The following is a 57,671-nucleotide window of genomic DNA, read 5'->3' as shown; positions in this document are numbered from 1 at the left end:
AAGCGCTGCTGTTCCTGGCCTCTGGTTCGGTGATCCTGGCCTGCCACCACGAGCAGAATATTTTCAAAATGGGCGGCCTGCGCAAGAGCATTCCGCTGGTGTACCTGTGCTTCCTGGTGGGTGGTGCGGCGCTGTCGGCATTGCCGATCGTTACCGCAGGCTTCTTCAGTAAGGATGAGATCCTGGCGGGAGCAATGGCGAACGGCCACATCAACCTGATGATTGCCGGTCTGATCGGGGCGTTCATGACCTCGCTGTACACCTTCCGTATGATTTTCATCGTGTTCCACGGCGAAGAGAAAATCAAAGCCCATGCAGGCAAAGGCATCACGCACCACCTGCCGCTGTTGGTGCTGATGGTGTTGTCCACCTTCGTTGGTGCGATGATCGTGCCACCGTTGCAGGGCGTGCTGCCAGAAACCACCGAAATGGCGCATGGCAGCGTACTGCAACTGGAAATCGCTTCTGGCGTGGTGGCTATCGTCGGTATCCTGCTGGCCGCTGCGCTGTGGTTGGGTAAACGCAGCCTGGTGAGCAGTATCGCGAAAAGCGCTCCGGGCCGTTTCTTCTCGACCTGGTGGTTCCATGCTTGGGGCTTTGACTGGCTGTATGACAAAGTGTTCGTCAAGCCGTATCTGGGCGTAGCCCGGCTGCTGCAAAGCGATCCGCTGAACTCGCTGATGAACCTGCCGGCAATCTTCTCCCGCTGGGGGAACCGTGGCCTGACGGTGAGCGAGAACGGTCAGATACGCTGGTATATTGCGTCGATGGGTGTGGGTGCAGTGGTCGTATTGGCGCTGTTGATTTTGGTTTAACCAATAATTTAAAGCATTTATCGGGCATAGTGCTCTGTGCTATGTACAATGTTTTATACCCTGTGGATTTCAAGCTGTGGCCAATAACGCCACGGCTTGAAAGATACGGGTAGAATAAGGGACACAAAACGCCATGCTACTACCTTGGCTAATTCTTCTCCCCTTTATCGGCGGTCTGCTGTGTTGGCAGTGTGAGCGTTTCGGTACTAAGGCGCCGCGCTGGATCGCGTTGATTGCAATGGGGCTGACATTATTGCTGTCTCTGCAACTGTGGTTGCAGGGTGGTTACTCGTTGATCAAACCGTTAGGCATTCCACAGTGGCAGTCTGAATTCCTGCTGCCGTGGATCCCCCGTTTTGGCATCAATATTCACCTGGCGCTGGACGGCCTGTCACTGCTGATGGTGGTGTTGACCGGCCTGCTGGGCGTGCTGGCGATCCTCTGTTCCTGGCGTGAGATTCAGAAATATCAGGGCTTTTTCCACCTGAACCTGCTGTGGATCCTGGGCGGCGTGATCGGCGTGTTCCTCGCCATCGACATGTTCCTGTTCTTCTTCTTCTGGGAAATGATGTTGGTGCCGATGTACTTCCTGATTGCTCTGTGGGGGCATAAGGCGTCGGACGGTAAAACCCGTATCACTGCGGCAACCAAGTTCTTCATCTACACCCAGGCCAGCGGTCTGGTGATGCTGATTGCGATCATGGGCCTGGTGTTTGTGCACTATAACGCAACGGGCGTATGGACCTTCGGCTATCAGGATCTGCTGAATACCAAGATGTCGCACAATGTCGAATACCTGTTGATGCTGGGCTTCTTTATCGCATTTGCGGTGAAAATGCCTGTGGTGCCATTGCACGGTTGGTTGCCGGACGCACACAGCCAGGCGCCAACGGCAGGTTCTGTTGACCTGGCAGGGATCCTGCTGAAAACCGCTGCTTACGGCCTGCTGCGTTTCAGCCTGCCGCTGTTCCCGAATGCCTCCGCTGAATTTGCCCCAATCGCTATGTGGCTGGGCGTGATTGGTATCTTCTACGGTGCCTGGATGGCGTTTGCGCAGACCGATATCAAACGCTTGATTGCCTACACCTCCGTTTCGCACATGGGCTTTGTGCTGATTGCCATCTATACCGGCAGCCAGTTGGCTTATCAGGGGGCGGTTATCCAGATGATTGCGCACGGTCTGTCCGCGGCCGGTATGTTCATCATCTGTGGTCAGTTGTACGAGCGTCTGCATACCCGCGATTTGCGCCAGATGGGCGGCCTGTGGGGGCGGATCAAGTTCATTCCTGCACTGTCGTTGTTCTTCGCGGTGGCGACGCTGGGGATGCCGGGTACCGGTAACTTCGTCGGTGAATTCATGATCCTGCTCGGCAGCTTCCAAGTGGCACCGGTGATCACCGTGATTTCTACCTTCGGTCTGGTGTTTGCTTCGGTTTATGCGTTGATCATGATGCAGCGTGCTTATTACGGCACCGCGAAATCCGATCAGCCGTTGCCGGGCATGACCGCGCGTGAATTGTCTATCATCCTGCTGCTGGTGGTTCTGTTGGTGTTGTTGGGGGTTTACCCTCAACCGATCCTTGATACCTCAAGTGCGGCGATGGGCAACGTGCAACACTGGTTTGGTCCGTCAGTTTCAGCAATTTCAACAACAAGGCCGTAATTCGCCATGACAATAACTCCTCAACAACTGATCGCACTGTTACCGCTGTTGATCGTCGGATTGACGGTGGTGGTTGTGATGCTGTGCATTGCGTGGCGACGCGACCATTTTATCAACGCCACCTTGACAGTAGTCGGTCTTAACCTGGCGCTGCTTTCACTTTATTTTGTCGGCCAGGTTGGCCCTATGGACGTCACCCCGCTGATGCGGGTGGATGGTTATTCGATGTTCTATACCGGGTTGGTGCTGCTGGCGAGTCTGGCGACCTGTACCTTTGCCTATCCATGGCTGGTGGGTTACCCGGACAACCGTGAAGAGTTCTACCTGCTGGTGCTGATTGCTGCCATGGGTGGGATCCTGCTGGCGAGCGCCAATCACCTGGCTTCGCTGTTCCTCGGTATTGAACTGATCTCGCTGCCGCTGTTTGGGCTAGTGGGCTACGCGTATCGTCAGAAACGCTCTCTGGAAGCGGCGATCAAATATATGCTGCTGTCTGCGGCGGCATCCAGCTTCCTGCTGTTCGGTATGGCGCTGCTGTACGCAGAATCCGGCGATCTGTCACTGGCGGGTCTTGGTAAGAGCCTGTCGGAACATAGGGTGCACCAGCCGCTGATTCTGGCCGGTATGGGTATGATGATCGTGGGCCTGGGCTTCAAACTCTCTTTGGTGCCGTTCCAACTGTGGACTCCCGATGTGTACCAGGGGGCTCCTGCGCCGGTTTCAACCTTCCTGGCCACCGCCAGCAAGATTGCGATCTTTGCGGTAGTGATGCGTCTGTTCCTGTATGCACCGGCTGCCGACAGTGAAGCGCTACGTATGGTGCTGTCGATTATCGCCTTCTGCTCGATCCTGTTCGGCAACCTGATGGCGATCAGCCAGACCAACATCAAACGCTTGCTGGGTTACTCCTCTATCGCTCACCTGGGTTATCTGTTGGTGGCACTGATTGCGGTGCAAACCCACCAACTGTCGCTGGAAACCGCCGGTGTTTATCTGGCCGGTTACCTGTTCAGCAGTTTGGGCGCTTTCGGTGTGATCAGCCTGATGTCCAGCCCGTACCGCGGCCCGGATGTTGATTCACTGTTCTCCTACCGTGGCCTGTTCTGGCACAAGCCCATCCTATCGGCGGTAATGACGGTGATGATGCTGTCGCTGGCCGGGATCCCGATGACGCTGGGCTTTATCGGTAAGTTCTTCGTGATTGCGATGGGCGTGAGTGCGCACCTGTGGTGGCTGACCGGGGCTGTGGTAGTGGGCAGTGCGATTGGTTTGTACTACTACCTGCGTGTGACCGTCAGTCTGTTCCTCAATGCGCCGGAAACTCTGGCCCGTGATACGCCAGACAACTGGGCGTTGACTGCGGGTGGGGTAGTGGTGCTGATCTCTGCCGTACTGGTGCTGTTGCTGGGGATTTACCCGCAGCCGCTGATTACGCTGGTGCAGATGGCACAGCCGATGTTCTGATTAGAACTCAGGCAGTAAAAAGGTCGCTTCGGCGACCTTTTTTAATGGCGGCTACTCAGGGTAAGTCTGGAACGACGCTTCCAATGCCTGCACTACCGCACGCACGCGTGCTGCGCGCTGCAAATCGGGATGAAGCACTAACCAGATATCCACCCAGTCTTTATTCTCGGGGAAAATGCGTACCAGATCGGGATCGCTATCAGCCAGGAAGCAAGAGAGCAGGCCAATACCCAAGCCGTTACGCGTGGCGGAGCGCAGCAGCAATTGGGAATTACATTGCAATACCACATTAGGGTCGACCAAGGTTTCGCCACAGAAATTATTCCAATGGCGTGGTACCAATTCGCGCGGGAACATCAGCAGATCGTGGCCGCGCAGATGCCCCCCTTTGATCGGCACTCCCTGTTTGTCGAGATAATCCTGCGTGGCGTAAAGGCCCATTTCAATAGTGGCCAGGCGCTTGATGATCAGTTCATCGGACTCCGGGCGAGCACCGCGGATCGCCAAATCGGCCCCGCGATAAGAGATGTCAGAAATGTTGACCGCGGTCAGTAAGGTTACGGTGATGCGCGAGTATTTCTCGCGCAGGTTTTTCAAGGCCGGTATGACAAAGGCTTCTGCCATGGTATCGGTGGTGGCGATGCGCACACTACCACACAGGCTTTCATCGCCGCTGGTGGCTTTGCGGCCAATAGCCTGCACTGCGTTTTCCATGTTCATCACATCTGCCAGCATTTCCTCCCCCAGCGGACTGAGGGAGAACGACTTTGGCGTACGGATAAACAGTTTTGACCCCAAGGTTTCTTCAAGCGCGCTGACCCGCCGCCCGACGGTAGCCTGATCGACGCGTAGTTCATTGGCCGCTTTTCGTAAAGTGCCGCAGCGTGCTACAGCCAGGAAGAAGCGTGCATCATCCCAATTCATTGTGCCGTTTCCTTCTTGGAATCTTATCGGTTTTCAGCCCGTTTTCACTGTGAGTGCCTTGTTAAAAAAGACATTTGTAAAAAATAAGGCTGCTGTATCATCATTATCTATTATGTTTCAGAATATGAATAAATGCATCCTTGTGAAGCAGGTTTGCATCTTTATTTTTATCAAACAATCTTTATGCTGATCGGCGCTCATGTTGCGATATGGCACACGTTGTGTTTTGCAGTGGCCTTTCCGGCATTAGCAAATACGTATGAGAGCCGGTCTTGGTGGGCGTAATTGCTTGATGGGATCCGCGCTGAATCAGATTGGCTTACCAAGACTGGATATAAAAAATGGAGTCTCAAGTAGAGAGCATGTACGCCCCCGTAGCATTGGCCACTGCGGATGGTGTCAGGGTGATCACGTCACCAGGTGCTAAAGAGGCAGAGAAAAACAATGCAGATGTGATTATCGAAGGATTAGAATCCCGCGGAATTCAGCATATTTTTCTGGTGCCGGGCAAGCTTGTTTACCCGCTGATTAAATCCATTGATCATTCGACGATTACCGGCATCGTTGGGGCGCACGAAACCGCCTGTGGTTTTATGGCTGATGGTTATGCTCGTGCCAGCCGTACGTTCGGCGTTTGCTTAGGGATTTCTGGCCCTGGCACCATGAACTTTTTGCCAGCAATGGCGGCCGCACAGGCTGATAAGATCCCGGTACTCTATTTGGCGGGGGGGATTGCCACCTATCACGAAGCGCAGGGCGCATTTCAGGATGGCAGCAACAGCGGCATTGATGAACTGACCATCGTTAAGCCGCTGCTATCTACCGCCATTGAAGTTAAAAACAACCTCACGCTACAGCATGAACTGCGCCGCAGTTTGTCCTGCTTAAATATTCAGCGCAAAGGGCGTGCCTATCTGAGCGTACCGATTGATATGCAAAAGACGGTAGCAGCCAGAACAAACCAGCCAGAGCCAACTCGGATGCCGCTGTGCCGTGAAGTCGCGGTAGATCAGCCCGCGCTGGATATGCTGCTAGATGACTATCTGCTACGTGGGTTGAATGTGGCTTGTCTAGTGGGGAGCCGCATCAATAATCCGTTGGATGCCGAACTGCTGTTACGCGTGGCCGAAAAGTACCGCCTACCGGTTGCCACTACGCTGTCGGGCAAAGGGGCTTTCCCTGAGGATCATGAACTGGCGTTGGGCCTGTATGGCTTTGCCGGTCATGCTCGTGCGGTAGAAACCATTAATGGTGACAGCGTGGATGTCCTGCTGGTGCTGGGCTGCGATCTCAGTCAGCGCGATAGCCTGAACTGGGAGCCCAAACTGCATGGCACCAAAACGCTGGTGGTGATTGATGAGGATTTCGATAAGGTCAGTTCTCACTATCAGCCTGATGTACAGATTTTCTCCAATCTGCACGGTTCCTTGCTGGGCCTGCTGGAGATTATTGAGGATGACGATGCACGCCTGATCTGCGTAAACCGCTTGCGCGATCAGTGGATGAAGCAGGTGCGTACCTTGCCGCTGGAACAGGAACAGCCGGATCTGGTGGCGCGTATCGCCCTGGGCGAGGCCAATATGTACCCTGGAGAGGTGATTAAACATCTGCGCCGCCGCACGGCCGATGACACCAATGTGGTGGTGGACTCAGGTGCGCATCGCATCTTTATGGCACACCATTGGCAGGCGCGTGGCTGTGGTGACTATCATACCTCCAGCTCGCTGGCCCCAATGGGGTGGGCAATCTGTGCCGGTATTGGCATCAAGCTGGCCGCTCCGCAGCGCGATTGCCTGGTGGTCACCGGTGACGGCTGCATGCTGATGCACGGTATGGAGATCCAGACCGCAGCACGTTATCAGGTAAAAATGACCTTTGTGGTGATGAATAACAGCGCACACGGTGCGGTGCATATCGACACGCTGCAAAACCGGGGCGTTTCCGCGGCTTATACCGCATTGCCGAATCATGACTGGAAGGCCTTTGCCAACAGCTTGGGAGTGGCTTCGGCCAAAGCCGCGACGCTCGAGGAACTGGATCAGGCACTGACCACGGCGGCTGAGCATGATGGCCCATTCCTGATTGAGGTGATAGTTGGTAACCACGTTGTTCCCAACCGTTATTATGCCGAGAGCATTAAAGAATACGAACAGCGTATCCAAGGGCTATAAATGCGGCCGCCATACCTGAGCATATGGCGGCTTCAGCATCGCTATACCCTTCATACTTCAAGTTGCTTGGGTGTTGGCTGCCTTCGCTCACCCTAGTCACATAGTGGCCTATGCTCCTAGGGCTTCTCTCAGTGGCCGCCTACAAGCAACTCGAATTATTTTGGGTATATCAATGTCACCTCTGTATTTCACCCCATTCTATTTTTTAATCACAACCACGATGGAGCAATAACCATGTATATACCCGATTAACTTGAAGACGCTTGCTTTAGCACCTGAAAATTGTCATTCAGCCGGGACGATAATGAACCCGCCATCTCAGGGAGCGTTGTCGTAAAAAAGTTAAATATAGCCGTTCGGAAATCAGGCTTACTGGCAAAGTAACGGTTGTTCCTTGCACATTCGTGCATCAGCTTCCATAACCGTTCTATGGGATTCAAGTTGGGGCTGTAAGGTGGCAGGGAATGCAATTTTATATTGCAGACAAATGCCCAATCTTTGACCAGGTTTGTTTTGTTATACCCCGCGCCATCCAGAATAATATGAATTGGCTGCTTATAGTCGGGATAACATGTTCTTATCTCATTGAAAAATTGACAGATAGTGTATTCATTAATCGTTTCGTAATCATGAATGACTGGATGGGCAGCATCATTCAGATCCAGCGCGCCCAGAATGTTCATCCGAGTACGGCTTCCTGTTGTTTCAACAGTCTTTTTTTCCCCTTTTTTTATCCAGCCGAAGCTCAGTTTTGTCGCCTGAGTCGGATGCACTGCATCCAGAAAAAGGATCGGTTCACCTCTCGTGGCAACTTTTAATTCTTCATAATATTCAATGAACTGTTGCTGTTTCTCTTCACTGAATTTATGGGGTACGCCTGAGGGTTTCTTATAGCTGAAGCCATGCCGGTGCAGCCATTTGTTCATTCCTGGGACGCTGTATATGACACCCCATTTTTGTGCCACGTAGGCCACAATCTGGACAGTATGATGGAATAAATGTTGAGTTAAGTGGCTGATAAGCTGTTCGGTTTTTTCTGTGCTGAGCATGCCATCAGAGCCACCATTTTCGGGTTTCAACTTCCCTTTATTCAGATATTCGCTGATATGGTGGTCAACAGTGGTCTGATGCAGGCGCAGAGCCTGAGCAATCATGACCGAACTCCAACCTTCGGAGGCGAGAAGTACGGCTTTAATACGATCGCAAACGTGTTTGTCCCGGCTGGAATCATGCCGGCGTTCGAGTTCGATTTTTTGCTCAGCGGTGATAAATATCTTCATGGGATGAAAGCATGATCCTCTTCATCAACAAAATCAAGCATCTTCAATGATCACGGGTATAAATGGGTACTTCTGGCATTAATGGCCGCATTTCAAGGTAACGTGCTGGCGGCTGATGAACATGGCGAAGGGATCACCAAAGAAACCCTGCTGAAGACTGAAAACTCATGGGAAGGCACCGCCTACCGGCACTATCCGGCGGGGGCACCGCAAATCACTATGCTTAAAGTCACTGTGGAGCCGAACAAAGTGCTGGCCTGGCATACTCATCCCTGCATCAGTGCGGTGTATATGACCGGCGGTAGCGTTTCTTTGACGGTGAAAGCCACCGGCGTGAAAAAAACCTTTAAACAGGGTGATTCATTTACCGATACGGTAGATATTGTTCATCAGGGCGTTTCCGGTGATAAAGGCGCCGAAATGCTGGTATTCTTTGCCTGTGCAGATAATAAACCGTTGACGGTGAAAGCCGCCGAATAAGACATATTATTTCGCGGCCCTTTTGGGCCGCATTCCGGGGAAATCATGGTTGCGTTATGGATGGTCGTTGCCAGTGCGTTTTTCGCATTGATGGGGGCCTGTATCAAACTGGCTTCAGCGAAGGTCGGTTTTTTTGACATCATTTTCTATCGTTCATTTATCAACGTGGCAATAGTGGCAGTGCTGATTAAAATCAGGAATATTGGTTTCCGTACCCAGCATCTTGGGCTGCACATGAAACGCGCCGCCATCGGTAATGCCGCGATGTATTGCGGTTTCTACTCGCTGATTCATCTGCCTATCGCCACGGCGACCACCCTCGGTTACACCAACCCCATCTTCCAATCGGTGATCGTTTTCGTCACGACCAAAGGCCAACTGACCGGTAAACTGTTGTTCTCCGTCTTGCTGGGTTTTGTCGGTATCCTGATTCTTTTGCGCCCGGACGTGCCGCACGGTGAGTTTGCGGCGACCTTAATCGGTTTGTTTTCCGGGTTATTAACCGCGCTGGCCTATTTTAACGTCGGTAAACTGGTACGCACTGGTGAACCTGAGCTGCGCGTGGTGTTCTATTTCTCGCTAGTGGGGACGCTGGTGGGCGTAGTGATGGCATTGATCGTCGGGTTTGCGGCGCTGGATGCCGCCACGTTGCTGTGCGTCTGCGCCATCGGCATCTTCGGCAGCCTGGGGCAAATCACCATGACCCGCGCCTATGGCAGCGGCAATGCGGTGATTGTCAGCATACTGTCTTACAGCACCATTATTTTCTCCACGCTGCTCGGCTACCTGATCTTTGCCGAAGCGCTGTCCTCAATTGCCGCTGTGGGCATGGCACTGATTATTCTCTCTGGGGCGTTGGCCATGCTGCGGCGCGCGCCAGCAAAAGCAGCCGCCAAAACCGCAGCGGTGTAATTTTGCATTCAGATGCATGCATTAATGAATCACTGTGATGCGTTATTGGCTATTTTGGCGGTTAGATCCGAACGGTATGATGAGCGCGCTTTCTGATTGGGGCTATTTTCGGAAAGCGTGGTTTATCGTAGGTCGTTTCGGGAGAAAACAATGTCAGACGGTGTGGCTGTTGATGGAGCAACTAGAACAGATTCGGGTTCGTCGCATTTTGCCATTCTGCTGTTTCTAGCGCTGGCATTGACGTCTGCGCTGCTGAACAGCAGCGCACCGACGCCACTTTATCCCCTTTATCAGCATGAGCTGGCTTTAACCTCGGTAAGCCTGACGGTTATTTACGGTGCTTATGCCGCGGGTGTGCTGATCTCTCTGTTCGGCGTGGGTAACCTGGCCGGAAAAGTGAAAGATCTGCGCAGCATGATTGTCCCGGCATTGCTGGTGGTGCTGGTTGGAGCACTGCTGTTTGCGCTGGCGGATTCATTTTCCATGCTGTTTATCGCACGTTTGCTGGCCGGGGTCGGCACCGGGGCGTTGACCGGCGCGGCCAATATTGCGCTGGTGCGTTTTGGCCCGAAGGACGGGGGCAAAAACGCTGCGCTGATCGCCACGCTGTCGTTTACCACCGGGCTGGCGCTGGGGCCGATCTTCAGCGGTGTGGCGTTGCAGACCGGGTTCTATACCACGTCGCTGCCGTTTGTCATCATTATGGCCGTCGCGGCCACGGCGGCGTTGGGCGTGATGCTGAAGTGGCCGCAGAATGTGGCGATGGCACCAAGCAGCGGGCAGGCTGCGGAAGTGGTAGCAGAAAAAAGCAGTTTGGCGGATGGTTTGCGGGCCACCGGCAGCCAATTCTTCCTGTGTGCTGGGGCGTTATTCACCTGCTGGGCGGTGGCGGCGAGCATCCTGGCGATTGGCCCCAGCGTGGCGGAAAAGCTGCTGGGTATGCAAAACCGTGCGGTTTATGGCTATGTGATTGCGGTTTATCTGGTGATTGCCGGTTTCAGTCAGATTTTAAGCCGTCGCTTCAATGCACGCTATTCGTTGATGTTGGGTTGCCTGGCGCAGGCGTTGGCCGTGGTGGTGTTTGCCGGGGCAATTCAGATCCATTCACTGAGCCTGGCTGCGGCGGGCATGGTGATCGCGGGTTACGCCTACGGAGCAATTTTTGTCGGCAGTGCGACGCTGGTGAACCTGATTTCACCCAAGGCCAGCCATGCGCGTTTGATTTCGCTGTTTTATGTGATTGCTTATATCGCTAACTGGGTGCCTATTCTGTTGGGCGGAGTGATCGACCATGCCAGCCTGCATCTGGCGGTCAATCTGTTATTTATGGTCAGCGCTGTGGTTTGCCTGGCCTTGGGTCTACTGGTAATGCGAGCGAAATTCCCGCGCTAAAACCAATAAGGATAACCCGCGTTACTACCGATTTCCCTGGTGTTGTGTACTATTTCCAGCGTGCTTGCACGCTGTTTTTTTAAGAAATCCCCTTCATTAATACAGCCTTTTCCTTGATTGCCTCTTACCTACAGCTTGAAAATCACTCTTCACGCTTAATCAATAAGCAACTGGCTGATATGCCAAGACGCTAACGGTATTTTTCCGCCCGCCGGTTTTGATTTACCGTATAATTCCCCACATTAAGTTTGGTTAATGAGGTTGCAGTGGAACAACTTTCGGGATTGTTGCGGCAGTTACGCCAGCAGCTTGCGCAGGGTTTCCCCTCTGAAGCCGGATTTCGGCAGATAATATTACCGGTTCCCGATCGTCTGGCTGCCACATTGCTGGAGTGGCTGGCGGCACAAACGCTATTCCCGCAGTTTTACTGGCGTCATCGTGAAGCGCAGCGAGAAGCTGCGGTATGCGGTGCCGTCAGGCAGTTTTCACATCCTTTGCAGGCGCAGGCGTTTTTGCATGCCCATCCCGGTGCTCGCCTGTGGGGGCTGAACGCTTTTGACGGCAGCGCCTTGCTGCTGTTGCCGCGTGTGGAGATCCTGAGCCGCAGCGGCAAGGGTGAGCTGACGCTGAATTTGTTTTCTGAATCCTCATTGCATGAAGACGCCGTTGCCGCCAGTCACTGGCTTGAGGAACTGGCGGCGGCAAAACCGATCGCGGATTTGCAGGTAACGGTGCAGTCGGTGCTGCATCAGCCAGAGCGTTCAGCGTGGGACGCGATGCTGCATGAGGCGCTGACGGCGATCGAACATCAGCAGCTAGACAAGGTGGTGTTGGCACGCAGCACGCTGCTTGCGCTGGCAAGCCCGCTGTTTGCACCCGCGTTGATGGCCGCCAGCCGCAAGGTTAACCACCGTTGCTACCACTTTATGATGCGTTTCGATGCGCACTCGGCATTTCTTGGTTCCAGCCCGGAAAGGTTATATCTGCGTGAAGGGCAGCATTTACTGACCGAAGCGCTGGCGGGCACCGTTGCCAGCCATACGGACGAGCAGCAGGCGCGCGCGTTGGCACAATGGCTACTACAGGATGCCAAGAACCAGCAGGAAAACCTGCTGGTGGTGGATGATATCTGCCAGCGCCTGCAAGGGGGGGCCAGCGCGGTGGATGTTTTGCCCGCCGAAGTGGTGCGTTTGCGTAAGGTACAGCACCTGCGGCGGCGGATTGAAGGGCAACTAAAGCGTGGTGACGATGCCGACTGCCTGCAACGGCTCCAGCCTACCGCTGCGGTGGCCGGGTTGCCACGCCAGGCGGCGCGTGACTTTATCCGCCAGCATGAACCTTTCTCCCGCCATTGGTATGCCGGTTCGGCCGGTTATCTGTCTATTGAGCAATCCGAATTTTGCGTGGCGCTGCGTTCCACCCAGATCGACGGCGCGCAGGTTCAACTTTATGCCGGTGCGGGTATTGTTGCCGGTTCGGATCCAGCCGAAGAGTGGCAGGAAATCGAAAATAAAGTGGCCGGTTTGCGGACTCTTCTGCAACCTGGAGGCAGCTTCTGAGCCGGAATTGATGTATTCCGGGTCAGCCTGCTACGGAGAGTTACGGCGTTTTTGCGCCAGCGCAAAAGCCGCAAAGGTGATTACTTATATAATTCAAAGTTATGATCCCTAGAGTGATATCTCTTGTTAGTTATCCTCGGTGCATAGCCTCTGTTTTCTGACTTGTGAGCGAATTATGTCGACAAGTGTTTTTAATCGCCGGTGGGCGGCGCTGCTGTTGGAGGCGCTGGCTCGTCATGGGGTGCGGCATGTCTGTATCGCTCCGGGATCGCGCTCCACACCGTTGACGCTGGCGGCGGCTGCCAACAGCTCTTTTACCTGCCATACCCATTTTGATGAACGTGGGCTGGGCCACTTGGCGCTCGGCCTGGCAAAAGCGGCGCGCGAACCGGTGGCGGTGATCGTCACCTCTGGCACCGCTGCGGCCAATCTCTATCCTTCCCTGATTGAAGCCGGGCTGACCGGTGAGCGGCTGGTATTTCTCACCGCCGATCGGCCGCCAGAGCTGATTGATTGCGGTGCCAATCAGGCGATTCGCCAACCCGGCCTCTATGCGAGCCACCCAACGCTGAATATTGATTTGCCACGCCCTAGCGCGGATATTCCCGCCCGCTGGCTGGTTTCTACTTTAGATAGCGCCATGGCGCGCCTGTCGCACGGCGCATTGCATATCAACTGCCCGTTTGCTGAACCGCTGTATGGTGGCGATGAGCAGCAGCACGCAACATGGTCGGCCGCGTTGGGCGATTGGTGGCAAGGCACTCAGCCTTGGCTGCGAGAAATAGATGCGCATCAGGTATTGCCACAGCCAGACTGGCTGGTCTGGCGGCAAAAACGTGGGGTGGCGATCGCCGGGCGTATGAGCGCTGAAGAGGGAGTGCGGTTGGCCGAATGGGCTGCAATGTTGGGTTGGCCATTGATTGGCGATGTGCTTTCGCAAACTGGCCAACCGTTGCCCTGTGCCGATCTGTGGCTGGCACAACCGCAGGCGCGCCAACTGCTGGAAAATGCGCAACTGGTGGTGCAATTTGGCAGCAGCCTGACCGGCAAACGCCTGCTGCAATGGCAAGAGCGTTGCCAACCGAGGGAATATTGGCTGATTGATTCCCTGCCGGGGCGGCTCGACCCCGCGCACCATCGCGGCCGCCGACTTCGCGCCGCCGTGGGCGAGTGGCTCGAGCTACACCCGGCACAGGTAGGTACGCCGTGGGCTGGGGATTTAGCGGCCTTGGCGCAGGACTCCTTTGAGGCTGCGTCTGGCTATTTGGCTAATCGCTTCGGTGAGGCGCAACTGGCACACCGGTTGCCGGAGTTATTGCCGGAAAACGGCCAACTGTTTCTCGGCAATAGCCTGATTGTGCGCTTGATCGACGCATTGGCACAGTTGCCGGCAGGTTATCCGGTATTCAGCAATCGCGGAGCCAGCGGCATTGACGGGCTGATTTCTACCGCCGCAGGCGTGCAGCGCGCCACGGCTAAACCGACGCTGGCGGTAGTCGGCGATCTTTCCGCGTTATATGACCTGAATGCGCTGGCATTGCTGCGCCAATGTTCTGCCCCGATGGTGTTGATTGTGGTGAATAATAACGGTGGTCAGATCTTCTCGCTGTTGCCAACGCCGGAACTGGAGCGCCAGCGTTTTTACTGCATGCCGCAGAATGTGGATTTCAGCCATGCGGCGGCAATGTTCCAGTTGAATTACGCCTGCCCGGAAAACTGGCAGCAGTTGCAGCAGGCGGTGCAGCAAGGTTGGTGCCACAGTGGAACGACGTTAATTGAATTGCAGGTGCCACCGAGCGATGGCGCAGAGACGTTACAACATCTGGTACAACACAAGGTGGTGAACTGATGCTGGCTTCACGCGTTTTACAACAGGGCGAAAGCCATCGCCCATGGTTGGTTTGGCTGCATGGGCTGTTGGGCAACAACAATGAGTGGCGGGTTATCGCTTCTCGCTGCGAACAATGGCCATCGCTGGCGATCGATCTGCCCGGCCATGGTGATTCTGCCGCCCAGCCCTGCGAGGATTTTGCCGATATCAGCCAGCAAATCACCGCCACGTTGCAACATCACCAGATTGAACGTTACTGGCTGGTGGGTTATTCGCTCGGCGGCCGGATTGCCATGTACCACGCTTGCTACGGCGAGCATCAGGGGTTGCAGGGGATTGTGATCGAAGGCGGTAACCCAGGCTTGGAGAGCGAAGAACTACGCACCCAGCGCCGCGCCCATGATGCCAACTGGGCCAGCCGTTTCCGCACTGAACCGATCGAGCAGGTGTTGGTGGATTGGTATCAGCAGCCGATATTTGACGATCTGAGCGCGGTACACCGTGAAGCGCTGATCGCCGCCCGTTCTGCCAATATTGGCTCGGCGGTGGCCGACATGCTGGAAGCCACCTCCCTCGGGCGGCAGCCGTGGTTGGTGCCACAATTACAACGTTTGACGTTGCCGATGCGGGTGTTGTGCGGCGTTGATGACCACAAATTTCAAATGCTGGCGCGCGATGCCGGTTTGCCGCTGCGCACCGTGCCGCTGGCCGGACATAACGCGCATTTAGCGAACCCGGCGGATTTCGCCGCCGCGTTACATGAATTTCTTGATAATAAAGGAACTGAACATGCTGTATCCCAATGAAGAACAACTGTACGCCGCCATTGACTGGCAGGACTGTTCCGGCGATTTCGAGGACATCCTGTACCACAAATCCAGCGACGGCATTGCCAAAATCACCATCAACCGCCCGCAGGTGCGCAACGCTTTTCGCCCGCATACGGTGAAAGAGATGATCGATGCGCTGGCGAACGCGCGTTATGACGATGGGATCGGTACTATCATTCTGACCGGTGCTGGTGACAAAGCCTTCTGCTCCGGTGGCGATCAGAAAGTGCGGGGCGACTACGGCGGCTATCGTGATGACAGCGGCGTGCACCACCTGAACGTGCTGGATTTCCAGCGCCAGATCCGCACCTGCCCGAAGCCGGTGGTGGCGATGGTGGCTGGTTACTCTATTGGCGGCGGTCACGTATTGCATATGATGTGCGATCTGACCATTGCGGCCGATAACGCCATTTTTGGCCAGACTGGGCCGAAGGTTGGTTCCTTTGACGGCGGCTGGGGCGCTTCTTACATGGCGCGCATTGTTGGCCAGAAAAAAGCGCGTGAGATCTGGTTCCTATGTCGCCAGTACGACGCTGCGGCTGCGTTGGATATGGGCTTAGTTAATACCGTGGTGCCATTGGCGGATCTGGAAAAAGAAACCGTGCGCTGGTGCCGTGAAATGCTGCAAAACAGCCCGATGGCCTTGCGCTGCCTGAAAGCAGCGCTCAACGCCGACTGTGACGGCCAGGCAGGTTTGCAGGAGTTGGCGGGTAACGCCACCATGTTGTTCTATATGACCGACGAAGGTCAGGAAGGGCGCAACGCCTTCAATGAAAAGCGCCAGCCGGACTTCAGCAAATTCAAGCGTAATCCGTAATGACCGCGCTAACCCGTAACGCAGCCCTTTACCGTTACTGCCTGCCGATGGAGGCGGGCGTGGTGCTGCGCAACCAGCGGTTGAAAACCCGCGATGGCTTGCTGATCCACTTGCAGCAGGGGGATCAGCAGGGTTGGGGCGAAATCGCGCCGCTGCCGGAATTCAGTCAGGAAACGCTCGAGCAGGCACAGCAGGCCGCCTTAATCTGGCTACAGGCGTGGCTGGTGGGTGAGGCCAGCGCTGCCAGCGAACCGCCGTCGGTGGCTTTCGGCACCAGTTGTGCGTTGGCTGAATTGGCAGGGCAGTTGCCGTTGCAGGCCGATTATCGCAAGGCTCCGCTTTGTACCGGCGATCCCGACGAGTTGTTTGACGTGTTGAGCGCGCTGCCGGGTGAGAAAGTAGCCAAGGTGAAAGTGGGCCTGTACGAGGCGGTGCGCGATGGCATGGTGGTCAATGTGCTGCTGGAAGCCTTGCCGGATCTCAAGCTGCGGCTGGACGCCAACCGCAGTTGGACGCGCGCCAAGGCTGACAGTTTTGCCAAGTACGTTAATCCGGCATGGCGCGATCGCATCGCGTTTCTGGAAGAACCCTGCAAAAACCGTGATGAGTCGCGGGATTTTGCGCAGACGACCGGGATCGCTATCGCCTGGGACGAGAGCGTGCGTGAAGCGGACTTTGTGGTGCAGGCCGAACCGGGCGTGGCCGCGATTGTGATCAAACCGACGCTGGTCGGTAGCCTGAACCGCTGCCGTGAACTGGTGGAGCAGGCGCACCAGGCTGGGCTGGCGGCGGTGATCAGCTCCAGCATTGAATCCAGCCTGGGGCTAACGCAACTGGCACGTATTGCCCACTGGCTGACGCCGGATACCGTGCCGGGGCTGGATACCTTGAACCTGATGCAGGCACAATTGCTGCGCCCTTGGCCGGAAAGCGCGCTGCCGTTGCTTGGTACGGATGCGCTGGAGTGCTTATGGCGCAGCTAAACGACTGGCCGTGGCGCTATTGGGCCGCACAGCGCCCGCAGGCGACGGCGCTGATCGTGGGGCATCAGCCGATCGGTTGGCTGGAGCTGCAACGGCAGATTGATCTGCTGGCGGCGGATTTTCAGCAGCAAGGGGTTTTGCCGGGCTGTGGTGTGGTGCTGTGTGGCAAAAACAGCTATCCATTGTTGCTGGCTTATTTGGCATTGCTGCAATGCGGGGCACGCTTGCTGCCGCTGAATCCGGCGTTGCCTACTTTTATGCTGGCTGCGTTGTTGCCGGATCTGGATATTGCTTTTGCTTTCAGCCCCGATGGTTTACCCGAACTAGCGCCTGAAATTATCCGATTATCGTCATCAGCAGGAACGGCACACCCTCTGCAAGAGCTACCGTGGAATGCACAACGGTTGGCAACGCTGACGCTGACCTCCGGTTCCAGCGGCTTGCCAAAAGCGGCCGCACACAGCTATGCCGGGCACCTTGCCAGCGCCGAAGGTGTGCTGCATCTGATGGACTTTCAGCCGCAGGATCGCTGGTTGCTTTCTCTGCCGCTGTTCCACGTTTCTGGGCAGGGCATTATTTGGCGCTGGCTGGTGGCAGGTGCGCAGTTGGTGGTGCGTGATATGCAGCCGTTGGCCGACGCGCTGGCTGGTTGCACTCATGCTTCTCTGGTACCGACCCAGTTATGGCGCTTGCTGTCTGAACCGATGACCGAACATGCGTTGAAAGAGGTGCTGCTCGGTGGGGCGATGATCCCGGTTTCGCTCACCCAGCAGGCTGAGGCGATGGGTATCCGCTGCTGGTGCGGTTACGGTTTGACCGAACTGGCTTCCACGGTATGCGCCAAACGTGCCGACGAACGGCCGGGCGTGGGCTTGCCGCTGTATGGCCGCGAGATACGGCTGGTGGATCAGGAGGTGTGGATCCGCTCGCCAAGCCTGGCGCTGGGTTATTGGCAGCAGGGCGCACTGCTGCCGATCGCCGATGAGCAGGGCTGGTTCTACACGCGCGATCGTGGTGCGATGGAGCAGGGCGAACTGCGGATTATCGGTCGGTTGGATAATCTGTTCTTCAGCGGTGGTGAAGGGGTGCAACCCGAAGACGTTGAACGGGTACTGGCAGCGCATCCGCAGATCCTGCAAGTGTTTATCGTGCCGGTTGACGATCCCGAGTTCGGCCAGCGGCCAGTGGCGGTGATTGACTACGAAGGTGAGTTGACGCTGGATGCCTTGCTGGCATGGGCGGATGCCTTGCTGGCCAATTTCCAGCGGCCAATCGCGCTGTTTGCTCTACGTGACGAACTGAAAACCGGCGGTATCAAGATTTCGCGCCGCCGCTTACGGCAGTGGGTAGTTGAGCAGTTGAAGGGTTCTCGCTGAAAAACAAGGCCGCCCGAGAGCGGCCTTGAGATAGCAATGACTGATTATTTCAGGCCCAACGCCTTGGCGACACCGGCACCGTAACTTGGGTGTACTTTGGTGAACAGTTCAACCTGACGGCGCTGGATCTGTTCTGGCACCTGCGACAGCTCATCGGCAATGCGCGTGAACATACGCTGATGCTCTTCAGCGCTCAGCAGATTGAACAGCGCCCGGGGCTGGCTGTAGTAGTCGTCATCTTCGCGATGGTTCCAGTGATCTGCCGCGCCTTCGATGCTCAACGGTGGCTCGCTGAAATCCGGTTGCTCTTGGAACAGGCCAAAGCTGTTTGGCTCATAGGTGACGCCGTTGCCACTGTTGCCGTCTACGCGCATCGCGCCGTCACGGTGATAGTTGTGGAACGGGCATTTGGCACCGTTAACCGGGATCTGGTGATGGTTGACTCCCAGGCGGTAGCGATGTGCATCGCCGTAGGAGAACAAACGGCCCTGCAACATTCTATCCGGTGAGAAACCGATGCCTGGCACCACGTTGGCCGGGTTCATCGCCACTTGTTCCACTTCGGAGAAGTAGTTGTCCGGGTTGCGGTTCAGTTCGAAGAAACCGACCTCGATCAGCGGATAATCGCTGTGCGGCCAGACTTTGGTCAGGTCAAACGGGTTATATGGGGTCTGTGAGGCTTCGTGCTCTGGCATGATCTGGACTTGCAGCGTCCAGCGCGGGAAATCGCCCTGCTTGATCGCGTCGTACAGATCGCGTTGCGAGCTTTCACGATCCTTGGCGATGATCGCTTCTGCTTCATCATCCATCAGGTTTTCGATGCCTTGTTCACAGCGGAAGTGGAATTTCACCCAGAACCGCTCGTTATTGGCATTGATAAAACTGAAAGTATGGCTACCGAAGCCGTGCATATGACGGTAAGACTTGGGCAAGCCGCGATCGCTGAAGTCGATGGTCAACTGGTGCAGGGCTTCCGGCAGGTGCGAGAAGAAATCCCATTTGTAGATCGGGTTGCGCAGGTTGGTGTGCGGATCGCGTTTTACCACGTGGTTGAGATCGGGGAATTTGAGCGGATCGCGCAGATAAAACACCGGTGTATCGTTGCCCACCAGATCCCAGTTGCCTTCTTCGGTGTAAAACTTCATCGCAAAACCACGGATATCACGTTCGGCATCGGCGGCACCGCGCTCACCGGCGACGGTAGAGAAGCGAACGAACAGCTCGGTTTTTTTGCCAATCTCTGAGAAGATTTTTGCGCGGGTGTATTGGCTAATATCGTGAGTTACCGTGAAGGTGCCGTATGCACCGGAACCCTTGGCATGCATGCGGCGTTCTGGGATCACTTCACGATCAAAGTGGGCCAGTTTTTCCAGCAGCCACACGTCCTGCATCAGCAGTGGGCCACGTTTCCCGGCGGTCATCGAATTATTATTATCAACAACGGGTGCACCAGCCGCAGTGGTTAATCCTTTCTTGCTCATCAATTGCTCCTTACTGTATTGCAGTTAAGTTGATTGCTCATACTCGGGGATATAATCGTACTTAATGAAAAGCCCTAGATTGTTGGCTTATATCAATGGCACTACTAGTTGTAGTCCTATTATCGGTCTGGGGCAAATAGGTACCGGTTATCGTTGCGATACGGGGATGGTTGATTTTCATTTATTTACAATTTATTGATAAATTAGAAGATTCTTGCTTTAAATTACCGCCGATAGCGTGATGATTCGGTTACACTCATCACCGCGCTATTTTCAGGGTAAAGCATCATCACTTCCTGATGATGAAGAATGAAAGGAAACAACGATGAAGAAAACTTTAGCGGCGTGTGCAGCCAGCGTACTGTTGGTGACTGGTTCGGCTAATGCCATCAGCATGAATGGTGAGGCAGGGCAACATTACACCAATTTGGGTATTGGTATGGGCACCTCAACTTCTGGCCTGGCGCTGAGCGGTAACTGGTTACGCAGCGATCATGACGGTAACGTCGGCAGCCTGGGATTGGGGTTTAGCCTGCCGGTTGGCCCGCTGATGGCAACCGTGGGCGGTAAGGCGCTCTACCTTAGCCCGAATGACGGCAAGAGCGGCGCGGCGCTCGCTTTGGGTGGCGGCCTGCAGTGGACCCTCAATCGCTATTTCAGCCTGTACGGTGAAGGCTATTTTGCCCCGGAATCGTTGACCAGCGGCGTTAAGGCGTATAACGAAGTCAATGGCGGCCTGCGCTGGAACATTTTCAGCCCTCTCAGCGTCAATGCAGGCTATCGTTATGCCAATATTGAAGGGAAAGACGGCCATCGTGACAACACGGTGGCCGATGGCCTGTATGTCGGTGCCGGTCTGAGCTTCTGATCATGATGGGGGCATTTTCGCCCCCACTCAGCCTTTATCCTACCGCTGGCACAAACCCACGCGGATAGAACAGCGCAAACGCCAACGGCGGCAGGAAAGTCATGGCACCGGTCTGCAAACGACCATGCACACTGTTCTGACGTTTGAACAAATCGGCCAGGAAATCAAACAGCCCGAGTGAAACCCCGAGGAATGAGGTCGCCAGTGCCAGATCGGCAAACAGATGTACGGCCAGTAGGGCTGTATAGCACATCAATACCCACAGCCCAACCAACAGGGCCAAAATGCTTTAGATAAGCACTATCGTTTAACGCACAGTGAAAAGTTGTTTACAGGCTTCTGCATACCCTTCATCTTGCAAATTGCGGGGTTGCCGATCGCAGCCGAATGGATGAGTCAAAAATGCGGGAGAGATCAATGTTAAGGGTGGAGATGCTCAGCACTGGTGATGAGGTGCTGCATGGGCAAATTATAGATACCAATGCGGCCTGGCTGGCGGATTATCTGTTCCAGCAAGGTTTACCGATGAGCGGACGCGAAACGGTAGGAGATAGTCTCTCCTCGTTGGTGGAAATATTGCAGGAACGCAGCCATATCGCCGATGTACTGATCGTCAACGGTGGCTTGGGGCCAACCAGCGACGATCTCAGCGCGCTGGCGGCGGCTAATGCCTGTGGCGTTGGTTTGGTTGAACATCCTGAATGGATTGCCCGCATGGAAGCGTTCTTCGCGGAGCGTGGCCGCCCGATGGCGGCGTCCAATCGTAAACAGGCACAGATCCCGGCCAATGCCGAAATGCTGGATAACCGTGTCGGTACCGCCTGTGGCTTCGCGCTGACGCTCAATAAGTGCCAGATGTTCTTCACGCCCGGCGTGCCTTCTGAATTTAAAGTGATGGTTGAAGAGCAGATTTTACCGCGTTTGCGTCAACATCTGACTCTGCCGGAACCCCCGCTATGCTTGCGCTTGACCACTTTTGGCACGTCGGAAAGCGATCTGGCTGCGGAGTTGGATGGTATGGCATTACCGCCAGGCGTGGTGCTGGGCTATCGCTCTTCCAGCCCGATTATTGAATTGAAGCTGACAGGCCCACGTACCCAGCAGGCTGCGATGGAACAAGCGTGGGAACAGGTGCGTGCAGTTGCGGGGGACAACAAGATTTTTGAAGGTACGGTAGGGTTACCCGCCGCACTGGCAGAGCGCTTACAACAGCAGGGGCTAAAGCTGGCCCTGAGCGAGCAATTTACCGCGGGTTTAATCAATCTACAATTGCAAAGCGAAGCGGCACCGCTGGCGGGGGGCGAACTGTTGCCCGCGCACTGCTCCGAGCCGCTGGAAACGGTGTTGGCGCGCGCGCAGTCTTTGGCTCAGCTCACTGGCTCACCATTGGCGCTGGCGGTTAGCGCACTGGAGGGCGATCGTGTCAGTGTTGCCTTACATACTCCGAAGGGCGGTGTTGGCCAAACCGTGAGTTATCGTGCAACACGCCATGGCCTGCGTTTGCGGCAAGAATCGGTGGCGATGCTGGCGTTAGATATGCTGCGTCGTTGGTTGAATGGTGAAAAAGTGTGTGGCAAAAATAGCTGGTTGGAAATTGTGGAAATTATCGAATAATTAATGCCTTCAGCACGGTGATATATCCCTTATTAATCATAATATTATAGGGGATATTCGGCGTGGGATTATGCTGTTACACTCTTTGGCGGGTGCTTGAGACTGTTCGTCTTGGGCATTGTGTGACAAGGCGGATAGATGAAAGCCCCAGACTGACTCTTAATCAGAATGGGGCTGCACATACCGCCTAGACACCGGTATGGTAGCCCCTTCACAGCAAGGAGGCAAGCCATGTATAAAAAACATGCGCTATATGCGTTAACGGTTGTATGTATAACGATTTTGGCATCTATTTGGATGATTAAAGACCGGTTTTGCGGGTTGGCAATCTACCAGAAGGATATCACTATCCTAATGTCGTTAACCTGTATGTGAAGTGGTAGTCATTGGGCGGGGGAAACCCCGCCTTCTGGTATCTTGGCGTGGGTTTCAGGCACCCTACTTTATATTTCCAACTCAATATCCATCAACGGCATGCAGCAGCAGGGCAGGATCTCACCTTCGTTGAGAAAGGCCAGCGGCTGTTGACGATAGGCCACTTTCCCCTTCAGCAGCTTCATCCGGCAGGCACCACAGTAGCCGGAGCGGCACTGATATTCCACCGCAACGTCGTGCAGTTCCAGCACCTCGAGCAGGCAATTTTCACCTTCGGGGCAGGAGAGCTGCGTACCGCTGGTACGCAGCGTTACGGTTGGTTCAGCCACTTATAGCTCGAAGTCGCTCAGGTCATCAGCGTTGACTTCCGAGTCAATCTGGCCCACCAGATAGGAGCTGACTTCCACTTCCTGTGGTGCCACTTGTACGTTATCTGAAACTAACCAGGCATTGATCCACGGAATGGGATTAGAACGGGTCTGGAATGGCGAGCCTAAACCCACTGCCTGCATACGGATATTGGTGATGTACTCCACGTACTGGCACAGAATATCTTTGTTCAGGCCAATCATGGAGCCGTCGCGGAACAGGTATTCGGCCCACTCTTTTTCTTGCTGCGCTGCCAGCACAAACAGATCGTAGCACTCTTGCTGGCATTCTACGGCGATCTCGGCCATTTCTGGGTCATCAGCACCGGAACGCATCAGATTCACGATGTGCTGGGTACCGGTCAGGTGCAGGGCTTCATCGCGGGCGATCAGCTTGATGATTTTGGCGTTGCCTTCCATCAATTCACGTTCGGCGAAAGCAAATGAGCAGGCGAAGCTGACGTAGAAGCGAATGGCTTCCAGCGCGTTAACGCTCATCACACACAGATACAGCAGCCTTTTGATGGCATGCAGGTTCACGGTAATGGTTTTGCCATTAACCTGATGCGTACCTACACCCAGCAAGTGGTAGTAGCTGGTCATCTCGATCAGATCGTCGTAATAGCCGGAAATGTCTTTCGCGCGCTTCTTGATCTCTTCGTTGGTCACGATATCGTCAAATACCAGCGCCGGATCGTTAACGATGTTGCGAATGATGTGGGTGTAAGAGCGCGAGTGGATGGTCTCAGAGAAGGACCAGGTTTCCACCCAGGTTTCCAGTTCCGGGATCGAAATCAGCGGCAAAAACGCCACGTTCGGGCTGCGGCCCTGAATGGAGTCCAGCAGCGTCTGGTATTTCAGGTTGCTGATGAAGATATGTTTTTCATGTTCCGGCAGCGCCTGATAGTCGATGCGATCGCGTGAAACGTCAACTTCTTCCGGACGCCAGAAAAAGGAGAGCTGTTTCTCGATCAACTTTTCAAAGATTTCGTGTTTCTGCTGGTCAAAACGCGCCACGTTGACTGACTGGCCGAAGAACATCGGCTCAAGCAACTGGTTGTTTTTGTTTTGAGAAAATGTGGTGTAAGCCATAAGCTTGAATCCATTAGTGCCGTGCTGAATTAAAGGGGCCAGAAGAATTCTGGCCCGCTGTGCAAATCTTAGATCTTACAGGCGCCGCTTTCACAGTCGTCATCACTGCCTTTGGCAGGCTGCATGTCTTCCTGAATATCATCTGCACCGTCGCGAGTGTTCTGATAATACAGTGTCTTCACGCCGAACTTGTAGGTGGTGAGCAGGTCTTTCAGCAACTGCTTCATCGGAACCTTGCCACCTGGAAAACGGGTTGGGTCATAGTTGGTGTTGGCAGAGATCGACTGATCGATAAACTTCTGCATCAGGCCAACCAGTTGCAGGTAACCGTCATTATTCGGCATTTCCCACAGCAGTTCGTAGTTGTCTTTCAGACGCTCATACTCTGGCACCACCTGACGCAGAATGCCGTCTTTCGATGCTTTGATGCTGACATGGCCGCGTGGTGGCTCAATGCCGTTGGTGGCGTTGGAAATCTGTGAAGAGGTTTCCGACGGCATCAGCGCAGACAGCGTTGAGTTGCGCAGGCCGGTTTCTTTAATCTCTTGACGCAGAGCTTCCCAGTCGTAATGCAGCGGTTCGCTACAGATAACATCCAGGTCTTTCTTATAAGTGTCGATCGGCAGGATGCCCTGCGAATAGGTGGTTTCATTGAACCACGGGCAAGCCCCTTGCTCCTGAGCCAGACGGTTCGACGCTTTCAACAGGTAATACTGGATCGCTTCAAAGGTCCGGTGAGTCAGGTTGTTGGCACTGCCATCGGAATAACGCACGCCGTTCTTCGCCAGATAGTAAGCGTAGTTGATCACGCCAATGCCTAGAGTGCGGCGGCCCATCGCGCCACGGTAAGCGGCTTTGATAGGGTAGTCCTGGTAATCCAGCAGCGCGTCGAGTGAACGCACGGCCAGAGTCGCCAACTCTTCTAAATCGTCCAGGCTATCGATAGCACCCAGGTTAAAGGCAGACAGCGTACACAGCGCGATTTCACCGCTTTCATCGTTGACATCATCCAGCGGCTTGGTCGGCAGGGCGATTTCCAGGCACAGATTGGACTGGCGCACCGGAGCGACCTGCGGATCAAACGGGCTGTGGGTGTTGCAGTGATCGACGTTCTGAATATAGATACGGCCGGTAGAAGCACGTTCCTGCATCATCAGTGAGAACAGCTCCACCGCTTTCACCCGCTTCTGGCGGATGCTGTCGTCTTTCTCGTAGCGGGTGTACAGGCGCTCAAATTCATCCTGATCGGCGAAGAAGGCGTCGTACAGCCCTGGAACATCAGATGGACTGAACAGGGTGATATCTTCATTTTTGATCAGGCGCTGATACATCAGGCGGTTGATCTGCACGCCATAGTCCATGTGGCGCACGCGGTTACCTTCAACGCCACGGTTGTTTTTCAGCACCAGCAGGCTTTCTACTTCCAAGTGCCACATCGGGTAGAACAATGTGGCGGCACCGCCACGCACGCCGCCCTGCGAGCAGGATTTCACGGCGGTCTGGAAGTGCTTGTAGAACGGAATACAACCGGTATGGAAGGCTTCACCGCCGCGGATCGGGCTACCCAGCGCACGGATGCGGCCAGCGTTGATCCCAATTCCCGCACGCTGCGAAACGTATTTCACAATGGCGCTGGAGGTAGCGTTGATGGAGTCCAGGCTATCACCGCACTCGATCAGCACACAGGAACTGAACTGACGAGTCGGGGTGCGTACGCCAGACATAATTGGCGTAGGCAGCGAAATTTTGAAGGTAGAAATCGCATCATAGAAACGTTTTACGTAATCCAGACGGGTAGTGCGCGGGTAGCCAGAGAACAAACATGCAGCGACCAGAATATACAGGAACTGCGCGCTCTCGTAGATCTCGCCGCTGACGCGGTTCTGCACCAGGTATTTGCCTTCTAACTGCTTGACCGCCGCGTAGGAGAAATTCATATCGCGCCAGTGATCGATAAAGGAGCCCATCTGCTCGAACTCTTCAGTCGTGTAGTCTTCCAGCAGATGCTTATCGTATTTGCCCATCTCTACCATGCGTACCACGTGAGCGTGCAGCTTCGGCGGTTCAAACTGGCCGTAGGCTTTTTTACGCAGGTGGAAAATGGCCAGGCGAGCGGCCAGATACTGGTAGTCCGGCGCATCGCGGGAGATCAGATCGGCGGCAGCTTTGATGATGGTTTCATGAATATCGGCGGTTTTGATGCCGTCATAAAACTGAATATGTGAACGCAACTCTACTTGAGACACCGAGACGTTGTGTAAACCCTCTGCGGCCCAGTCGATGACCCGGTGGATTTTGTCGAGGTTGATGCGCTCTTTACGGCCATCGCGTTTAGTTACAAGTAGACTTTGGTTCATTTTTACCTGTCCGTATGATTCCCCTAAGCAAGAAGTGTAGTCGCTCTGCTCAGTATGTAAACACTACATATAGGGGGTGGGTGTCGATGGAGTAACAAGATAGTGAGAAAGCAGGGCGTTTGCAAGTGAACAAAACCGACCTATTTTGTGGATAACTTGGGGGTGAAATCTTACAGCCCGTTCCAAGTGCGCACTGTGACTGGCACGACAAGCTTGTCAATAAGCGGGATAAGATTTTGCTAAAATCCAGAAAATTTGGATCGTTTGCCGTTTTATTAAACGTTAGAAAAAAACGGCATATTGATCTGATTTAATATTCTTAAAAACCCTTTACATCGTGTTTTTTGATCGAAAGCCAAAAAATTAGATGTCTATCTTAAACTTCAGCCTTATCGGAGCCAGCAAAGCCAGCCCCGGAGCGGTACGGCCAGGTTAACCTTCGTGCTGGGTATGAACCATATAGTTCACATCAACATTACGGCCCAGCTTGAAATGATCGGTAATGGGGTTGTAATGCAGGCCAATCATATGCTTTTCACGCAGTGGCGTGTCATCAACCCAGCCAATCAGCTCGGAAGGGCGGATGAACTTTTTATGATCATGCGTGCCTTGGGGCACCATCTTCAGGACGTATTCCGCTCCGATCACCGCCATCAGCCAGGCTTTGGTATTGCGGTTGATGGTGGAAAAGAACACATGGCCGCCGGGTTTCACCAAATGGGCGCAGGCACGAACCACCGATGCCGGATCGGGAACGTGCTCAAGCAGCTCCATGCAGGTGACGAGGTCATACTGCTGGGGGTGCGCCTGGGCATGACTTTCTACCGTTTCCTGCACATAAGTCACCTGCATACCGCTTTCCAGCGCATGCAGGCGCGCCACCTGCAGCGGCTCGGTTCCCATATCCAGACCGGTGACATTAGCGCCTTCACGCGCCATGCTTTCGGCCAGAATACCGCCGCCGCAGCCGACGTCGAGCACCTTCTTGTCAAAAATGCCGTTGGCGCGTTGCATGATATAATTCAGGCGCAGCGGATTGATCCGGTGTAGCGGTTTGAACTCACCTTCCAAATCCCACCAGCGCGAGGCTACTGCCTCAAACTTGGCGATCTCCTGGTGATCAACATTCTGCACGTGGCGGGATGATTCTGCATTCATGGGCGTTATTGGCTCCTGGTTTTCTATTGTGCGGATTATACATGTTCCGGCGCCGTTGCCCCAATAACGCTAAGTTGCCGGGTATATTTTCCCGTAAAGCGCGCTTTGTGATATAGTTTTACCCCTTTGGCACTATGCCAGGGCAGATGAATCATTCAGTATGAGGGATAGCAGCTCCATGAGCGACCTTGCCAGAGAAATCACACCGGTAAATATCGAAGAAGAGCTGAAAAGCTCGTATCTGGATTATGCGATGTCCGTTATTGTTGGGCGTGCGCTGCCAGATGTTCGTGATGGACTGAAGCCGGTACACCGCCGCGTTCTGTACGCGATGAATGTATTGGGTAACGACTGGAATAAACCCTACAAGAAATCGGCCCGTGTCGTCGGGGACGTCATCGGTAAATACCACCCACACGGTGACAGTGCGGTTTATGACACCATTGTCCGTATGGCCCAACCGTTTTCGCTGCGCTACATGTTGGTGGACGGCCAGGGTAACTTCGGTTCTGTCGATGGCGACTCCGCCGCGGCAATGCGTTACACCGAAGTGCGCATGTCGAAAATTGCTCACGAACTGCTGGCGGATCTGGAAAAAGAGACCGTCGATTTCGTGCCGAACTACGATGGCACCGAGCAGATCCCGGCGGTGATGCCGACCAAAATCCCCAACCTGCTGGTTAACGGTTCATCCGGTATCGCCGTGGGTATGGCGACTAACATTCCGCCGCATAACCTGTCTGAGGTTATCAGTGGCTGTCTGGCCTATATCGATGATGAAAACATCAGCATCGAAGGCCTGATGGAACACATTCCAGGCCCGGACTTCCCAACGGCGGCGATCATCAATGGCCGCCGTGGTATTGAAGAAGCCTACCGCACCGGCCGTGGCAAGGTGTATATCCGCGCCCGTGCTGAAGTGGAAGCCGACGCTAAAACCGGCCGCGAAACCATTATCGTGCATGAAATTCCGTATCAGGTGAACAAAGCGCGCCTGATCGAGAAGATCGCCGAACTGGTGAAAGAGAAACGCGTTGAAGGCATCAGCGCGCTGCGTGACGAGTCTGACAAAGACGGTATGCGCATCGTGATTGAAGTCAAACGTGACGCGGTCGGTGAAGTAGTGCTGAACAACCTGTATTCGCTGACTCAGCTACAGGTCACCTTTGGTATCAACATGGTGGCGCTGCATCAGGGCCAGCCGAAGTTGTTGAACCTGAAAGATATTCTGAAGGCGTTTGTTCGCCATCGCCGCGAAGTGGTGACCCGCCGTACCATTTTCGAACTGCGTAAAGCCCGCGATCGTGCGCACATCCTGGAAGCGTTGGCGATTGCGTTGGCCAACATCGATCCGATTATCGAACTGATCCGCCGTGCGCCGACCCCGGCCGAAGCGAAAGTTGCGCTGATTGCACAACCTTGGGATTTGGGCAACGTGGGTGCCATGCTGGAACGTGCCGGTGACGATGCCGCGCGCCCGGAATGGCTGGAGCCGGAGTTCGGCATCCGTGATGGCAAGTACTACCTGACCGAGCAGCAGGCTCAGGCGATTCTGGATCTGCGCTTGCAGAAACTGACCGGCCTGGAGCACGAGAAGCTGCTGGACGAATATAAAGAACTGCTGAACGTGATCGCTGAGCTGATCTTTATTCTGGAAAACCCGGATCGTCTGATGGAAGTGATCCGTGAAGAGCTGGAAGCGGTTCGCGATCAGTTCGGTGATAAGCGCCGTACCGAAATCACGGCCAACACCTCTGACATCAACATCGAAGACCTGATCAACCAGGAAGATGTGGTGGTGACGCTGTCGCATCAGGGTTATGTGAAATACCAGCCGTTGACCGACTACGAAGCTCAGCGTCGTGGCGGTAAAGGTAAATCTGCCGCCCGTATTAAAGAAGAAGACTTTATTGATCGCCTGCTGGTAGCCAACACCCACGATACGATCCTGTGCTTCTCCAGCCGTGGCCGTTTGTACTGGATGAAGGTGTATCAATTGCCTGAAGCCAGCCGTGGTGCGCGTGGCCGCCCAATCGTCAACCTGTTGCCGCTGGAAGCCAACGAACGTATTACCGCCATTCTGCCGGTGCGTGAGTACGAAGAAGGCCGCCATGTGTTTATGGCCACCGCCAGCGGTACCGTGAAGAAAACGGCCTTGGTTGAATTCAGCCGTCCGCGCAGTGCGGGTATCATCGCCGTTAACCTCAACGAGGGTGACGAACTGATTGGCGTGGATCTGACCGATGGCAGCAACGAAGTGATGCTGTTCTCCTCCAACGGTAAAGTAGTGCGCTTCCCTGAAGGGCAGGTTCGCTCGATGGGCCGTACTGCCACCGGTGTGCGTGGTATCAACCTCGGTGAAGGCAGCAGCGTGGTTTCGCTGATCATTCCTCGTGGCGAAGGCGATATCCTGACGGTAACCCAGAATGGTTACGGCAAGCGTACCGCAGTGACGGAATATCCTACCAAGTCGCGTGCGACCCAAGGGGTTATCTCGATCAAGGTGAGCGAGCGTAATGGTCGGGTGGTCGGCGCAGTACAGGTAGAAACCACCGATCAGATCATGATGATCACCGATGCCGGTACTTTGGTGCGTACCCGTGTGGCGGAAGTCAGCGTGGTTGGCCGTAATACCCAAGGTGTGACGTTGATCCGCACTGCTGAGGACGAGAACGTTGTTGGCCTGCAACGCGTCGCCGAACCGGTTGAGGACGAGGAGTTGGATAGCCTTGAGCCGGGTGTTGCGGAAGCGGAAGAAGAGAGTACGCCGCTCGATGATGGTGACGACGACATCGCGCCTGACGACGAAGACGCATAAGGTTTGCCATAGATAACGGTTGAACCTGTTATCAGAGCGGTAAAACCAAGGGCTTGGCAGCGATGCTAGGCCCTTTTTCAGTTATATGGTTTAATTGCCAATATGATCCAGCGGTGTTTCCCCGGAATCGTTATTTTTGTGACGAACACGCGCGTTACCACTCATGTTGATATGGTATCCGATTGAAATATTTAGCCTCTTTCCGCACCACTTTAAAGATTTCCCGCTATCTGTTTCGGGTGCTGGCGCTCATGTTGTGGTCACTGGGGGCGTTGCTGACGACGTTCTATATTCTGGATATCCTGCATGAGAAAGAATCAGATATCCGGCAGGAATTTAACCTCAATTTCGATCAGGCGCAGGGGTATATTCGCCATTCTTCTGACATTATCCGCGATATCAAATATATGGCGGAAAATCGTCTTAACCGTTCTGCTGGCAGTCTGGATGTGTTTACCAGCGTCATTAACGGTAAGAATAATGCCCCACTAAATTTTATACCGCTTTATCCTGAGTCCAACTGTGCCCTCAATAGCGCTTATCACGAATCCCTCACTTCGCTGAACAGCCTGATCCAATACTGGAAAGAGAACTTTGTTGCTGCCTATGACCTCAACCGGGTGTTTTTTATTGGCGGTGACAGCCTGTGTATGGCGGAGTTTGGCAGCGGCGGTACGGCCGATCGGCAAAATGTCTTGAAGTCGCTGCATGAGCAGATACTGAAATACCGTAATACCAACAACCTGGATAAAGGCAACAATCTCTACTGGGTCAGCCCTAGCACCCAGCGGCCAGATGTCGGCTATCTGTATGTCATGACACCGCTCTATATTGGCAACAAGCTGGAAGCGTTGCTGGGGATTGAGCAAACCATTCGTCTGGAGGATTTTGTCACTTCGGGCAACCTGCCGGTGAGCGTCACGTTGCTGGATGATAACAACGAACCGGTATTACGCCTGACGAACGGCGAGCGCTACGCCTCTTCACTTTATACCTATCCACAGGCTCATGCGTATTTTGGCTATGTCGATAGCTATCACGATCTGATCATGAAGAAGGCATTGCCACCATCATCGCTCAGTATTGTGTATTCACTGCCGGTGAAAAGCGTAGCGGAGCGCTTTAAAGTATTGATCCTCAATGCGGTGCTGCTGAACTTACTGTCGGCGGTGGTGTTGTTTAGTCTGGCTTGGTTGTTTGAACGCAAAATGTTCCTACCCGCAGAGGAGAATGCTTTTCGTCTGGAGGAACACGAGCAGTTCAACCGTAAGATCGTGGCTTCGGCCCCGGTCGGGATCTGTATTCTGCGTATCAGTGACGGCAGCAATATTCTGAGTAATGAGTTGGCACATAACTATATCAACCTGTTGACTCACGAAGATCGCGAACGCATTACGCGGATTATCTGCGAACAGCAGGCGAATTTTGTCGATGTGATGACCAGCAATAATAACAACCTGCAAATCAGTTTTGTGCATTCCCGCTATCGTAACGAAGATGTGGCGATCTGCGTGCTGGTGGATGTGAGCGCTCGCGTGAAGATGGAAGAGTCGTTGCAGGAGATGGCGGCGGCGGCGGAGCAGGCCAGTCAGTCGAAATCGATGTTCCTCGCCACCGTCAGCCACGAGCTGCGCACCCCGCTGTACGGCATTATCGGTAACCTGGATCTGTTGCAGACCAAGGAATTGCCGCAAGGGGTGGAGCGCTTGGTCAATGCGATGAACAACTCATCGGGGCTGTTGCTGAAGATCATCAGCGATATTCTGGACTTCTCCAAGATTGAGTCTGAGCAGCTAAAAATTGAGCCGCGTGAGTTCTCTTGCCTGGAAGTGATCACCCATATTGCGGGCAACTATCTGCCGCTGGTGGTGAAGAAGCACCTCGGGTTGTACTGTTTCATCGAACAAAACGTCCCAGAGCGCCTTCATGGCGATCCGGTACGTTTGCAGCAGGTTTTATCCAATCTGCTGAGTAATGCGATCAAATTTACCGACACCGGTTGCATCATCTTGCAGGTGTGTACCCGTAATAACTATCTGGAGTTCAGCGTGCGCGATACCGGCGTAGGCATCCCAGAGAAAGAAATCCCCCGCCTGTTCGATCCTTTCTTTCAGGTTGGCAGCGGTGTGCAGCGCCACTTCCAGGGCACCGGTTTGGGGTTGGCGATTTGTGAGAAGCTCATCAACCTGATGGATGGCGACATCGCCGTAGAGTCTGAACCGGGGCTCGGCAGTATGTTCAACATCCGCATTCCCCTGTTCGGGGCACAGTTCCCGCTGCCGCAGGCCAGCGACACCTGGCAGGGGAAAACCCTGTGGTTGCAGATCCGTAATCAGCGATTGGAAAGTTATCTGATGACCATTCTCGGGGGGTATGGCGCGCTCGTACTGCGCCATGAAGGGCAAGATACGGTAGCGGGCGATGTTTTGCTCAGTGACTACCCGATGCAGGTGGCGACGCCATTATTGGCGCAAATTGAATTTTCTATCGGGCACATTGGGCCTTCATTGGAAACGCATCCGGGTTACTGGATGCACAGCACTTCAACATCGCGAGACACCATTGTGCTGTTGAATCGCCTGTTCGGTGTTGAGAGTGAGCATCTCAAACCTTTGGTACAACTGCCATTGCCAGCGAAAGCCAGCGTGGTGGATAACGGAGATATCCGTTTGCTGGTGGTGGACGATCACCCGATCAATCGCCGCTTGTTGTCTGATCAACTGGCTTCGCTGGGTTATCAGGTGATTACCGCTAATGACGGTGTCGATGCGTTGGCGGTCTTGAATCACAATACGGTGGATATTGTCCTGACCGACGTAAACATGCCAAATATGGATGGTTACCGTTTAACGCAGCGCTTACGTCAGCTGCATTTTGTCGCTCCGGTGATTGGCGTGACGGCTAATGCTCTGGCGGAAGAAAAACAGCGCTGTATCGAGGCTGGGATGGATGATTGCCTGTCGAAGCCGGTAACCTTGGAAACGCTCAATCAGACGTTGTCTTATTACAGCCAGCAGGTGCGGCGGAACAGGATCGAAACGGAAGAGGTGTAGAAAAAACAAAAGGGCGCATAACTGATGCGCCCTTTTTCGTTCGCCCATGGGAGCTTAGTCTTTATCCAACTGCGTCATGCTGACGGAGGAGAGATAGTTAAGCAGGGCAATATCGTTATCAACGCCCAGCTTCATCATTGCCGACTTCTTTTGGCTGCTGATGGTTTTGATGCTGCGGTTCAGCTTCTTGGCGATCTCGGTCACCAGGAAACCTTCAGCGAACAGGCGCAACACTTCGCTCTCTTTCGGAGAAAGACGTTTGTCACCGTAACCGCTGGCGTTAATCTTCTCCAGCAGTTTGGACACGCTTTCCGGCGTAAACTTCTTGCCTTTCTGCAATGCAGCCAGTGCCTTAGGCAGATCGGTTGGCGCACCTTGCTTCAGCACGATGCCTTCGATATCCAAATCCAGCACGGCGCTGAGAATTGCCGGGTTGTTGTTCATGGTCAGAACAATGATCGACAATTGTGGATAATGGCGTTTGATATATTTAATTAGCGTAATGCCGTCGCCGTATTTGTCACCAGGCATCGAAAGATCGGTGATCAACACGTTCGCATCCAGTTTGGACAGATTGTTAATCAGCGCTGTCGAGTCTTCAAACTCCCCAACGACATTCACCCATTCAATTTGCTCAAGTGACTTCCGGATGCCAAACAATACGATAGGATGGTCATCAGCAATAATTACGTTCAGGTTATTCATGTTGTTGGCTACCTTGCTGCAGCAGTCTACTGACAAAAAAATCAATCTGACTGATGTTATTCTCGATATTAAGCGCATCACCGTCCGCGATGTGCTGTTCTAACGATTCACACAATTGCTTGCCGGGAAGCAGATTTAACATAGCAAACGCGCCTTTCAGGCGGTGTGCGGTTTGAGCCAGTGCAGCAAAATCACTGCTGCTCGCCTCAGTATACAGTTTTTTGACATCATCGGGTACTGTATCAGTAAACAAACCATAGTAATCACTTGATTTCAATTGTTTTTCATAGTGTTGTATATCTTCTGTCTTCAAAGATAGCGGGTTTTCTTCCTGATCCAGTGCGGCCATCTGCTGTTCCATCAGCATCAGAATAGCGTCGATCATCGCGCCACTCAGATTATAGTTTACTTGGACGTAGCGTTTGTCGAGCCGCTGCCAGCCGCTTTCATCGCTGGCTAGCAGCAGCGTATAGTCATCGGCTTGCTGCGGGTTATCGGTCAGCAGCACGTCATAATCACGATTAAGTTGGTGCTCTTCAGCAACGATACAGTTGGCTCCATAAGCATTCAGCAGGCGAGTGACAATATTGCGAATCTCTTCTGAGGTGATGTCCAGCAGCGCCGTTACCCCATCCAGCAACTTTTCCTGCGCTTCCTCTTCCTGTTCGTTCTCTTTCAACTCCAAGGTGACATGGATGGTATAGCGCGTGCCGAGGTCGATTTTGCTGTGGATATCCAACCGGCCGTTCAGCTTTTTACACAGTTGATGACACAGGAAGAAAGTCAGCCCAGAGCCTTGGCTGAAGCGATCGACCAACGTTTGGCTAAGGAAAGGATAAGTCAGATTGCTGATTTCCTCATCGGAAATGCCCGAACCCGTATCGTTGATATGGAACAGCAGATGATTGGGGTGATTCACCTCATGTTCGGCGATCAGCGTAATCTTGCCGTAGGCGGTGGTAATAATGGCATAGTGAATCAACAGCGAGATAACTTTGCGCAATGCGTTGGCATCGCCGATATATTGCTGGTTAACATCCAGTTGGAAGTGGTTGAACAGTGCTAATCCTTTCTGATTGATCGCTGGCAGGGCATCCAACAGCAGTTCATCGATCAGGGCCGAAGGGCTGAAAGGCTGGAGCGAAGGCTGCCACTCCTGTGTTTCCAATCGTGTAAGCAGGGTGATATTTTCGATCAGGCTCAGCACCGACGACGAAACCAGATTCAGTTGGTTGAGCAGCGTCTGCTGCTGTTCTTCGTCGGCTGGCGTGCGCAGGCGCTCGGCCAACGCATGCATCTGCTGAACCGGTTGATTGAGTTCGATCCCCAGATTATGCAGCATCAGCTTGCGTGCCTGGACGTTTTTATCGTACTCACGGCGAGCCAGCTGTAATCGCTTGTTGACCAACACCTCTCTGTCCTGATCGCTTAACAGGAACAGGTAAGTTTCGGGTGATAACTGGCTGTTGAAAATCCGGATTTCATAAACTTCGTTATTTACCGTGACCTGAATCACCCCATGATGCTGCTTTGCCATATGCGCGATTTTTTGCAGGCTGAGATGTGGCAGCAGGTGCTCGGCAATTTTGTTGCTGATAATCACGCGGTTGCTGGCAAAGTCATACACCAGCAGCCCTGAAGGGAGGCTGGCGACGATCTCCCGATTCAGCGCGCGCTCTTTTTCCAACTCGACGGCCATATTTTCGCTCGGCCGAATGTATTGTTGGCGGATAAAGTAAATGCCCATCATCGACAGCACTATCAGCAGCAGATTAGTCACCAGCAACCAGAGGTTGTTGCGTAGCAGATCGATGGCCAGATTGATGGCAGAAACGCGGTAAACCAATTTTAGCGGCGCGTTTGGCAGTGCAACGCTGAATTCAACCCAACTGCCTTTCAATGCGACGCTGGTATCGGTGATCGTTTCGCTGGGTACTGCGCTTTCATCTATCTCGCCACCGTCGGGCAACAGCAGGAAGTTGGAGCGGGCCATATGCAACGGAATGATGTCGTTAATCGGCAGGTCAAAGGCGATCACCGTCGCTAAGTGCCCTGGTTGATTAAAGGTTGTGCGGATCGAAAACGAATAAGCATTCTGAAAGCGTTGCTTGCGCAGGCCTGAAAAACTTTCGCGTTCGTCCAGCATATTGGCCTGTTGCAGCATTTCCGCCCGGCGCTCTGAGGCTAAAGTGGTGAGGTAATTCTCCTTCAGCCGCGAAGTCAGTTCTTTCAGCGATTGGGTTGTCACCAGGCTCAGGCTGTTGTCCTGCCCGTTGAGGTAGTACAGGGTATAACTTTCGGTTTTGGCTCCCCAACGGACATCAAGGAAGTCTGAAATGTTGGCGACCATCGTCAGCGTACTGCTGTCGTGACTGCCAAAAATCACCGCATCGGTTTTCTTACGCAATTTTTCAACGTAATAAATATCTGGATGCAGGCGGGTTTCCTGTCGGCTGGCCTCGGCGGGTTGCGCCGTCGTGTTACCAAATCGGTCGTAGATCTGGTAAGTGATATAGCGATAGTTATCAATCCGCTTTTGCAGGGTATTGGCGATGGTATTGACGGAATATTTCTTTTCCGCCAGATAAGCATTGGTGTAGTTATAGCCATACAGGCCAAGAGCCACCGCCAGCAGCACGATGAACAGCCAGAAACAGCGGGTGATGTAGCTGGAACTGATAGTCAGCCGTTTATTTTGCATTATACCCTTCGTGTTAGCGGGTGATCGCTTTAGCGCTTGCGGTAACCACCAGCAGTAATGTAGCGACGCAGGCCAAGGCAAACGTCAGGCTGGAGAGTTGGGCGATAAAGCCGATCAACGCCGGGCCTGCGAGAATACCGGCATAGCCGACAGTGGTGACCGATGCGATAGCCAGGTTAGCGGGCATCGCCTGCTGATTGCCCGCGGCGGTAAACAGAATGGGGACCACGTTGGAAGCACCGATGCCGACCAGCATAAACCCGAGCAGCGAGGTCATCACGTTGTCGATGGAAATCGCTAACACCAGGCCGATCGCCGCACACAGGCTGCCCAATAACAGCACCTGGTATCTTCCCATGGCATTGACCATCCGATCGCCATTCAGCCTGCCGAGCGTCATAGTGATAGAAAACAGCGCATATCCCAGCCCCGCCTGGCTGTGATCCATACCGCGCAACGTGGTCAGAAACAGTGCGCTCCAATCGAGCATCGCACCTTCAGCCAGAAACATAATAAAGCACAGCAAACCGATGAACATCACCCAGCCACGTGGCAGCACAAACATCGGGCCACCGGCATTACCGCCGCTTTCCCGCAGCAGGTTTTTACTGGCAATGGAAAGTAACGCCAAAATCATGGCAACGACCACCAGCGTGGCCTGAAGCGGCCCGAGCCCCAACCACAACAGCGCGCTGACGCCACCGGCACCCACGATACCGCCAACGCTGAAAAAACCGTGGAAGCCAGACATCATGGCCCGCCCACTGGCGCGTTCAACCACCACTGCCTGTATATTCATGGCCACATCAATCATGCCGATTGCCGCGCCAAACAGCAGTAATGCCAAGGCCATTCCTGCCGTTGACTCCATGATGACAAGCAGCGGTAAATCGATGCAAAGTACCAGCCCGGCGAGCAGGATCACGCGCCGACAGCCGAATTTTCCGGTCAACAACCCCGTCAGTGGCATTGCCAGCATTGAACCTGCACCAATGCACAGCAGCAGTAAGCCTAATGAGCCATCATCAATATTGATGCGCGTTTTGGCAAAAGGCACCAGAGGAGCCCAGGCGGCCATACCAATACCGGCGATAAAAAACGCCAGGCGAGTGGCTACCTGTTCTGGTACACCGGGTTTACGCTGTTCACTGCACAAAGTGGCTGTCATGTGGGTATGGGGATCGATTTCGTATAAGTGGCTAAAATGAACCCCTGTTTTTATCACAATCTGCGATCGCGGTCGAAAGGATTCGCGTGGTTATCATCCATGCTTGGGGGTAGGTATTGGGAGCATGGTGGGGAAAGTATTTATTCTCGCGATCCTGATCAGCATTTGCTGGAGTTGGTGACTCCGAGCATTTGGGTTAACTACTGAGTGCGCAAATTTGCGACAGAGCTTTGAGCACTAAGAGACAAAATGCAATTTGTAGGAATACCTTTCGCCTTCTAGGCTTAGGGCACGACAAATGCATTTCAACAGGATGAGCTATGACAACGAAACTGATCTTAACCGTTTGCATTGCGGCGGCATTTTCTGTTCTTGCTGGCTGTACCGTTTACGACAGGGCTGCGAGTTATGTGAAGGAGCCTGTGGTAAGCGATGTAAAAGTCGGGATGACTAAACAGCAAGTGCGTGCGATTGCCGGGCCGCCATCGACTTCTGCAACATTGATCCACGCGCAAGGGACCTGTGATACTTATGCCGTGGCGCCGCGTGATGGAAAAGCGCAAACCTATTTTGTCAGCTTTAACGATACGGGCCATGTGATGAACAAAGGCTATCAGAGTTGTTCCGATTACGATGCCCAGCCTAAATAATCACCATCGGTTATTATAAAAGAACCTCGTTTTTACGCGGTTCTTTATTTTTTAACCGCTAGTGGTCTGAAATTTAAGCAAGTGAACGTTTCTCTGCATTTTTTTGTATAGGAACAGTAGACATTTCATAACGGTATCGCTAATATCTGCGCCCATTGGAAGGATGGCCGAGTGGTTTAAGGCAACGGTCTTGAAAACCGTCGACGGGCGACTGTCCCAGAGTTCGAATCTCTGTCCTTCCGCCACCTATTCTTAAAGACTGTTTTATAACGGTTTTTTACTTAAAATCCCCTGTTGCTACACACAGATGCTACACAGGGGATTTTTTTATGTGTACTCATCTCGCAAAACGTGGCTCACGCTACTACTTCCGTCGTCGTATCCCTTTATCTCTAATCCCCCATTTTCAACGTACAGAAATCCTCAAGGCCTTAGGCACATCCAATCGCTCCGAAGCAGAAAGGCTGGCCCGATTAGAAGGCTGCCGTTGGGACAACGAATTCGCTCGCCTGCAAGGTGAAACTGTAAATAGCCTGCCAGACTACGAAATCATACCCACAGGGCCGAAACTGGCCGATCTTCATCAGCAATGGCTATCGAATGGCGAGAAGGCACCGAAAACCCGTGACCTGTACGTCAGGGCCTTAAGCCGCTTTGCTGAAATTGTTGGCAATGACCATGTTAAAACTATCAGTAGAACCGATTGCCGTACTTTCAGGGATGCACTGAAAGAGCAGGGGTTGAGTGTCAAAACGGTAAATAACTACTTGGCCGCCTTGAGCAGCCTGTTTACGCTTGCCGTTGACGATGAGACAGTGGAACGTAATCCAACAGAAGGCCTCAGCCTGAAGGATACCCAGCACTCCAAAGAGAAGCGGCTACCGTTCGACGAGGTATCACTCAAAAAAGTCTTCACCTCCCCGGTGTTCAATGGCGATAGGCCGAAGGCAGGGGCCGGAGAGGCATCCTATTGGCTGCCACTGTTAGCACTCTATACCGGTGCTCGGCTGGAGGAGATCGGCCAACTACACCCGTCAGACATCCATCAGGAAACTTACCAAGACGGCTCCGCCTGGGTGATAGAAATCAATGACCGGCAAGAAGGGCAGCACCTCAAGAATGCAGGTAGCCGCCGCCGGATACCGGTACATCCTGAACTGATCAAGCTCGGTTTCATCGATTTTGCCAAGAAACAGAAGGGTGACCGCATCTTCCACCAGCTAAAAGCTGACGTGTTTGGCACCCTAACAGGTAACTGGTCAAAGTGGTTCGGTCGCTATCTCCGCAATGTCTGTGGCGTTACCGATAAACGGATGGTGTTCCATTCATTCCGTCACACTTTCAAGGACATGTGCCGACTGGCCGGTATCGATGAAGCTGTGCATGATGCCCTTACCGGCCACTCTTCAAGTTCTTCTTCTCGTAACTACGGTGGGTTAAACTACCCGCTGGGGCCGCTTGTAGAGGCGGTGGAACGTTTGAGTTTTTCTGGAATGAGCCTTTATGGACGATGAAGATCATATACATGATTTCGTATGGGATAGAGAAGAGTTATATAAAGAAAGTTTAGAAGATGAGTTTTTTTACTGTCTTAAACAAATAGAGAATAAAACAAAGATTATTCCAGATGATAAGTTAGGTCCTGTAATTGTTAAGGCGGGAGGGGTTGTGTATAAAGATATCAGTGAAATTGAATGTAAATCGATTGGCGAAATAATTCGTGGTGGTAAGATCCCGAAAGAATCGGCTGAGAATATAATTAAAGTTATAGTAACTTATTTAGATAATGACTGGGAAATACCACGAGAAATGAGAGACTATTTATCTAGTCGATTTAAAAAGGCGATAAAGAAAGATGGAGGGAATTTACAGTCGCTATTTCACTTAAGGGAGCTCCCTCGAGATGATAAAAAAGATGCTGATAATAAATTGGCTGCGGATTATATCTCGTTCAGATATAAGCTAAATTCTGAGTTGGAGAAGGATATTAAGTCACCTTATTTAAACAAGAAAAACCTCAATGCCAGTATTTCTGATGACTTAAAGAGAGAATTAAAAATAGATGTGAAAGATAAGGGTAGAATTAATCGATTGATGAAGAAGTCAGTTAAGCCAAGTTATTTATATGATTCGATAGGTTCATTTCTCGCTGATCATGCAGATAACCTCAATATATATAAGAAATATTTACTGGAAGAGATAGGTAAAGGAGGGGGCGGTAAGCGAATCGAATTCAACTCCCTTGTTCTGGAGTGGATTGAAAAGTCAATAGGGAAATAATTTATTTTAAGGTGCATTTTTATGATCCAAGAAATGCACCGCGAGTTAAGTGGACTGAAAACCGAAAACCTCATAATGACTGCCAGTAGCGAAGGGGTTGTCCCATCGCTTCAACTAAACGAGGTCATTATGAGTGTGTCTAAAGATAGTTTCAAAGAGAAAGCCATTAAGCTGAGCCAGTTGGAGACGATAGAAGCAAAGTGTGATTATGTTAATGAGTTGCTAGAAGATATTTTAACTATTGAGGATCGCTGGGTAACATATGACGAAGAGTCTGACTATTATCTATTCTTCGCATGGGGAGGACATTGCTCCATGAGAATAGTTATGGACTGTTTGGGCGGGGTTGGTTATTTCGAAATCGAATGTCGTTAATTTAACTCATATCTTATAGCAAAACGCTTAAGGCTTCACCCATTAGGGGGAAGTCACTGGTCCCCCTATGCTCTGAAGCCTAGCTAGGAGCAAAAATGAATATAGATGAACACAACGAAAAAGCGTTTGAGGAAATATTACAGCTTGCAAAAGATAATGATATCGCAGCCGAAGACGCTGAACTTAAATATTTGGACTCAGAATATCCTCGATTCAAGGATGCATCAGATAAGAGAGGTGGCACAAGCGGTTACCTAAAAACACTATCCGATGAAGATGGTAGAATTCATTGGATAATGGCAAAAAGTTATCATGAAGAGTTAGGCGAGATCATTTGGCGTAGTGATGGCCTGCATTCATTATCAACTGAACAACAGGAGGAGAAGGTAGATGAATTAAAAAAGTTACAAAGTCAACGTGATGAGCAATTGCAACTTCAGTTGGCAGAAAATAGATTAGCCTTGGGTGAACTCCTTAAGACGCTCACTAGTGCCTCGGAACAGCATCCGTACTTGATAAAGAAACAGGTATCAAGCCATGGTATATTAATGCGTGGCAATGAGTTGGTGATCCCTCTCCATGAATATAAAGAGGAGTTAATTACCGCTCAACGTATTTGGCCTGATGGGACAAAATATTTCTTTAAAGATTGCGGTAAAAAAGGTGCCTGTTACGTTATTCCTGGCGATGACAGCACCATATTGATCGCTGAAGGATTCGCTACGGCGGCATCCTGCTCCGAGGCGACTGGTTACACCTGCATTATGGCTATCGACTGTGGCAACTTAATCGAGGTTGCCAAGAGTGTTCGCTCTAAGACGACAGTACCGATCGTAATTGTTGCTGACAACGACAAATACAAGGAGAAAAACGCTGGAGTTGATGCCGCAGAGAAGGCTGCAAAGTTGGTCGGTGGTGCCATTTTCATCCCGGAATTTCAAGATGAAACTACTGAGCCGACCGATGCAAACGATCTGGCCCTGCTGGAAGGAACGGCAGAACTCAAGCGGCAACTTGAACCGGTTATTTCCCATGCCCGAATGGGGATACCAAAAGGTTACTTTTTTGCTAATGGCTGGCTATGCCAGAAACGGGAAACTGATAAGGGGGAGTATGTAGCACAAATTAGTTCGGCACTATACCCGGTAGCGTTATCCCGAGATAAGTTTAACGAAGAGTGGGGATTGGTTCTCAAGTTTGCTGATTTAGACCAGCATGAGCATGTCTTTGCGTTACCGAGGTCGGCTCTGGTCAAAGATCCATCGGCAGTTTTGGAACCACTAGCATCTCGTGGGTTGCAATATGATCCCAATGAAAGTAAGGCATTAATTGGTTTTATCTCTACGGTGCAACCGATAGACCGGGCCCGAAATGTGTCGCAGACGGGTTGGTATGGTGATGTTTTTGTTCTACCTGATGAAGCTATCGGAGCTAGTTCAGAAAAGGTCGTTTATCAATCAATGTCCGGGGCTCCAGCAGGTTATGAGCAATCCGGGACGTTGGCAGAGTGGCAAAAGGAAATATCATCCCACTGTGTAGGAAATAGTCGGCTGATTTTGATGGTTGCAGCGGCATTTGCTGGCCCTCTGCTGGAGCTAGACCAGTCGCTGGAGTCCGGCGGCTTTCACATTCGCAGTGAAAGTAGTAGAGGTAAGACGACGGCACTGAGGCTCTGCAAGTCGGTCTGGGGGGCGGCTGATAAGCTTGTGACGTGGCGGGCAACTTCCAATGGCTTAGAAGGCGTTGCCGTTGCCCACAACGATTCGACGTTGCCTATTGATGAATTGGGGCAGATGGCGGATGAGAATCCAACGGAAGCAGCTAAGTCCGTTTATATGATGGGTAATGGCTCTAGCAAGCAGAGAGCCGATCGAGGAGGGAAAGCTGCGAAGTTGAGAACATGGAGGATCATCTTTGTTTCGGCAGGGGAGGTTTCTTTGTCGAACCTGATGCAGCAGGCTGGGCGGCAAGTCAGAGCAGGACAAGAAGTTCGCTTTATCGACATTCCGGCAGACGCTGGGAAAGGATTGGGCCTCTTCGAAGAACTGCACGGTTACCCCGACGCTGCCAGCTTTGCGGAGATGCTGAATACCAACAGTAAAAGCTACTACGGTACAGCGGCTCGAGCATTTTTGTCTCTGGTAGTGTCGGACAAGGTTGGTTTTACTAATAAGCTGAAGATGTTAATGGCTGAGTTCTTGCGGTTAGTGCCAGAAGGCGCTGACGGGCAGATTAAACGATCCGCCAATCGGTTTGCTCTGGTGGCAGCAGCAGGGGAGTTAGCCTCAGAGGTCACTGGATGGCCCGAAGGTGAGTCGTTCCGTGGTGTAAAGGTCTGCTCGACGCTTGGCTAGCTGAACGTGGCGAGGGCTCGCATGAGTCCACTCAGGCTATCGAGGCGGTCAGAGGGCAGTTGCAGAAATGGGGAGAGTCGCGATTTGGGCAAAACCTTAATGGTCCAACTTGGGGTATGAAAATAGAGCAAGATTTTTGGGTTTACCCAAGTGCTTTCAAAGATGACCTCTGCCGTGGCTTAGATCATCGTAATGTTGCTAAGGTGTTACATGAAAGAGGTTTTTTACCGAGTTCCGCAGCCGTAATCAAACGGATACAAGGGGAGAAAACTCGACGGATCTACCCGATCTCAGGGGCTATACTAGGTCGCAGTGAGCCAGAACCTGAAACAGTGCAAGAGGTGGTGCCATATATTGTGTAATCCATTGGGAGCCTCGGCTCCCTTTGTTACTTTGTAACGAAAAATGTAAATAGATCGTAACAGAAAAAATGTTGATCTGACGGCTTGTAACGCTGTCACGAGTGTTACTTCTAAAAAGAATGAATGACCTACCCTTGTCGAATTGGATGAATATCTCTGGTCTTACCGTCAGAACCAATTAGATGGATCCCGCTACCGCCAAGATTGCTGGCCTGTGGCAACACGCCCAAGGTGCAACCTACGGTGTTTACTCAAACTATCGATGTCAGTGGTGATTTTGACGGCAAGGGCGAATTCAGGGCTGAAAATCAAGACAGGAAAATTAGTGTTCAAAAGGGCTAGCCACTGAGGCGTGGGTTCCTACCTAGTTGTATTTTGAACGCTTTCTGACTGATTTTGAATCCTGTCAGCCAGACGGTGTAGATATAGGTTGTTTTTAGAAGTATCAATCGTAACAGCGTTACAAGCCGTCAACTCAACGATTTTCTGTTACGCTCCCCTTTCGGGTTTCGTCACAAAGTAACACCGATACCATGCCAGTCTTCCCGGCAGACGCTCTAGCCAGCCACTGGCAAGGAGTAGCCTCAGATGCCTCTTGGCGGTCCTCTGGCTGATGTCGCAGTGGTTAGCAAGCCTTAGGGACACAGAACTGGGGTAGGGCCGTATGATCCCGTCATCGGCCATTCTGCTCAACTCCCAGCAACTCCGTTTAATACCGTTGGGTAATAATTCGAACTGGTTCATTTACGATCCTGATTATTCTTTCTGCCAAGTATCTGGCTTCGTAGTCATACAGTTGCTGCACAAACAGGCCTCTGGGCGTTTTACAGTTCAGACCCGCAGAGTTGAAGCCTTCAGTCAGCCTTTTCAGTTTTTCAATTTTTTCTTCTGGCAATTCGCTAAAGGCCAGATCTACGGCGGATTCTTCGCCGTCTTCAATAATGATTAAGTCCATCGTTCCTCCGGGTGACATCTTTTGTCACTATCTCTATTTTACTCTCTCAGGGGGGGAGCAAGCGAATAGCTACATGAACGTGGAGGGAGCGAAAATGTAATCCTTGCATCGACTGGAATTTTAGCATTCGGCGGTGTATTGTGGTCTTTTGTGTTCATGTAAGGGAGTGACATGGCTAATTTAATTTATTTGACGTTGACGGGTGAGAAGCAGGGGTTAATATCTGCCGGGTGTTCTTCTTTTGACTCTATTGGTAATAAGTTCCAAGCGGGGCATGCTGATCAAATCATGGTTTATGCGTTAACGCATGGGATTAACCGTGAGCAACATACTTCACACCAACCATTCATTATCACAAAGCCGGTTGATAAGGCCACTCCGCTGATTGGTATGGCGATTTCCAACAATGAAGAACTGTACTTGCTCTTGGATTTTTATAGAACGTCAAGCCAAGGGCAACAGGAAAAATACTTCTCCGTTGAAATAAGAAAAGCAAAAATTAAACGTGTTGGCATGAATTACCCACATCTTCTAACCAGTGCAGATAGTCAGCCCGAAGAGTTATTGAGTGTCTCTTATAATGATATAAAGTGGACTCATCATATTGCTGGAACAACGGGATATAGCCTGTGGGAAGATAGAGTGTTTTAATTTATATCGCTGGCAGTAGGTTACATGCCAGCGGTATTTATTATTTCTCTGACAAGTCATTCCATTGACTGGAGTTACTATCATTCATTAACTGATAGAGGGAAAATCCCGTTGCCGAGTCACCTACCAATTCACTAGTAAGACCTGCGGCACCCATGGTTTTCCAGCCAATAATATAATCTTCTCTGATATAATAGAATAATTTCCAAGCGTCGTCTTTAAGCCCATATTTAAACATCGTTCCTGCGGATAGGGAGAGATCTCCGACTGAATAAGCAATGTCTCCATCCCTGTCATTACCTCCTAACAGTTTAGCAGATTGCCGATAGGCTTGTCGGAGTGGAATGTTATTGGGCTCTTTTCGAAGTGCAAGATAATAGCCATTTTCCCACATGTTTTCTAAGCCATGTAAAAACAAAGGGGCTCCTAAATAAGCACATGCAGTTCCTACACTTGCTTTACATATTCCATAACCACCAACTGCTTGTAATCCTCCACTAACAAAACCAACCTGTTTTAATGTGATGTTGAGTATAGAGTTTTGCTCTTTTCTTCTTTCAGCTATTGCATACAGTTTTGCTCTTCCACTCATTAAATCAGAGTATCTGTCGTTCAGGACATTATATTGCTCTTGCAGTTTGGTGTTTGCATCAGAAAATGATAATCTGCCTAATTTGAATTCATTAATATAGCCATTGGCTTGTTTATCTTCTGAGTAGAGAAAATCATTACGCAATCTCACATCACTCAGATAAAAACAGGAGATATCAAAGCTGAGACGTCGGATATCATCTTTCTTCCGCTCCAATGCTGCAAGTGAAAAACTAACCATTCCATTTTCCTCTCAGTATAAATAAAACCTTTAAACTCCAAAAAAAACCTTTAAAAAAAGGAGTAAGAAAATAAACAATCATATTAAATGATATGTATATGAATGAAAAAACAAGTCTGCTTTCCGTATCCATGTCCCAAATAAAAAAAACATATGCGAACAAACATAATATTACGCATCTGTATGTGCCCATAAAGCTATTTATAAACGCTTTCTTTACGCTGATTCTTTTATAGTGTGCTGTTTGTATTAATGACTTTGCATCAATTTCCTTCATGCCCAATCGTATTAGTTTTTTCTTTAACTCATTGTCATCCATGTGCCTGACTCCGTTGTTGTAGCTCTGTTTAAAGCTTAGCACAATATTACGAGGGTAAAAATCCCTTGCAACAACTATTCTACCTGATAGTCATCGATTATTTGGGTAGCTTACTGAATTCTATTGAAGGCAGTGGTATTTTTCTGGAGGCCTTATGCCGACTGGTTATGTCACCTCAACCGATAAAGCACAGAAGGAGCCTTTAGTGCCGATTTTTCGGCATATTAGTAAACTTTTCCTGTGAAGATTCTTATAGGGACTTTTACAAAATAGCCTAATAATCGGCATTTCCCTCCCTAATTCTTCTGTTATCGTTGTCCTGACAAGGAAGTGCCAAAACAGCAATCGGCATTAATCGGCACTGTTCTTATACCTGCCAGCAGACCGCCAAATGACTCAAAGACCCTTGTGACCAGAAATAGGCTTTTACTTCTCTTATACCCTCATCCTGATTCAATATTGGCTCTCTTTACCGGTACAAGAAACGTGCAGATCTACTTAGGAGAAAATCATGCACGATCAAATTATTAATAAAGCCAGAGAGATATTGACTCAAAGGCTGTATCGCTCGGAGTCATTATTGTCATCTAAAGAAACCGAAAGCTTTCTTGCCCTGAAGCTGGGTGAAAGAGAGCAGGAGGTATTTTCCGTCATCTTTCTGAATAATCAATATCAGGTGATCCAGTATCAGGAGATGTTCTTCGGTACTATCAGGGAAACGAGCGTCTACCCCAGAGAAATAGCCAGGAAAGCACTGAAGTTGAATGCTTCCGCCATTATCTGTTCCCACAATCATCCTTCTGGTAATCCTGAGCCGTCACAGGCTGACAGGGCAATTACTGACAGGATTCGTGAGGTAATGGGGCTGGTGGAGGTTCAATTATTGGATCACATCGTTGTTGGTGGCGGTAAAACGGTATCTTTTGCTGAAAGGGGATGGCTATGAAATGTTCACTGCCATTACAGAAAGGCTTTATTTCCATTCTGGAAAAGCACCGTAAGCCTGTCGACGAATTAATCCTGAACTTTCGTTCACCGGACTATTCACCGCAAGGGGGATATCGACCTGTAGAGATCCGGTTACTGGGTGATACCTTGGATTATGTCACCGAATTTGCCTATTTCGGTCCGTACCCTGAATTGGAAAAATCACTTGATTTCGACTTCGGGCAAGGGGCTGGGTTTCAACCGTTAACCGGCTATAGCGATATTCGCCGTTACGGTGAACTGTTCCAACTCTGGCAGAAGAACTTTGTCAACTATTACCGTTCCGGCGTCTATCAGGTGGCGTCATGAATTGGGGAGTGTTACTGCTTGAAGCCCTGCTGGCTGGGGTGGCTGCTTTCGTCACCGTATTCTTCCGAGGATTGATGGCCTACTACGTACCTGAAGATTACGGTCTTTGAGGTCCCCCAAATTATCACTTCATTGTTCACATCTTAATCAGGTTATCTCGAGTTGCCATCGTCAGGGCCATCTCAAACGGGAGGCCTGATTTCTTAATAAACGCTAGGCAAGTGCAATAGACCAAGGTCATGTGACGCCCGAAAAAGACGGTGATTTTACCAGTCAATTAAGCGGGTTTCAGCATTTTGACCGGTTCAGTCAGTGTACCTTGGCCTATTGACCATAGGAGGCCTTATGGCTCGAGTTGGATATGCACGGGTCAGCACCGTTGGGCAGAGTCTGGAAGCTCAACTCAAGGCGCTACAGGACTGTGAGAAGGTCTTCCAGGAAACCATCAGTGGTTCGAAAGATGATCGCTCACAGTTGAAGTCGATGCTTGAATTCGTGCGGGAAGGTGACACGGTTGTTGTCACCAAGTTGGATCGGTTAGCCAGGAACACTCGGCACTTATTGGAGATTGCCGAATTCCTGCAACGTAAGCGGGTATCACTGAAGATTTTGAACTTAGGGATCGACACGTCAACACCAACGGGAAAATTGATGCTGACCATGATAGGAGCAATAGCAACGTTCGAACGGGAACTGATGCTGGAGCGCCAGGCGGAAGGCATCGCAATCGCTAAAGCAAAAGGGAAATACAAGGGCAGGAAGCCTACCGCGATGGCAAAAGAAGATGAGGTGCTGGGATTACTGGATGAAGGCTTGCCGAAAGCTGAAGCTGCAAGGCGTGTTGGGATCAGTATTTCCAGCGTTCAGAGAATATTACGGAGGCAATAGAGGGATGTTGAGGCTGATATTTTTCATTATCATAATGATTCCAGCAATAAGTAGTGCTCAAGTTATAAATAGGGGTTTCATTTGTTCAAAAACATCGTTGTTTCTACATCTTGATACGGGGATTCCTTCAGAAACAGCCATAATATTGAATGGTGATAAATTAATGCTTGATGAAGTCGAAAATGATGGCGATGGAAAATTAATGAAATTTGTCTTGGTTTCACAAGGAAAGAAAATTACGGAGGTTGTACTGAATATATTGGCTTCTGGCAAAGTGTATATACGTGACTTTGGAAATGAACGCTGGGAACCTTGTATCCAATAGCTAGTGTGTTTACCTTAGTGGTAATTAAAATACTATACTTACTTTAATGTCATGAGGGATAAATGAGGATCTCAATTCAAAAGCTCAATGGAATAAACATTGCAATAACGCTTGTGTTGGTTTTAATCTTGACTATGGTTTTATTCAATGGGATCACCGAAGTAGTAATGTGTGTCGCAACTACTTTTGTCGGAGGGTTATTTGGGATGGTTGGTGGAATTATCTATGAAAATATCCAATTTAAGGATAAGGCCCTTGAAAGAAGCCTTTGCATAGTACTGCCTATTCTATCTGGAGCAGCGTTGCTTGTAGTTGCTCAGTCTAATATCGGTGGCCTGAATGAAATGTTTTTGGTGATATCTACATTGCTTGCACTGGGTATGAGTGGTGCTTGCCTGAAAAATAATTTGCCATTGCCTGACGAAGATGCTTTGTATTTTGGTATTACACTTTTGGCTATGTCAATAATCGCTATGATCTACAGATTGAGTATTCCTGAATACTATTGGCATGCCTGGATGGGGATAATTATTGTGATGACATCATTAAGTGGTGTTCTGATTAAGAGTTATTTTGCTAAAAAACTTAGGGGTAACAATGCAGAAAGCTAAAGATCCTGCACTTGCGGCTATTTTGTCATTTATCATCTGTGGTAGTGGTCAGGTTTATAACGGTGATGTTACCAAGGGCGTTATTCTGTTCGTCGTGGCCTGTATCTTTGGGATAATATTTCTGCCTCTAGCATTAATACCAGCAGTCTATGCAACATTTGATGCTTATAGTTCTGCTAAATTGATGAATGAAAGAGCGGAAATTGAGGAGCAAGGAAACAAGGAGTATATAGATATCGCTGACTTTACCGAAAAGCTGAAGAGGCTATCATCATTGCTTAATGCTGACATGATTAGCCAACAAGAATTTGAAGACAGAAAGAAGAATTTGATTGCTGATATATGTATGAAGAAACTAAGGGAAGACCCTCTGGATTTTCTTGCGGCTTTGGTGCCATTGAAGCAAGGCGAGATATTAACGGATGATGACATCTCAGTGATTAAAAAATTAGTATAAACTGGCGGGTCACTTCGGTGGCCCGTTAAAATTACAGTATGAAAATCCTAACCTGTATTTCCACCTTGATTTTATGTCTGCTCAGTATGCAGGCCTGGTTGCTCGATGACAATACCTTAGTGCTAATACTGAGGTTGCTCCCCGTATTTATATTAATGGTGGCGGTAATAGGCTATCTGTTTGTTACTTTGTTACGGAACTAAAAATGAACCGTAACAGCGAATTCGTTGAGATTGAACGGGTGTTACGCGTTACGGTTGTTACTTTTTAAAATCATAATGCTTTATTTTCAATATCTCTGATTATTTCTTCATTGATATTGTCACGGTAATATCCTGTGCTGATTTCTGGCATGAGTGATTTCCTCTTGTTGGTGTTAAATATTCGGAAATTTTGTTTGTTAAAGTCTGGGCTGCATAGTTTGGAGCTATTATAAGTTGGTTGGTGGGCGTAAATTAATAATGATTCAATAGCATCCAGTATTTCATTGCCAATAAACTTATATGCTTTGTTTGATTTCCATTTTTCCCAGCTTTCAAACTCACCGCAAGAACCGATAAATACCTTTACCGAGTCGCATTGTGATGAGAATCGTTCATAATGTTGCGAAAGTCGTTTGGTTATTTCTTGTGTTTTACCAATATACAATAAAACATCCCGACCATAGCAGGGGTGATCGCCATAAATCTGATATAAGCAATGACCTTTATCAATATCCCCCTTAATGTTTTTTGGTATTTCATCTAAGGTATAAGGCCCTTGCCAATATACATCATAAATAATGATATCTATCATGGAATTACTCCTTAATTATGGGTTGTTCCCTTACTGAATTATATAGAAATGTGTAACACCTTTTGCCACCATTCCGGCATCATGTCCTCAAAGGAGTGAGCTTCCGGCCTGAGATCGAGAGCACTCGGGATATCAAATACCCCGGTCAACAAGGCGATGGTAGGACCATCATCTATGGCTCCAAGAGAGCTACCGCAACGGGGGCAAAAAGCTCTGCTGGAAAATTCTGACGAGCGATACATAGCAGGGTGTTTGCCTTCTCCTACCCATTGCACCTCCTTGGAGGAAAACTCGATCCAAACTACTGTTTGAGAGCCGGTATGCTTCTGGCAGAGATCGCATGAACACATATGGGAATTAGTTGGCTTGGTAGCTTCAAAACGTATAAAGCCACACAGGCATCCACCAGAAAAGGTTTTATGCATCTTCTACCTCCAGATTGGCATCTTCAAACCTTACCACAAGAAATGTACCATTTTTACCAGTAACAAACGTAACAGCGTTACAGCCTGTCATATCAATGGTCTTGACGTTACGGATTAAATCTGCATGTCGTAACAACGTAACAAAATCAATAGGGTAACGTCAGAAATGCTCTTGACGAGCCAGATCACATCTTGTAGACTTATTCCATCTGCTACACAGAAGCTGTACATGTGTAACAAAATTGGACTAACAACCTGCGTCTGTAAACAGGCTTTAGGTAAAACAGAATAGAAGGTAAGCCGTTGTTTGATAGGGAAATATCCGAGTGAAAGGGTATTAAACCGTCGACGGGCGACTGTCCCAGAGCTCGAATCTCTGTCCTTCCGCCAAATTCAGCCGGCTTAGCTCAGTAGGTAGAGCAACTGACTTGTAATCAGTAGGTCACCAGTTCGATTCCGGTAGCCGGCACCATAATTAGATGTAACTAGTCTCTAAGCCCAGCAATCACAACGGTCGCTGGGCTTTTTCGTCTATTCGCTTCGGTCACTTTTGCATAGCTGCGCGTATAGAAATTTTATACATGCGAAAAACCACACGCAGTCGTGCTCTACTCCCAAGGTGCATCGCTATGCCACTCGCTTATTGAGAGGTTCGCATGCCGAGAGTGGGGCAAAAAAATCCCCCCAGAGCGACTGAAACTATTCTGGGGGGATTTTCAATCTGTAGCCACCGGCAAGGCGGGTGGTTTTTACAGTCATATCACCTTAGAAATTATATTTAGCTCCCAACATCACCGCAGTATCACTGTAGCCTTTGTCCCCGATCTGTTGGCCCACATTGCCCCAAAGATTCAACTGCTTATTGATCTGGCACTCAAGACCCAATTTGAGTTCGGCTATGTTGGCCGCGCCGTCTTGTTTCACGGTGATGCCGTCCATCGTGGCGCCAAAGTCTTTAGTGTTATGGACCCAGTTGGTTTCAATAAACGGCTGGAATACACGGTCCTTGCCCTTATCCTGATTGCTATAACCGTTAATAAAGGCTTTCACCCCCAGACGGGTCTGGATATTGCCATGGCCTTCACCAGAGACATTTGTGCCATTGGTTTCTTTGTGGTCGTCTGCTTTCACCCCCATCCAGGTGATTTGCGCTTTCGGTTGGATAAAGTAAGTTGCGTTTTGGGTTGAATTCTCACCGACTCTAAAGGTATAGCCGCTTTCAACTGACGCCGTAATCCCCTTGGACTTGTACTTTTCGGTATTTAAGTTCTGGCCATCGACGGTATTGTTAAACCAGCTATATTGTGCCCAACTATCAACGTACAAACCGGATTTATCGGCTTCATTGGCATACCAGGTACCGTACAGACCGGCACTGTATCCATCAACAGAGCCGCGAGCACTGTAACCAGACAGGCGAGATACCGTGTTGCTTTTACTGTTAGCGTAGCCCGCCATCACACCAAGATGCAGACGGCTTTGATCATGACTACTCCATTGGGCAATATCGCCACCCAGTTGCAATACATAACGGTTGGCCAGTGTGCTTAATTGATCATCAGTATCACGAGAACGGTTATGCCCCCCTTCGTTACGCAGCCACAGGCTGGTCACTTTCTGCTCGCCGGTCAAAGCATCAATATATTGGGTTTCACCTAAACGATCATGCAAACGGGTCACAAACATGTTGTTCGCTGCCGCCAGGTTAGAGGCATAGCCACTGGCTTCTGGACGTTCAACCATGATTGCCGGACTTTCTTCTGGTTTTAGCTCTGGTGTAGCTTCAACCTCTGGGCTTGGTGGTGGTGCTACTGGCTCTGTGGCCGAGGTCAGGTACCAATTACTGGCTTTTGCACCAGTGCCGCGTACCAGAGAGTAATCATAAACCCCTGCGACAATACGGCCATTTTTAACGAATTCACCATCAGAAAGACCGTTAACCTGTACCAGTTCAATGCCGTTCAGAGTAGTAGCACCGCTGCCGCCGGCGTTGGTCACACTCACCAACGTAGTACCTGAAGTATTACCTTCTACCACCAGCTTATCGGTTGCTGATGTATCGTCATTCAGTACCGTGTTGAAGTTCAGCAAACTGTTGTTACCGATGTAATCACCCTCAACGGTCAACACAGTACCTGGAACACCGTTAAAACTCACCACACCGGCGTTATTCAGGCTGGCCAGAGTTTGGTCATAACCGGCCAGATCCAACCTTCCGTCGGCTTTGATGACAAAGTCTGAGTTAAAGCTGAAGGCCCCAGCCGTTCCGGCTCGTAAGGTTCCTGAATCGACGGTAGTAACGCCAGAATAATCACTGGCAGACATCAGCGTGGTGGTACCCGTATTAACCTTATTTACGGTTAATGAACCGGACATCCGCGGTGCGAAGGCGATATTATCAGTATGATTTAAGTTGACTGTTGCTGAACCGGCACCGCTGCGGATGCTGGATGCATTGAGAGTACCGCCCAGATTACCGTTACCGATATTTAATGTACCTTGGGTGGATGCGTTATTAGCAATAGTTACGTATCTGGCGGAAACCTCTGCCCGATCGGCAATGGTCAGCGTGCCATTACCGGCGCGGCCTATAGCCAGATCATCGCTGTTATTCCATTGCGAGCCAGCGCCGGATACCTCAACAACGCCTGTTGAACCGGTGCTCGCACCGATACTGCCCGTGGTATTGCTGACAACACCGCCATCGCTGATGGTGAGAGTGCCATTTCCGCCGCTACCCACGGAGAGGCTGTTGCGATTATTCCACTGCGATCCAGCACCGGACACCTCGACAATACCTATTGCATCGGTGGCTGAGCCAATATAGCCAGCGGTATTGCTGACAAGACCGCCATGGCTAATGGTGAGTTTTCCATTACCGGCGTTGCCAACATAGAGGTAATCGCTGTTATGCCACTGCGACCCAACGCCGGACACCTCTACAACACCTGTTGTTCCAACACTAACGCCGAGCAGACCCAGGGTATTGCTCACCGAGCCACCATCGCTAATCATGAGCTTGCCGTTGCCGTAGTAGCCAAGATAGAGGTAGGCGCTGTTATTCCATTGCGATCCAGCACCGGACACTTCGACAGTACCCGTAATATCAGGGGCGTAGCCGATAAAGCCCGTTGTATTACTCACAACACCGCCATCGCTAACCGTCAGTGAACCATCACCATAGTTACCTACAACGAGTGTTTTGCTGTTATGCCACTGCGATCCGGCACCGGATACGTCGACCGCGCCTGTTGCTCCGGCCATGTTGGCAATATAGCCATCTGTATTGCTGACTGTGCCGCCATCGCTGATGGTGAGTAAGCCATTACCCGCGTAACCGACGTAGAGGTAGCTGCTGTTATTCCATGATCCGGCACCGGAGACTTGCACCGTGCCCGTTGAGCCTGCGGTTCTGCCGAGGTAGCTGGCACCGGTGGTTGTGACAGTTCCGCCGTCCTGAATCAGCAATGTGCCACTAATGGCGTCGCCGATCAGAAGGTTATTGGTACCCCAAGGCGAGGATTGTGAGCCTGGAACAGTGACGGTCTGGCCACCATCAATCGTCTCCGCGAAGGCGAAAGGCACATTCAAGATAGAACATGAAAGTGCAACAGAAAGGCATGATCGCCTGAACACATTCGTCACTTCTGAGTTTGCGGCAGAATTATGGGAAGAACGATGCCTATTGATTTTTTCTTTAGGTTTTGGATTAAAAACAACAAATTGCCGACATGTGGCTAAAGAGTGTATGTCCATATGAGGTTTTCCTGGTGTTGAATAAATGTAATATTAATGGTTAATTCCGTGCATCTCATGTTATTTAGGAACATCAAAAGGTGAGTGTAATAGTTATTATGCTGGATGTGCGTATGTTTGTTGTTTGGGAAATAAATGACGAACCAGATGTATTATATGTAGATTAAAAAAGCACAACAATGAGTATTTGCTATTTTGGGAATTTGCTTGGATGATGTAAATTTAAGTATATTAGATTAGATTAGATTAAATTAAATGCAAATTTATCTCTTCGGATATTATCTTTGTTAAGAGGTTGTACCAGTACTGTAAGTAACCCTATTTAATGGATGCCGTATCGAGGTTAGTGCTGCCGTCTATTCGTAGGGGGATGCGAATAGTGATAAAATCATGAGACGCCTTAGGTGTTGTTGACTGTATCGTGATCGCTGAAAACAGGAGGGTAGGTTCTGTCTTCATCTGGCGGGTTTACCGGTGACATCTACTGCTCAATGTGTAATTGATATTCTCCTGTTTTTAGCTTGGGAATAAATTAGAGAGTCTTACTTTTCTGATGGTTTTGGATAACTGATTAAACGGCTATATTACTGAGCGATAAACTCATCTTGTTGTGATAATATGCACTTTGTCAGTGATAAGGTTTTTTTAGATGCAGTCAATATATATTCAATTATTTATACTTCGAACTGACATTAAATAACTCAGTAAATGAGACTTTATTTAGCCATGGTATTACGCCGGTAAATTATACCGGCGCAGATTTTCGATTATTTATTCGCAAGATAGTGTCAGATTTAAATCTCATTAACCAACCATTGGTCAGATTCATCGAACATTTCTTCGAGCAGACGGTTTAACTTCTCTCTGTCACTTTTGCTGGCATCGGAGTTCAGAGCGTTAGCCTGCATGGGTTTTACTTTCACCTCGGCGTCAGGGAACAGACGATGCACGCGTTTTGTCAGTTCGGCCTTAATAATGTCATCGGCCCCCGGAATGCCAGCAACGTTGCGCTTATCAAACACCAATTCAACGAACATAGTTAAACCTTAAAATAACTGTTTATGTATACAGTTATTTTGGCCGAGAGCCGGGGCTTTATGCAAGAGAAATATGACAAAAATCGTGCAGTGGTAACTCATTGGTATAAAACGCCAGGCGCACACTGATACCAGGCGCGAGGGTGCGGTGAATTTCCTTGCGTGCTAACTGTTCGTGGTTGGCCTCGGCCCGGATGATGGTACACATTACACCAGGTACTTTTTTATTGCTGTTCCACCAGCACCAAGCCCATTTGACTTACGCTTTATTGTAGCTACAATAAATACATGAAAATTACATTCGACCCGTTTAAGAACGAGAGCAATAAGCAAAAGCACGGTGTGTATCTGGCCGATGCTGAACATCTTGAGTGGGATCGGATGGTTGCCGCATCTGATCCCCTCGGCAACTACGGCGAAGATCGTTATATCGGTATCACTTACGGCCTCGCCTATCTCAATAACCGAATTTATGTCGTCGTTTTCACGTACAGCGAGGAAGACAGCGAGGAAATCTACCGCATTATCAGCTTGCGGCAAGCCACCAGATTGGAGGTGAAAAACTATGCCAAAACTTAAACCGGGAACCATCCTACCAACAGATGTGGAAGACCATAAAATTAGGGAAGCCATCGCAAAAGATCCTGATACACATCTGCTCGATGACAAGAACCTCAAACTAATGCCTTTCAGTGAATTGAAAGCAATACGTAAGCAAGGGCGTCCTGTTAAAGCTGAACCCAAAGCGCAAGTCAGTATCAGATACTCCCCGGAAGTGATTGCCGCTTTCAAAGCCACGGGACGCGGTTGGCAAACTCGTATGGACGCAGCTATGAAAGACTGGCTTAAAAACCACTCTCCGTCAGATATCAAAATCTGATGCAATGAAAGAGCCATAGCCTGAGCATTCACCTGAAGGGTTGGATTTGAACTCCGGCCCTTTTCTTTTTGCATTCGCTGCACGTATCCACCATCAAAACGGCAGTGGATGCTTGCTAGAGTCGTTGCCGAATGTTGGCTGCTTTGATCTCTGTGTTGGTCAGGGGTT

The 57,671-nt window shown here is 50.9% G+C and carries 48 protein-coding genes, 2 tRNA genes and 1 pseudogene (1 of these 51 cut by a window edge); 34 read left to right on the top strand and 17 right to left on the bottom strand.

The features are described from left to right. The 3 genes from nuoL to nuoN all read left to right on the top strand — a co-directional run. On the top strand, nucleotides 1-815 hold the 3' portion of the coding sequence (gene nuoL / locus ACX9GT_RS16500; protein ID WP_473187788.1) for an NADH-quinone oxidoreductase subunit L. 1,033 nt of this gene lie to the left of the window's left edge; the window shows 815 of its 1,848 coding nt (coding positions 1,034-1,848); its start codon lies beyond the left edge, outside the window; the stop codon is at nucleotides 813-815. Nucleotides 816-948: 133 nt separating this feature from the next. After that, entirely contained in the window at nucleotides 949-2,478 is a 1,530-nt protein-coding gene (nuoM, locus tag ACX9GT_RS16495) for an NADH-quinone oxidoreductase subunit M (RefSeq protein WP_473187787.1), read from the top strand. A 6-nt stretch (nucleotides 2,479-2,484) separates the two neighbouring features. Then, nucleotides 2,485-3,942: an NADH-quinone oxidoreductase subunit NuoN gene (gene nuoN, locus ACX9GT_RS16490; RefSeq protein WP_473187786.1), complete on the top strand. Its 1,458-nt coding sequence runs from the start codon at nucleotides 2,485-2,487 to the stop codon at nucleotides 3,940-3,942. A 51-nt stretch (nucleotides 3,943-3,993) separates the two neighbouring features. Here nuoN and ACX9GT_RS16485 read toward each other — a convergent pair whose 3' ends face one another. Continuing rightward, the gene (locus tag ACX9GT_RS16485; protein WP_473187785.1) at nucleotides 3,994-4,866 is read right to left on the bottom strand and encodes a LysR family transcriptional regulator; all 873 of its coding nucleotides are present in this window, start codon (nucleotides 4,864-4,866) and stop codon (nucleotides 3,994-3,996) included. A gap of 341 nt (nucleotides 4,867-5,207) precedes the next feature. Between ACX9GT_RS16485 and ACX9GT_RS16480 the strand changes: the two genes are divergently transcribed. Next, nucleotides 5,208-7,037, top strand: coding sequence for a thiamine pyrophosphate-binding protein (locus tag ACX9GT_RS16480; RefSeq protein ID WP_473187784.1), 1,830 nt, complete (start codon nucleotides 5,208-5,210; stop codon nucleotides 7,035-7,037). 248 nt (nucleotides 7,038-7,285) lie between these two features. On the opposite strand, the gene ACX9GT_RS16475 is transcribed toward ACX9GT_RS16480, so the two are convergent. Continuing rightward, nucleotides 7,286-8,317, bottom strand: coding sequence for an IS630 family transposase (locus ACX9GT_RS16475; RefSeq protein WP_473187389.1), 1,032 nt, complete (start codon nucleotides 8,315-8,317; stop codon nucleotides 7,286-7,288). Between the two features lie 81 nt (nucleotides 8,318-8,398). Here ACX9GT_RS16475 and ACX9GT_RS16470 point away from each other — a divergent pair, with 81 nt between their 5' ends. The 9 genes from ACX9GT_RS16470 (at nucleotide 8,399) to menE (ending at nucleotide 18,497) form a co-directional block, all read left to right on the top strand. After that, nucleotides 8,399-8,797, top strand: coding sequence for a cupin domain-containing protein (locus ACX9GT_RS16470; protein ID WP_473187783.1), 399 nt, complete (start codon nucleotides 8,399-8,401; stop codon nucleotides 8,795-8,797). 45 nt (nucleotides 8,798-8,842) lie between these two features. Continuing rightward, the gene (locus ACX9GT_RS16465) at nucleotides 8,843-9,709 is read left to right on the top strand and encodes a DMT family transporter (protein ID WP_473187782.1); all 867 of its coding nucleotides are present in this window, start codon (nucleotides 8,843-8,845) and stop codon (nucleotides 9,707-9,709) included. A gap of 150 nt (nucleotides 9,710-9,859) precedes the next feature. Further along, nucleotides 9,860-11,101: an MFS transporter gene (locus ACX9GT_RS16460; RefSeq protein ID WP_473187781.1), complete on the top strand. Its 1,242-nt coding sequence runs from the start codon at nucleotides 9,860-9,862 to the stop codon at nucleotides 11,099-11,101. A gap of 266 nt (nucleotides 11,102-11,367) precedes the next feature. Beyond that, entirely contained in the window at nucleotides 11,368-12,660 is a 1,293-nt protein-coding gene (gene menF / locus ACX9GT_RS16455) for an isochorismate synthase MenF (protein WP_473187780.1), read from the top strand. A 175-nt stretch (nucleotides 12,661-12,835) separates the two neighbouring features. Continuing rightward, nucleotides 12,836-14,509 carry a 2-succinyl-5-enolpyruvyl-6-hydroxy-3-cyclohexene-1-carboxylic-acid synthase gene (gene menD, locus ACX9GT_RS16450; RefSeq protein ID WP_473187779.1) on the top strand — a complete coding sequence of 558 codons (1,674 nt, stop codon included), beginning with the start codon at nucleotides 12,836-12,838 and terminating at the stop codon, nucleotides 14,507-14,509. Beyond that, the gene (gene menH / locus ACX9GT_RS16445) at nucleotides 14,509-15,297 is read left to right on the top strand and encodes a 2-succinyl-6-hydroxy-2,4-cyclohexadiene-1-carboxylate synthase (protein WP_473187778.1); all 789 of its coding nucleotides are present in this window, start codon (nucleotides 14,509-14,511) and stop codon (nucleotides 15,295-15,297) included. Before menD ends, menH begins: the two co-directional genes overlap by 1 nt. Continuing rightward, on the top strand, nucleotides 15,281-16,138 hold the full coding sequence (gene menB / locus ACX9GT_RS16440) for a 1,4-dihydroxy-2-naphthoyl-CoA synthase (protein ID WP_076941558.1): 858 nt from the start codon (nucleotides 15,281-15,283) through the stop codon (nucleotides 16,136-16,138). The genes menH and menB overlap by 17 nt, the downstream gene beginning before the upstream one ends. Next, the gene (gene menC / locus ACX9GT_RS16435; RefSeq protein ID WP_473187777.1) at nucleotides 16,138-17,121 is read left to right on the top strand and encodes an o-succinylbenzoate synthase; all 984 of its coding nucleotides are present in this window, start codon (nucleotides 16,138-16,140) and stop codon (nucleotides 17,119-17,121) included. Before menB ends, menC begins: the two co-directional genes overlap by 1 nt. Beyond that, the gene (menE, locus tag ACX9GT_RS16430; protein ID WP_473187776.1) at nucleotides 17,109-18,497 is read left to right on the top strand and encodes an o-succinylbenzoate--CoA ligase; all 1,389 of its coding nucleotides are present in this window, start codon (nucleotides 17,109-17,111) and stop codon (nucleotides 18,495-18,497) included. Before menC ends, menE begins: the two co-directional genes overlap by 13 nt. Nucleotides 18,498-18,541: 44 nt before the next feature. Here menE and katA read toward each other — a convergent pair whose 3' ends face one another. Continuing rightward, nucleotides 18,542-19,978 (bottom strand): catalase KatA, encoded by a 1,437-nt coding sequence (gene katA, locus ACX9GT_RS16425; protein ID WP_473187775.1) that lies wholly within the window; start codon nucleotides 19,976-19,978, stop codon nucleotides 18,542-18,544. 325 nt (nucleotides 19,979-20,303) lie between these two features. Here katA and ACX9GT_RS16420 point away from each other — a divergent pair, with 325 nt between their 5' ends. Next, complete coding sequence (locus ACX9GT_RS16420; protein WP_473187774.1) at nucleotides 20,304-20,846, top strand: YfaZ family outer membrane protein; 543 nt, start codon at nucleotides 20,304-20,306, stop codon at nucleotides 20,844-20,846. Between the two features lie 37 nt (nucleotides 20,847-20,883). Here ACX9GT_RS16420 and ACX9GT_RS16415 read toward each other — a convergent pair. Then, nucleotides 20,884-21,081, bottom strand: a pseudogene (locus ACX9GT_RS16415) (aromatic amino acid transport family protein); the annotation flags it as partial. Nucleotides 21,082-21,263: 182 nt separating this feature from the next. Between ACX9GT_RS16415 and ACX9GT_RS16410 the strand changes: the two are divergent. Further along, nucleotides 21,264-22,460: a nicotinamide mononucleotide deamidase-related protein YfaY gene (locus ACX9GT_RS16410; protein WP_473187773.1), complete on the top strand. Its 1,197-nt coding sequence runs from the start codon at nucleotides 21,264-21,266 to the stop codon at nucleotides 22,458-22,460. 168 nt (nucleotides 22,461-22,628) lie between these two features. Beyond that, complete coding sequence (locus ACX9GT_RS16405; RefSeq protein ID WP_337261742.1) at nucleotides 22,629-22,835, top strand: Hok/Gef family protein; 207 nt, start codon at nucleotides 22,629-22,631, stop codon at nucleotides 22,833-22,835. A 68-nt stretch (nucleotides 22,836-22,903) separates the two neighbouring features. Here the strand turns inward: ACX9GT_RS16405 and yfaE are convergent, their stop codons facing one another. From yfaE to ubiG, 4 genes are all read right to left on the bottom strand, one after another. Beyond that, a complete protein-coding gene (gene yfaE / locus ACX9GT_RS16400; RefSeq protein WP_473187772.1) occupies nucleotides 22,904-23,164 on the bottom strand; it encodes a class I ribonucleotide reductase maintenance protein YfaE in 261 nt (86 codons plus the stop codon). After that, nucleotides 23,165-24,295, bottom strand: a complete 1,131-nt coding sequence (gene nrdB, locus ACX9GT_RS16395; RefSeq protein WP_473187771.1) for a class Ia ribonucleoside-diphosphate reductase subunit beta — start codon at nucleotides 24,293-24,295, stop codon at nucleotides 23,165-23,167. Nucleotides 24,296-24,363: 68 nt separating this feature from the next. Continuing rightward, nucleotides 24,364-26,652 (bottom strand): class 1a ribonucleoside-diphosphate reductase subunit alpha, encoded by a 2,289-nt coding sequence (gene nrdA, locus ACX9GT_RS16390; protein ID WP_473187770.1) that lies wholly within the window; start codon nucleotides 26,650-26,652, stop codon nucleotides 24,364-24,366. A 432-nt stretch (nucleotides 26,653-27,084) separates the two neighbouring features. Then, nucleotides 27,085-27,810, bottom strand: a complete 726-nt coding sequence (gene ubiG, locus ACX9GT_RS16385; RefSeq protein ID WP_473187769.1) for a bifunctional 2-polyprenyl-6-hydroxyphenol methylase/3-demethylubiquinol 3-O-methyltransferase UbiG — start codon at nucleotides 27,808-27,810, stop codon at nucleotides 27,085-27,087. Between the two features lie 178 nt (nucleotides 27,811-27,988). Here ubiG and gyrA point away from each other — a divergent pair, with 178 nt between their 5' ends. Continuing rightward, nucleotides 27,989-30,628 (top strand): DNA topoisomerase (ATP-hydrolyzing) subunit A, encoded by a 2,640-nt coding sequence (gyrA, locus tag ACX9GT_RS16380; RefSeq protein ID WP_473187768.1) that lies wholly within the window; start codon nucleotides 27,989-27,991, stop codon nucleotides 30,626-30,628. Nucleotides 30,629-30,810: 182 nt separating this feature from the next. Then, nucleotides 30,811-33,681 carry a two-component system sensor histidine kinase RcsC gene (rcsC, locus tag ACX9GT_RS16375; protein WP_473187767.1) on the top strand — a complete coding sequence of 957 codons (2,871 nt, stop codon included), beginning with the start codon at nucleotides 30,811-30,813 and terminating at the stop codon, nucleotides 33,679-33,681. Between the two features lie 54 nt (nucleotides 33,682-33,735). On the opposite strand, the gene rcsB is transcribed toward rcsC, so the two are convergent. Genes rcsB through ACX9GT_RS16360 form a run of 3 tightly spaced genes read right to left on the bottom strand, consistent with a single transcriptional unit; the run spans nucleotide 33,736 to nucleotide 38,255 of the window. Next, nucleotides 33,736-34,386: a response regulator transcription factor RcsB gene (gene rcsB, locus ACX9GT_RS16370; protein ID WP_025122830.1), complete on the bottom strand. Its 651-nt coding sequence runs from the start codon at nucleotides 34,384-34,386 to the stop codon at nucleotides 33,736-33,738. Next, nucleotides 34,379-37,087, bottom strand: a complete 2,709-nt coding sequence (rcsD, locus tag ACX9GT_RS16365) for a phosphotransferase RcsD (protein WP_473187766.1) — start codon at nucleotides 37,085-37,087, stop codon at nucleotides 34,379-34,381. Before rcsD ends, rcsB begins: the two co-directional genes overlap by 8 nt. 13 nt (nucleotides 37,088-37,100) lie before the next feature. After that, entirely contained in the window at nucleotides 37,101-38,255 is a 1,155-nt protein-coding gene (locus ACX9GT_RS16360; protein WP_473187765.1) for an MFS transporter, read from the bottom strand. A 320-nt stretch (nucleotides 38,256-38,575) separates the two neighbouring features. Here ACX9GT_RS16360 and osmE point away from each other — a divergent pair, with 320 nt between their 5' ends. The 6 genes from osmE to ACX9GT_RS16330 all read left to right on the top strand — a co-directional run bounded on the left by osmE (nucleotide 38,576) and on the right by ACX9GT_RS16330 (nucleotide 43,914). Then, the gene (gene osmE, locus ACX9GT_RS16355; protein WP_473187764.1) at nucleotides 38,576-38,905 is read left to right on the top strand and encodes an osmotically-inducible lipoprotein OsmE; all 330 of its coding nucleotides are present in this window, start codon (nucleotides 38,576-38,578) and stop codon (nucleotides 38,903-38,905) included. 157 nt (nucleotides 38,906-39,062) lie between these two features. After that, a tRNA-Ser gene (locus tag ACX9GT_RS16350) sits at nucleotides 39,063-39,150 on the top strand. Nucleotides 39,151-39,234: 84 nt separating this feature from the next. Further along, the gene (locus ACX9GT_RS16345; protein ID WP_473187763.1) at nucleotides 39,235-40,419 is read left to right on the top strand and encodes a phage integrase; all 1,185 of its coding nucleotides are present in this window, start codon (nucleotides 39,235-39,237) and stop codon (nucleotides 40,417-40,419) included. After that, nucleotides 40,409-41,185, top strand: coding sequence for a hypothetical protein (locus tag ACX9GT_RS16340; protein WP_473187762.1), 777 nt, complete (start codon nucleotides 40,409-40,411; stop codon nucleotides 41,183-41,185). The genes ACX9GT_RS16345 and ACX9GT_RS16340 overlap by 11 nt, the downstream gene beginning before the upstream one ends. A gap of 21 nt (nucleotides 41,186-41,206) precedes the next feature. After that, nucleotides 41,207-41,560 carry a hypothetical protein gene (locus ACX9GT_RS16335; RefSeq protein WP_473187761.1) on the top strand — a complete coding sequence of 118 codons (354 nt, stop codon included), beginning with the start codon at nucleotides 41,207-41,209 and terminating at the stop codon, nucleotides 41,558-41,560. 95 nt (nucleotides 41,561-41,655) lie between these two features. After that, nucleotides 41,656-43,914 carry a DUF927 domain-containing protein gene (locus ACX9GT_RS16330; protein ID WP_473187760.1) on the top strand — a complete coding sequence of 753 codons (2,259 nt, stop codon included), beginning with the start codon at nucleotides 41,656-41,658 and terminating at the stop codon, nucleotides 43,912-43,914. Between the two features lie 1,071 nt (nucleotides 43,915-44,985). On the opposite strand, the gene ACX9GT_RS16325 is transcribed toward ACX9GT_RS16330, so the two are convergent. After that, complete coding sequence (locus ACX9GT_RS16325; protein ID WP_473187759.1) at nucleotides 44,986-45,231, bottom strand: hypothetical protein; 246 nt, start codon at nucleotides 45,229-45,231, stop codon at nucleotides 44,986-44,988. Between the two features lie 171 nt (nucleotides 45,232-45,402). On the opposite strand from ACX9GT_RS16325, the gene ACX9GT_RS16320 reads away from it, so the two are divergent. Further along, the gene (locus ACX9GT_RS16320; RefSeq protein WP_473187758.1) at nucleotides 45,403-45,882 is read left to right on the top strand and encodes an Hcp family type VI secretion system effector; all 480 of its coding nucleotides are present in this window, start codon (nucleotides 45,403-45,405) and stop codon (nucleotides 45,880-45,882) included. Between the two features lie 40 nt (nucleotides 45,883-45,922). Here the strand turns inward: ACX9GT_RS16320 and ACX9GT_RS16315 are convergent, their stop codons facing one another. Then, the gene (locus ACX9GT_RS16315; protein WP_473187757.1) at nucleotides 45,923-46,714 is read right to left on the bottom strand and encodes a DUF4225 domain-containing protein; all 792 of its coding nucleotides are present in this window, start codon (nucleotides 46,712-46,714) and stop codon (nucleotides 45,923-45,925) included. An 830-nt stretch (nucleotides 46,715-47,544) separates the two neighbouring features. On the opposite strand from ACX9GT_RS16315, the gene radC reads away from it, so the two are divergent. The 6 genes from radC to ACX9GT_RS16285 all read left to right on the top strand — a co-directional run bounded on the left by radC (nucleotide 47,545) and on the right by ACX9GT_RS16285 (nucleotide 50,610). Continuing rightward, nucleotides 47,545-47,979, top strand: coding sequence for a RadC family protein (gene radC / locus ACX9GT_RS16310; protein WP_473187756.1), 435 nt, complete (start codon nucleotides 47,545-47,547; stop codon nucleotides 47,977-47,979). Next, a complete protein-coding gene (locus ACX9GT_RS16305) occupies nucleotides 47,976-48,329 on the top strand; it encodes a DUF2787 family protein (protein WP_473187755.1) in 354 nt (117 codons plus the stop codon). The genes radC and ACX9GT_RS16305 overlap by 4 nt, the downstream gene beginning before the upstream one ends. A gap of 345 nt (nucleotides 48,330-48,674) precedes the next feature. Beyond that, nucleotides 48,675-49,217 (top strand): recombinase family protein, encoded by a 543-nt coding sequence (locus tag ACX9GT_RS16300; protein ID WP_179253186.1) that lies wholly within the window; start codon nucleotides 48,675-48,677, stop codon nucleotides 49,215-49,217. A gap of 4 nt (nucleotides 49,218-49,221) precedes the next feature. Continuing rightward, nucleotides 49,222-49,542: a hypothetical protein gene (locus ACX9GT_RS16295; protein WP_473187754.1), complete on the top strand. Its 321-nt coding sequence runs from the start codon at nucleotides 49,222-49,224 to the stop codon at nucleotides 49,540-49,542. Between the two features lie 62 nt (nucleotides 49,543-49,604). Continuing rightward, on the top strand, nucleotides 49,605-50,153 hold the full coding sequence (locus ACX9GT_RS16290) for a hypothetical protein (protein WP_473187753.1): 549 nt from the start codon (nucleotides 49,605-49,607) through the stop codon (nucleotides 50,151-50,153). Further along, nucleotides 50,140-50,610, top strand: a complete 471-nt coding sequence (locus ACX9GT_RS16285; RefSeq protein ID WP_473187752.1) for a hypothetical protein — start codon at nucleotides 50,140-50,142, stop codon at nucleotides 50,608-50,610. The genes ACX9GT_RS16290 and ACX9GT_RS16285 overlap by 14 nt, the downstream gene beginning before the upstream one ends. Before the next feature lie 273 nt (nucleotides 50,611-50,883). Here the strand turns inward: ACX9GT_RS16285 and ACX9GT_RS16280 are convergent, their stop codons facing one another. After that, the gene (locus ACX9GT_RS16280) at nucleotides 50,884-51,405 is read right to left on the bottom strand and encodes a GIY-YIG nuclease family protein (protein ID WP_473187751.1); all 522 of its coding nucleotides are present in this window, start codon (nucleotides 51,403-51,405) and stop codon (nucleotides 50,884-50,886) included. A 38-nt stretch (nucleotides 51,406-51,443) separates the two neighbouring features. Then, nucleotides 51,444-51,830: a GFA family protein gene (locus tag ACX9GT_RS16275; protein ID WP_473187750.1), complete on the bottom strand. Its 387-nt coding sequence runs from the start codon at nucleotides 51,828-51,830 to the stop codon at nucleotides 51,444-51,446. Between the two features lie 396 nt (nucleotides 51,831-52,226). Here ACX9GT_RS16275 and ACX9GT_RS16270 point away from each other — a divergent pair. Next, nucleotides 52,227-52,302, top strand: a tRNA-Thr gene (locus ACX9GT_RS16270). A gap of 293 nt (nucleotides 52,303-52,595) precedes the next feature. On the opposite strand, the gene ACX9GT_RS16265 is transcribed toward ACX9GT_RS16270, so the two are convergent. Continuing rightward, nucleotides 52,596-55,415 carry an autotransporter outer membrane beta-barrel domain-containing protein gene (locus tag ACX9GT_RS16265; RefSeq protein WP_473191617.1) on the bottom strand — a complete coding sequence of 940 codons (2,820 nt, stop codon included), beginning with the start codon at nucleotides 55,413-55,415 and terminating at the stop codon, nucleotides 52,596-52,598. A 965-nt stretch (nucleotides 55,416-56,380) separates the two neighbouring features. Continuing rightward, nucleotides 56,381-56,623, bottom strand: coding sequence for a DinI family protein (locus tag ACX9GT_RS16260; RefSeq protein WP_473187749.1), 243 nt, complete (start codon nucleotides 56,621-56,623; stop codon nucleotides 56,381-56,383). A gap of 288 nt (nucleotides 56,624-56,911) precedes the next feature. Here ACX9GT_RS16260 and ACX9GT_RS16255 point away from each other — a divergent pair, with 288 nt between their 5' ends. Both ACX9GT_RS16255 and ACX9GT_RS16250 read left to right on the top strand, forming a co-directional pair. Next, nucleotides 56,912-57,202: a BrnT family toxin gene (locus tag ACX9GT_RS16255; protein ID WP_473187748.1), complete on the top strand. Its 291-nt coding sequence runs from the start codon at nucleotides 56,912-56,914 to the stop codon at nucleotides 57,200-57,202. Continuing rightward, entirely contained in the window at nucleotides 57,189-57,503 is a 315-nt protein-coding gene (locus ACX9GT_RS16250) for a BrnA antitoxin family protein (RefSeq protein ID WP_473187747.1), read from the top strand. Before ACX9GT_RS16255 ends, ACX9GT_RS16250 begins: the two co-directional genes overlap by 14 nt. The last annotated feature ends 168 nt before the right edge of the window (nucleotides 57,504-57,671 follow it).

The sequence above is a fragment of the Serratia sp. YWN4 genome, from assembly GCF_055790845.1.
The sequence above is the reverse complement of the archived record's forward strand: the minus strand, read 5'-3'. Positions and strand labels throughout refer to the sequence as shown.

Bases quoted from the DNA above. Each gene is read 5' to 3' on its own strand.
- nuoM (WP_473187787.1), top strand. From the start codon at position 949: ATGCTACTACCTTGGCTAATTCTTCTCCCCTTTATCGGCGGTCTGCTG.
- nuoN (WP_473187786.1), top strand. From the start codon at position 2,485: ATGACAATAACTCCTCAACAACTGATCGCACTGTTACCGCTGTTGATC.
- ACX9GT_RS16485 (WP_473187785.1), bottom strand. From the start codon at position 4,866: ATGAATTGGGATGATGCACGCTTCTTCCTGGCTGTAGCACGCTGCGGC.
- ACX9GT_RS16480 (WP_473187784.1), top strand. From the start codon at position 5,208: ATGGAGTCTCAAGTAGAGAGCATGTACGCCCCCGTAGCATTGGCCACT.
- ACX9GT_RS16475 (WP_473187389.1), bottom strand. From the start codon at position 8,317: ATGAAGATATTTATCACCGCTGAGCAAAAAATCGAACTCGAACGCCGG.
- ACX9GT_RS16470 (WP_473187783.1), top strand. From the start codon at position 8,399: ATGGCCGCATTTCAAGGTAACGTGCTGGCGGCTGATGAACATGGCGAA.
- ACX9GT_RS16465 (WP_473187782.1), top strand. From the start codon at position 8,843: ATGGTTGCGTTATGGATGGTCGTTGCCAGTGCGTTTTTCGCATTGATG.
- ACX9GT_RS16460 (WP_473187781.1), top strand. From the start codon at position 9,860: ATGTCAGACGGTGTGGCTGTTGATGGAGCAACTAGAACAGATTCGGGT.
- menD (WP_473187779.1), top strand. From the start codon at position 12,836: ATGTCGACAAGTGTTTTTAATCGCCGGTGGGCGGCGCTGCTGTTGGAG.
- menH (WP_473187778.1), top strand. From the start codon at position 14,509: ATGCTGGCTTCACGCGTTTTACAACAGGGCGAAAGCCATCGCCCATGG.
- menB (WP_076941558.1), top strand. From the start codon at position 15,281: ATGCTGTATCCCAATGAAGAACAACTGTACGCCGCCATTGACTGGCAG.
- menC (WP_473187777.1), top strand. From the start codon at position 16,138: ATGACCGCGCTAACCCGTAACGCAGCCCTTTACCGTTACTGCCTGCCG.
- menE (WP_473187776.1), top strand. From the start codon at position 17,109: ATGGCGCAGCTAAACGACTGGCCGTGGCGCTATTGGGCCGCACAGCGC.
- katA (WP_473187775.1), bottom strand. From the start codon at position 19,978: ATGAGCAAGAAAGGATTAACCACTGCGGCTGGTGCACCCGTTGTTGAT.
- ACX9GT_RS16420 (WP_473187774.1), top strand. From the start codon at position 20,304: ATGAAGAAAACTTTAGCGGCGTGTGCAGCCAGCGTACTGTTGGTGACT.
- ACX9GT_RS16410 (WP_473187773.1), top strand. From the start codon at position 21,264: ATGTTAAGGGTGGAGATGCTCAGCACTGGTGATGAGGTGCTGCATGGG.
- ACX9GT_RS16405 (WP_337261742.1), top strand. From the start codon at position 22,629: ATGGGGCTGCACATACCGCCTAGACACCGGTATGGTAGCCCCTTCACA.
- nrdB (WP_473187771.1), bottom strand. From the start codon at position 24,295: ATGGCTTACACCACATTTTCTCAAAACAAAAACAACCAGTTGCTTGAG.
- nrdA (WP_473187770.1), bottom strand. From the start codon at position 26,652: ATGAACCAAAGTCTACTTGTAACTAAACGCGATGGCCGTAAAGAGCGC.
- ubiG (WP_473187769.1), bottom strand. From the start codon at position 27,810: ATGAATGCAGAATCATCCCGCCACGTGCAGAATGTTGATCACCAGGAG.
- gyrA (WP_473187768.1), top strand. From the start codon at position 27,989: ATGAGCGACCTTGCCAGAGAAATCACACCGGTAAATATCGAAGAAGAG.
- rcsB (WP_025122830.1), bottom strand. From the start codon at position 34,386: ATGAATAACCTGAACGTAATTATTGCTGATGACCATCCTATCGTATTG.
- rcsD (WP_473187766.1), bottom strand. From the start codon at position 37,087: ATGCAAAATAAACGGCTGACTATCAGTTCCAGCTACATCACCCGCTGT.
- ACX9GT_RS16360 (WP_473187765.1), bottom strand. From the start codon at position 38,255: ATGACAGCCACTTTGTGCAGTGAACAGCGTAAACCCGGTGTACCAGAA.
- osmE (WP_473187764.1), top strand. From the start codon at position 38,576: ATGACAACGAAACTGATCTTAACCGTTTGCATTGCGGCGGCATTTTCT.
- ACX9GT_RS16345 (WP_473187763.1), top strand. From the start codon at position 39,235: ATGTGTACTCATCTCGCAAAACGTGGCTCACGCTACTACTTCCGTCGT.
- ACX9GT_RS16340 (WP_473187762.1), top strand. From the start codon at position 40,409: ATGGACGATGAAGATCATATACATGATTTCGTATGGGATAGAGAAGAG.
- ACX9GT_RS16335 (WP_473187761.1), top strand. From the start codon at position 41,207: ATGATCCAAGAAATGCACCGCGAGTTAAGTGGACTGAAAACCGAAAAC.
- ACX9GT_RS16330 (WP_473187760.1), top strand. From the start codon at position 41,656: ATGAATATAGATGAACACAACGAAAAAGCGTTTGAGGAAATATTACAG.
- ACX9GT_RS16325 (WP_473187759.1), bottom strand. From the start codon at position 45,231: ATGGACTTAATCATTATTGAAGACGGCGAAGAATCCGCCGTAGATCTG.
- ACX9GT_RS16320 (WP_473187758.1), top strand. From the start codon at position 45,403: ATGGCTAATTTAATTTATTTGACGTTGACGGGTGAGAAGCAGGGGTTA.
- ACX9GT_RS16315 (WP_473187757.1), bottom strand. From the start codon at position 46,714: ATGGTTAGTTTTTCACTTGCAGCATTGGAGCGGAAGAAAGATGATATC.
- radC (WP_473187756.1), top strand. From the start codon at position 47,545: ATGCACGATCAAATTATTAATAAAGCCAGAGAGATATTGACTCAAAGG.
- ACX9GT_RS16305 (WP_473187755.1), top strand. From the start codon at position 47,976: ATGAAATGTTCACTGCCATTACAGAAAGGCTTTATTTCCATTCTGGAA.
- ACX9GT_RS16300 (WP_179253186.1), top strand. From the start codon at position 48,675: ATGGCTCGAGTTGGATATGCACGGGTCAGCACCGTTGGGCAGAGTCTG.
- ACX9GT_RS16295 (WP_473187754.1), top strand. From the start codon at position 49,222: ATGTTGAGGCTGATATTTTTCATTATCATAATGATTCCAGCAATAAGT.
- ACX9GT_RS16290 (WP_473187753.1), top strand. From the start codon at position 49,605: ATGAGGATCTCAATTCAAAAGCTCAATGGAATAAACATTGCAATAACG.
- ACX9GT_RS16285 (WP_473187752.1), top strand. From the start codon at position 50,140: ATGCAGAAAGCTAAAGATCCTGCACTTGCGGCTATTTTGTCATTTATC.
- ACX9GT_RS16280 (WP_473187751.1), bottom strand. From the start codon at position 51,405: ATGATAGATATCATTATTTATGATGTATATTGGCAAGGGCCTTATACC.
- ACX9GT_RS16275 (WP_473187750.1), bottom strand. From the start codon at position 51,830: ATGCATAAAACCTTTTCTGGTGGATGCCTGTGTGGCTTTATACGTTTT.
- ACX9GT_RS16260 (WP_473187749.1), bottom strand. From the start codon at position 56,623: ATGTTCGTTGAATTGGTGTTTGATAAGCGCAACGTTGCTGGCATTCCG.
- ACX9GT_RS16255 (WP_473187748.1), top strand. From the start codon at position 56,912: ATGAAAATTACATTCGACCCGTTTAAGAACGAGAGCAATAAGCAAAAG.
- ACX9GT_RS16250 (WP_473187747.1), top strand. From the start codon at position 57,189: ATGCCAAAACTTAAACCGGGAACCATCCTACCAACAGATGTGGAAGAC.